The following is a 56,860-nucleotide window of genomic DNA, read 5'->3' as shown; positions in this document are numbered from 1 at the left end:
CCGGCGGCCGCTGCCGTTCCTATTTCGACGGCGCGACCGGTCTCACCATCGACAACGGCAATCATCTGCTGCTGTCGGGCAACAGCCACGCACGCGCCTATGCGCGCTCGATCGGCACCGAGGCCGGCCTCGTCGGTCCTGAGACCGCGCAGTTTCCTTTCGTCGACATCAAGACCGGGCAGCGCTGGCAGATCGATCTCGGCAATGGCCGGCTGCCGACATGGGTGCTCGACGAGAGCCGCCGCGTCCCCGATACGGGTCTCACCGATTATCTCAAGCTGGCGCCGCTGATCTGGGCGTCGGAGGAGACGCTGGTCGGCAGGTCGATTCCCTGTGAGGGCACTCTCTACCAGCGTCTGGTGCAGCCGCTGCTGCTGGCGGCGCTCAACGTCGATCCGCCCGAAGGCTCGGCCGGGCTTGCCGGCGCGATCGTGCGCGAGACGCTGCTTGCCGGCGGGCAGGCCTGCCGTCCCCTGATCGCGCGCGATGGTCTCAGCGCGGTGCTGATCGAACCTGCGGTGACATTCCTCCAGGAGCGCGGCCACACCGTCCAGCTCGGCCATGAGCTGCGGTCGTTCGTCAGCAATGACGGCAAGGCCAGCGCGCTGAATTTCGGCGGCGGGGATGTGATCCAGCTCGCCGACGGCGATGTCGTCGTGATGGCGGTGCCGCCGCGTGCGGCCACAAGCCTGCTGCCGGGCCTGAAGACGCCGACCGAATTCCGCGCCATCGTGAATGCGCATTTCCGCTTTGAGCCGCCGCCGGCTTCGGCGCCGATCCTCGGGGTGATCGGCGGCGTCGTAGAGTGGCTGTTCGCGTTCCCGAACCGGCTCTCGGTGACCATCAGCAACGGCGACCGTCTCGTCGACATGCCGCGCGAGGAACTCGCGCAGGCGATCTGGGACGATGTGTGCAAGGCGGGCGGGGTCTCCGGCGAACTGCCAGCCTGGCAGATCGTGCGCGAGCGCCGGGCCACTTTTGCCGCCACGCCGGCGCAGAATGCCCTGCGTCCGGGGCCGGTCACCGCGCTGAAAAACCTGTTCCTCGCCGGCGACTGGACTGCTACGGGATTGCCGGCAACGATCGAGGGATCGGTCCGGTCCGGTGATCGTGCCGCCGATCTGGTTCTGGCCGCAAAGCGGCCCTGACGGGCAATGTCCCCGTCACGTTGAAACGACTATCGGAGCAATCGAGCGAGATGGATTCGGTGAACGCGACCAGCCGCGAAGCTTTGGAATCGAGCATTGCGTCAGCCACGCAAGGCGTCATCGGCTTCCAGCAACCGGACGGCCATTGGGTGTTCGAGCTCGAGGCCGACTGCACGATTCCGGCCGAATACATCCTGCTGCGCCATTATCTCGCCGAGCCCGTCGACACCGTGCTCGAAGCCAAGATCGGCAATTATCTTCGCCGCGTGCAGGGCGCCCATGGTGGCTGGCCGCTGGTGCATGAGGGCGAGTTCGACATGAGCGCCAGCGTGAAGGCGTACTTCGCGCTGAAGATGATCGGCGATTCCGTCGACGCCCCGCACATGGTGCGCGCGCGCGAGGCGATCCACGTCCGCGGCGGCGCCATTCACAGCAACGTCTTCACGCGCTTCATGCTCGCCATGTTCGGCGTCATGACCTGGCGCGCGGTGCCGGTGCTGCCGATCGAGATCGTGCTGCTGCCGTTCTGGTCGCCGTTCCACATCAACAAGATCTCCTACTGGGCGCGCACCACCATGGTGCCGCTGATGGTAATCGCCGCGCTGAAGCCGCGCGCGAAGAACCCGAAGGGCGTCGGCATCGACGAGCTGTTCCTCCAGGATCCGCGCTCGATCGGCATGACTGCGAAGGCGCCGCACCAGAGCATGGCCTGGTTCCTGCTGTTTCGCAGCCTCGATGCGATCTTGCGCGTCGTCGAGCCGCTGTTCCCGAAGAGCCTGCGCCAGCGCGCGATCGACGCCGCGCTCGCCTTCACCGAGGAGCGGCTCAACGGCGAGGACGGCATGGGCGCGATCTATCCGCCCATGGCCAACATCGTCATGATGTACGACGCGCTCGGCAAGGACGAGAGTTATCCGCCGCGCGCGGTCACGCGCCGGGGCATCGACAAGCTGCTGGTGATCGGCGAGGAGGAGGCCTATTGCCAGCCCTGCGTCTCGCCGGTGTGGGACACGACTCTGACCGCGCATGCGCTGCTGGAAGCCGGCGGCGACAAGGCGGTGCCTGCGGCGAGGCAGGGCCTCGACTGGCTGATCCCGAAACAGGAACTCGAGGTCAAGGGCGACTGGGCGGTGAAGCGGCCCGACGTGCGCCCGGGCGGCTGGGCCTTCCAGTACAACAACGCCCATTACCCCGACCTCGACGACACCGCGGTCGTGGTGATGTCGATGGACCGCATGCGCCGGGAGCACGGTGTGGCCGGCTATGACGCCGCGATCGACCGCGGCCGGGAATGGATCGAGGGCATGCAGAGCGACGACGGCGGCTGGGCCGCCTTCGACGTCAACAACCTCGAATATTACCTCAACAACATCCCGTTCTCCGACCACGGCGCGCTGCTCGATCCGCCGACCGAGGACGTCACCGCGCGCTGCATCTCGATGCTGGCCCAGCTCGGCGAGACCGCGACGAGTAGCAAGCATGTCGCCGACGGCGTCGCCTATCTCCGCAAGACCCAGCACCCCGAGGGCTCCTGGTACGGCCGCTGGGGCATGAACTTCATCTATGGAACTTGGTCGGTGCTCTGCGCCCTCAACATGGCCGGCGTCCGCCACGACGACCCCATGATGCGCAAGGCCGCCGCCTGGCTGGCCTCGATCCAGAACCAGGACGGCGGCTGGGGCGAGGACGCCGTCAGCTACCGGCTGGACTACCGGGGATGGGAAGCTGCCCCCTCGACCGCCTCGCAAACGGCATGGGCCTTGCTTGCCCTGATGGCGGCAGGCGAGGTTGATCACCCGGCCGTCGCCCGCGGGGTGGAGTACCTGATTGCAACACAGAACAAAAAAGGACTGTGGGACGAGCAGCGGTACACCGCCACAGGCTTTCCGCGTGTATTCTATCTGCGGTATCATGGTTATCCTAAGTTCTTCCCGCTGTGGGCATTGGCGCGGTATCGGAACTTGCGGAACACCAACAGCAGGGTGGTAGGGGTCGGAATGTGACTTTGGGGACGGGGGACTATTTTACCGCGGGCAATGCCATTGATCCGCGGCCGATCTTGATCGTGACCGGCCTTGTCCAGGAGGCTCGCATCGCGGCCGGCCCCGGCATGGCCGTGATCTGCTCATCCAGCAGCCCGACCCAGTTGCGGGCGCTGCTGACGGTGGTGGACCCCAATACGATTCGCGGTGTGATCTCGTTCGGAGTGGCCGGCGGGCTCGACCCGACCCTGCGCTCCGGCGACGTGGTGCTGGCAACCGAGGTGCTCGCCGGCGACACCCGCTGGGCCGCCGGCCTGTCGCTCGGCGACGACCTGATCGGCCGCCTGACGTCCGGTCGGCGCCGCGTCGTGCGCGGCAGCCTCGCCGGTGCCGAGGAAGTGGTCACCGGGCGCTCCTGCAAGGCGGCGCTGCATTCGGAGACCGGGGCCTCGGCCGTCGACATGGAAAGCCACATCGCGGCCGCCTACGCCGCCGAGGCCGGGCTGCCCTTCGCTGCGGTCCGCGTCATCAGCGACCCCGCCCACCGCGCGCTGCCGGCGCTCGCCCGCGCCGCCATCAAGCCGAACGGCCAGATCGATCTGGCCGCCGTGCTGCGCGGCATCGTCCGCAATCCGGCCGCGCTGCATGGACTGGTCTCGACCGGCATCGACTTCAACCGCGCGCTGCGCTCGCTGCGCGGCTGCCGGGACTATTTGATCGGGACGGAGCTGATCGAGAGCGAGACGCTGGTCTCGAAGGCGGCCTGAGCGGGTTCGTCGATCCAACAATAAGAAAAGGCCCGGTCGCGCGACCGGGCCTTTTTCGTTTGGTCTTTGTAACCCGGATGGAGCGCGGCGCAGCGAAGCGTGCGTGTCGCGTCCCGCTCACAAGGCCGACATCGCCGCTTCGAGGATATCGAGGGCCCGGTCGAGGTCGGCGCGCGAGATTGTCAGCGGCGGGCATAGCGTGACCACGTTGCCGCCGCCGAGCTTGAAGCTCAGGCCCGCCTCCAGGCAGCGATACAAGAGGCGCTCCGCGAGCGCATTGGCCTCGGCCGCGTCGCGGCGGCCGATCTCGACGCCGAGATAGAGACCTGCCCCGCGCACCTCGGAGATCAGGGGATACCGGTCTGCCATCGATCGCAGCCGTTCCAGCGCGTGCGCGCCGAGGACGTTCGCTGCGGCAAGCAGCCCTTCCTCTGCGATCACGTCGAGCGTGGCGAGGGCTGCCGCGCAACCGACCGGGCTCTTCTCATGGGTGTAGTGGCCCAGTGCCCCCTCGGGCACCACGTCGAGATCGGCTCGCGCCACGATGGCTGCCATCGGCATGATGCCGCCGCCCAGTCCCTTGCCGAGCACGAGGATGTCGGGCGCAGTTTCCGCCTGCTCGCAGACGAACATGGTTCCGGTGCGGCCGAGGCAGCTCGGCACCTCGTCGAAGATCAGGAGCGCCCCGTGCCGATCGCAGCTCGCGCGCACGCGGGGCCAGAAGCCGGGCGGCGGCAGTTCGACCGTGGTCCAACGCATCGGCTCGGCGATCACGGCCGCGACGTCGCCCTGCACCTCGAGGACATAATCGATGTAGTCGGCGAGGCGCTCGTGGGCGCGGCCGTCCTGTCCGAAGAAGCGCGCGGCCAGTCCCGGCGGCGGCACATGTTCCGTGCCCGGCAGCAGCGGTCCGACGCCGCGCCGGAACAGGGCTTCGCCGCCGATCGAGACCGCGTCGAGATTGGCGCCGTGAAATGCGTCCCACATCGACAGGGTCTTGTGTCGCCCCGTCGCGTAGCGGGCGAGCTTCAGTGCCATGCCGATGGCAGCCGACCCGCTGGGTGCCAGCAGCACCTTCTCCAGCGGCGCCGGCGCCAACTCGGCGAGGCGCCGGGCAAGGTCGATGGCGGACTTGTTGGTGTAGCGGCGCGGGCAGAAGGGCAGGGTGTCGAGCTGCGATTTGATGGCCGCCACCACGCGAGGATGACCGTAGCCGACCTGATGCACGCTGTTGCCGTGGAAATCGAGGATGCGCCGTCCCTGGAGATCGACGATGTGGCTACCTTCGGCGGCGGTGGCCACGTTGAGGCAAGGCGTCGACAGCGATTGTCGCAGGTACCAGCGCTCGTCCTCGTCGAGCCAGCTCCGGGTCTCTGCGTTGAGATGACGCTCCTGAAACGAGCGCCGCTCCGCCGATAAATTGACGTCGCCCTCGGAGGCGCTCATGCCGGACTTGCTCATGTCAGCCTCCTGGTCGCTCTCCGCGGGCCAGCCGGTCCTCGATCGCGGCGATCACCGGGATGATATCGGCGACGCCGTCGATCACGTAATGGGCGCCGGCGCCCGCCAGCCGCTCGACTGCGGCCGCGCGCCGCTCGGCGAAGGCTTTCGGCGCCAACGCAGCCGTGTCGGCAAGCGACAAGCCGAACACGTTGCCGGTGACGGCAACGCCGACAGTCCAGCAGCCGCCGTTGAGACCTTCCTGGATCCCGACCTCGGTGTCGTCGACCTTGACGCAGCTCCAGGCCGGCCAGACGGCGAGCTCCAGAAAGGCCTTGTAGAGCATGAACGGCGTGGGTCGGCCGTCGGGCGTGTCCCCGGTGCACACGATGCTGTCAGGCGCGTAGCCTTGCGCGGCCGCGACCGGAATGACCTCGGCCATGATCTCGCGCGTGTAGCCCGTGCTCGAGCCGATCTTCAGGCCGCGGCGCCGCAAGCCGGCAACAGCTTCGGCCACACCCGGGATGACGTCGGCGAAGCGAGCGGCGACCTCGACATTCATCGGTACGAACACAGCGTAGAGCGCATCGATGTCGGCTTCACCAGGCTCGCGCCCATGCCTGTCGCGCCAGGCGGCGGCGATCCGGGGCAAGCGCAGGAGGGCGGCGATGTGCGGGCGCTTGGCCATGCCCATCGGCCCGCGCGCCTCGTCGACGGTGATCGCCACGCCGAAGCGCGCGAATGCCTCGACGAACACGCCCATCGGCGCCAGCGAGCCATGGTCCACCGTCGTGCCGGCCCAGTCGAACACCACGGCCTGGACGTGCTCGAATTTATCGGTCATGTGGCTCGGCTCCTGGACGTCAATTCGTCGATCACTTCCTCGGCGATCGCAAACGAGGTGCTGGCGCCGGTGCCGCTGGTGATCATGACGAGGCGCACGGTTTCAGATGGGCGGTCGATCAGCATCAGCCGGTCGGACGCCGAGGCGTAGGTGCCGATCCAGCGCTCGCGAATGACAGGCGTTGGCCAGGCCAGAACCTGCCGGAACTCGTCCATGATCAACTCGTCCACCGCTTCAGGACCGAACGGGTCCGGCGTCGCGTCGTAATGGTGGGAATCGCCGACAACGAGCGAACCATCCTCGCTCTGCACGGCGATCAGATGCACACCGTTGGCCAGATGCTGGCCCTGCTCGGATTCGAGGCGCTGCTTCAGTGCGGCGGCCTCCGGCAGTTCGGCGTAGCCGAGATAGCGCACAAGGCCGAGGTCCGACATCACGGCCGCGTTGAAGCGCGGCATCGCGCTCACTGACCCGACCCGCAGCATGTGCAGCTTGCAGCGGACGAGGCCGTAGCTCGCCAGGCGTTCCGGATAAAGGCTCAGGAAATCGTCGCCGGGGCAGACCACGCAGAGCCGGGCCTTGACCGGCCCTCGTGTGGTGTCGATCACCGGCGGTGTCACCGCCTTGGCCAGCGTCTGATAGAGGAAGGTGACGCCATGCACTTCGGCCAGCCAGCGCGCCAGTGCCGGCACCGCGATGCGCGACTCCACCCGCAGATCATGAGGGCTCGCCAGCACGGCTTGCAGATCGTCGGTCCGCAGCATCGGGAAACGGCGGCCCGCCTCAGCCGGGCTCAGAAGCTCGCAACCCTCGCCCATCTCGGTGGTGCGGAACGCCTCGAGCACGGCCGCGGCTTCCGGTCGTCGCACCGCGACCGCCAGTCCGGCATGCTCGATCCTGATGCCCGCGGCCGCAGCCACTTCGGCCCAGACCTGTCGCGACCGCATTGCCCGCTGCCAGCACTGGCCGCGTTGCTGCCCGGTGACGGTGACAAAGCCGAAATTGCGGATCGAGGCGCCGTTCGCCCTTGCATCGCGCTCGATGACCAAGACCCGCAAGCCCTGGCGCACACCCGCAAGCGCATGGGCGAGACCGCAGATGCCGCCCCCGATAACAGCCAGATCGAATTCGTCTCCGGACACGTTCACCGCTTTCTCCACATCTGGGCGCGCGCAAGATAGCCCTGTGTGAGTAACATATAGATGGCTCGTGTGACGGCCGCTGTGGCGAACACGACCATGGCCATGGCCGCCGCCGGAGCCACATCGCCTGCGTCATCCATGTTGAGCACGGCGATGGCCGCAAGCGTCGTGTGCGGCGCGTAGATGAAGACCACCGCCGAGACCGTCGTCATCGCGTTCACGAACAGATACATGGCGATATCCAGCACGGCCGGCAGGCAGACCGGCAAGGTCACGCGCATGAAGGTGCGCCAGAACGGCACCCTGAGCGATGCCGAAACGGTCTCGAACTCCCGGTCGATCTGCTTGAGCGCCGTCACCGCGGTCAGGTGCGAGACGGAGTAGAAATGCGAGATCGTGCAGATGACCAGAATGGCCATGGTGCCGTAGATGAAGTTCAACGGATTGGCCGGGTTGTTGAAGAAAAAGATGTAGCCGAGCCCGAGCACCAGCCCGGGAACGGCCAATGCAAGCAGCGCGAGAAACTGCACGAAGCCGCGAATGGCGCGAAAGCGCGGCGTCTTCTCGACCAGATAGGCGCCGGCAAAAATCACCGCGGTCCCGAACAGCGCGGTGAGGCCGGCCATGACGAGCGAGTTGAAGTAGCTGCGCCAGCCGCCGCCATCCATCATGTCGAAGTCGAAGTTCTTGAAGCTGGGTGTCAGATCGTAGGGCCAGAACGTCGCGATCGAAGCGAAGAAGGACACACCGAGAATGACCATGATCGCGAACGCGATCAGCGAACAAATCGCCAGCAGCGCGCGATCGATCGTGGCGTCGGGCCTGGGATCATACGGTACGGCGCGTGCGGAGAGCAGCGCCATCTGGCGCCGCTGCATGAGCTGATCGACGACGAAGGCCAGCGCTGCGGGGAGCAGCAGGATCAAGCCGACCACCGCACCCATCCGGAAGTTCTGCTGCCCGACCACCTGCTTGTAGATGTCGGTCGCGAGCACGTTGAACTTGCCTCCAATGACCTTCGGCACGCCGAAATCGGTGATCACCAGGGTAAAGACGACGAAGACTGCACTGATCAGGCCGTAACGCGCGCCCGGAATTGTCACCGTCCAGAAGGTGCGGCGCGGACTTGCCCGCAGCGCTTCCGCCGCCTCGTACAGACGCGCGTCCGAAATCGCCAGCGCCGTGGTGATGATGATGAGCGCGTGCGGGAAGGTCCAGAACACCTCGCCCATGACGATGCCGATCGGACCGTAGATCGACGCGCCGAACAGCATCCATTTGACGAGGCCCTGGTTCCCGAACAGATAGACAAGGCTGATCGCGGGCAGCAACGAGGGTGCGAGAATAGGGATCTGCGCGATGATGCGGAACAGCCACCGCCCAGGCATGCAGGTGCGGGTGAGTCCGTAGGCGTAGACGAAGGCGAGCAGAACGCAGATGACCGTGCTCAGCAGCGACACCCAGACCGAGTGCCAGATCGAATCGGCGAGCGCTGGATTGGCGAAATAGGCCTGGAAATTGGCAAGGCCTACGAAGCTGCCATCAGTCGCCTGGAAGCTCTTGGACAGCAGCGCCCAGAGGGGCAGTAGCACGGTGACGATCAACCAGAGGCCGAGCGCCACGACCGCGCCGCGCATGATCCAGTCGTCGCGCCCCAGCTTCTGCCGCAGCGGCGCGATCGCAACGGCACGGTCCGGCAGAATCAGCGTCTCGGTCGCCATCGCTGGTTTCCCGTGTCAGGCAGTCGCGGAGCGCGGCTGGGCAAATACGCGCAACCGCTTCGGGGGCAGCACGACCTCGATGGTCGCGCCGGAGGAAATGCCGAGGTCGCGCACGGCGTTGATCGAAAAGTCGGCCGAGAAGTTCAGGCTCGTGCCGCTCGCATGCAGGGTCGTTGCGAAATGATTGCCGATGAATTCCATGACGCCCACCTGGACGGACAGGCGATTGTCCGAATGCTCGCCGATGTCGCGCACCACCACGTCCTCCGGCCGAAGGCAGACCGTGACGGCCGCGCCTTCGCCGAGTTGCACCTCCTCGCCGAAGTCGAGCACGGCACCCCTGACATTGGCGCGCTTGCTGGTGACGAGGCGCCCCTCCAGAAAGTTCATCTTGCCGACAAAGTCGGCGACGAAAGCCGTCGCGGGGCGGCCGTAGATCTCGTCGGGCGTGCCGACCTGCTCGATCCTGCCATTGCTCATCACCACGATCCGGTCGGACATGGTGAGCGCCTCCTCCTGATCGTGGGTCACCATGATCGTGGTCAGCTTGAGACGTTGCTGCAGGTCGCGGATCTCGCCGCGCAGACGCGCCCGGACACGCGCGTCGAGAGCGGATAGCGGTTCGTCCAGCAGCAGAAGGCCGGGCGATAGCGCCAGCGCGCGGGCGAGCGCGACGCGCTGCTGCTGCCCGCCCGAGAGCTGTGCCGGATATTTGCCGGCTTGCTCGGGCAGGCCGACAAGTTCGAGAAGCTCCTTGACCCGTTTGTCGACCTCGGTGCGGGGCGTGCCGGCCGACACCAGGCCGTAGGCCACATTGTCTTTGATCGTCAGGTTCGGGAATAGCGCGTAGGACTGGAACACGATGCCGAAGTCGCGCTGGGCGACCGGCAAGGTCGAGATATTCCGACCGCCCTGATGGATCGTTCCGGTGGTTTGCACGTCGAGGCCAGAGATGGCGCGGAGCAGCGTGGTCTTGCCGCAGCCGGATGGCCCGAGGAACGAGACGAACTCCCCCGGCATGATGTCGAGATCGACAGTGTTGAGCGCAGTGAATGCACCGAACTTTTTCGAGAGGTTGCGGATGCGCAGATAGGGCTCTGTCGTCGGCATGCTGTCCATTGTACTGTCCCGCATTGACCGGCGCCCATGCATCGCCAGCTTCATCGCTCCCAGGATCCCCGGCAGGATCCTCAGTTCGAGTCTTTCAGTTCAGGTTCTTCAGTGCAGTTCTTCAGCGCAGTTCCTCAGTTCTTGGGCTCGGACTTGCCGTCGTAGCGCTTGCTCCACTCCGCCAGGATCTTGTCGCGGTTCTCCGCGGCCCAGGCAAAGTCGTTCTTGATCAGCATTTTGTCGATGTCACCCTGGATGAACTCCATGGAGCTCGCGATGCCGGGCAGTGCGACGATGGCGAAGTTCTCGGCGTAGAGCTTGTTGGCCTCCGGCGTCGCGGCCCAGTCGGCGAGCTTCTTCGCGGCCTCGGATTCTTTGGCGGTCTTCATGATCCCGATCGCTTCCATGTCCCAGCCGAGGCCTTCCTTGGGCAGGACAATGCTGATCGGCGCTCCACCCTTCTTGGTCTTGTTGGCGCGATACTCGAACGAGAGGCCGATCGTGTACTCGCCGGCGGCCGCCTGTCGGCACGGCTTGGAGCCGGAATGCGTGTAGGCCGCGATGTTCTTGTGAAGCTCGTCCATGTACTTCCAGCCCCCGTCCCAGCCGAACATCTGCAGCCAGGCGGAGACCATCAGAAACCCGGTCCCCGACGAAGCGGGGTTCGGCATGGCGATTTGTCCCTGATAGACCGGCTTGGTCAGATCGGCCCAGGAGGCGGGCTCCGGCAGGTTCTTCTTGCTGGATTCCACGGTGTTGACGCAAAACGCCGATGCCCAGACGTCCATGCCCACCCATTGCGGCGAGGCCGCGGGATCGCGCATCTTGGCGTCGACCTTGTCGAGACCCGCGGGCGCGTAAGGCATCAGCATGCCTTCCTTCTGCAGCAGCATCAGCGAGGTTGCGGCAAGACCCATGACCACATCGGCCTTGGGGTTTGCCTTCTCCGCAAGAAGTTTGGCGGTGATGATACCGGTGGAGTCGCGGACCCAGAGGATGTTGATGCCCGGATTGGCCTTCTCGAACGCGGCCTTGTAAGGCTTGATCTGGTCGGCCTCCAAAGCCGTGTAAACGGTGAGATCCGCCGCGCGAGCTGCAGTGCTGAGGCAGAACATGGCGGCGGCGATCGACACAACAGCGCATCGCAGATCGCTTGTCGTGCACAGGTTCATGTCGGGCTCCATCGATGTTGGCCGCGGGCTGGCACCGTCCGGGCGGGGAACCGATATTGTTAGATGACATTTCCGTGACGTACATGTCGGATTTTGTGCACGGCCCGCCTCGATCGCGGCGTCTCTGCACATCTTGAGTGCAGTCCTATGCAAGCGTCTGCTCTGAGCCTTCTTCAGCGACTTCGTTTGGCGTGAGCAATGATGCGCGTTTGCCGCTGATTGTGTTGCGGTCGTCGTGGTTTAGACGAACGGACATGGCTCCGTTCGGGCCGGGGCGCTTCTACTTTGCATGGGGTTGTTTTTCGTTTTTTTGCGGGAGCCATCTTTCGCGAGCATGCGCTCTGCGATCGCTCTGCCGCGCTCGCGCCGAATAACGAAAAGGCCCGATCGCCATCGGCGATCGGGCCTTTTGTTGTTATCGATGCTGCGCGCGCTTTACGCGGCCGTCGAAGCCTTCCGCGCCGCCTTCTCCTGAGCGGCCGCCGCTTCGTCCTTGCGGATCTCCGACAGGCGCTTCTGCACTTCCGCCGAGAAGATGTACTGCGCCGGGCGCTGCTTGCTCATGTCGATCTCCGGCGCCATCGGGCCCGAGGTCCGGATGCCGCGCAGCGACACCCACATCGCCTTGATCGGGTTGTTGAGGGCTGCGGTCGCCGCCGTCGGCTCGTAGCCGCAATGGGCCATGCAGTCGGCGCACTTCTCGTACTTGCCGGTGCCGTAGGTTTCCCAGTCGGTGGTGTCCATCAGCTCCTTGAAGGTCTTTGCGTAGCCTTCACCGAGCAGGTAGCAGGGCTTCTGCCAGCCGAAGATGTTGCGCGCGGGCATGCCCCAGGGCGTGCACTCGTATTCCTGGTTGCCGGCGAGGAAGTCGAGGAACAGGCCGGAATGCATGAAGTTCCACTTCTTGCCCTTGCCCATCGCGAAGACGTCGCGGAACAGCTTCTTGGTCTTGGTGCGGTTGAGGAAGTGCTCCTGGTCCGGCGCGCGCTCATAGGCGTAGCCGGGCGACATCGAGACGCCGACACCGAGCTCGACGGTGAGATCGAGGAACTTCGCGATCTCCTCGGCCGGATGGCCGTCGAAGATGGTGGCGTTGACGTTGACGGTGAAACCGCGCGCCTTGGCCGCCTTGATCGCGGAGACGGCGCGGTCGAACACGCCCTTCTGCGACACCGCCTTGTCGTGATGGTCCTTCAGGCCGTCCAGATGCACCGAGAAGAACAGGTACGGGGAGGGCGTGAACAGGTCGAGCTTCTTCTCGAGCAGCAACGCGTTGGTGCAGAGCGAGACGAACTTCTTGCGCTCGACCAGGCCGCGCACGATCTCGCCGATCTCCTTGTGGATCAGCGGCTCGCCGCCGGGAATGGCGACCATCGGCGCGCCGCACTCATCGGCCGCGTCCCAGCACTCCTGTGCGGTCATGCGGCGGTTGAGGATCGCATCCGGATAGTCGATCTTGCCGCAGCCGACGCAGGCGAGGTTGCAGCGGAACAGCGGCTCCAGCATCAGCACGAGCGGATAGCGCTTGCGGCCCAGCATCTTCTGCTTGAGCAAATAGCCGCCGATACGCATTTCCTTGAAGAAGGGGATTGCCATTACAAAGTTTCTTTCTGGGCTTGGAATTCGGGTGGGTCAGCTCGCGGCCAATTGGGCCGGAAGCCTGAATTCGATGTTTTCCTCGCGGCCCGGCAGCACCTGGACCTTGACCGGTCCGATCATCCGCCGCATCGCTTCGATCACGTCATCCACGAGCACCTCGGGCGCCGAAGCGCCGGCCGTGATGCCGACAGTCCTGGCATCTTTCAACCACTCCGGATTGAGCTTGCTGCCGTCGGCAATCAAATAACTCGCGACGCCGGCCTCAGTGCCGATTTCGCGGAGCCGGTTCGAATTCGAGCTATTGGCAGCGCCCACCACCAAGATCACGTCGACCAGCTTGCTCAAGTCCCTTACCGCAGATTGGCGGTTCTGTGTCGCATAGCAGATATCCCGGATATCCGGGCCTTGAATATCTGTAAAGCGGGCCTGGAGGGCCGAAATGATGTCCCTGGTGTCGTCGACCGACAGGGTGGTCTGGGTGATGTAGGCCACTGGCGTATCCGCCGGCAGCGTCAGTGCGTTAGCCTCTTCAACGCTCTGGACCAGCAGGACAGGCCCTGGAACCTGGCCCATCGTCCCCTCGACCTCGGGGTGGCCGGCATGGCCGATCAGGATCAGGGTACGGCCCTTGGTGATGTAGCGTTTCCCCTGATTGTGAACTTTCGTGACCAGCGGGCAGGTGGCATTGAGCACCGGCAGGTCGCGTGCGGCGGCCTCTTCCTCGACGCTGCGGGCGACGCCATGGGCGCTGAACACGGTCACGGCCTTCGGCGGAACCTCGGAGAGCTCCTCGACGAAGATCGCGCCCTTGTTCTTCAGGCTCTCGACCACGTATTTGTTGTGCACGATCTCATGGCGCACGTAGACGGGCGGGCCGTATTTCTGCAGCGCCCGTTCCACGATCTCGATCGCACGCACCACGCCCGCGCAAAAGCCGCGCGGCTGCGCTAGATAAACTTCCATTGGACGCCCATCACGCAAGTTGCACCAATCCCGCTTCCCAGGTCCCGGCGGCACCCCGATACTGACCAACGATCTGCAATAACCGCACCATTGGCCACGCGCGCACGCGGTACCCGCCCACCCCCGTTGGGGCTCCGGCGCATGGAGGCGCAATACTTTGTGTCAAAAAATCGGCAAAAAGGAAAGGTCGGATCAGCTCTCGTTCCCTGCCAGCGGAGCGCGCGGTATCATAGTATAGTCATTGCCGTGGGCGAAATGGCGACATTTGTGCTCACCCCTTCGTCACTTTCCCGCCTCATCTCCCCGTCTATACCGACCGCCCCGCAATGATTTTTTCATGGCGTCCCGCCGTTTACCTCGAACCTTGTTCCGGCGAGTGCCACTCAAAACAGCAATAGGTTTCGCCCGGGAACTCCGATAAACAGCGGGCGTTTCCGGCAAGCTGTTAACCGCAGAAAGAAAAGAAGTGCTGCAAAGCGTCGTCGTTGCCATCGTCAGGGCCTGCACCCGGTTTGCCTCCCTCGTCGTCGTTCTCGGGCTCCTGCTTTCGGTGGGGGCCGGCTATTACACGGCCCAGCATTTCGCCATCAACACCGACATCAATTCGCTGATTGCCCAGAATCTGGACTGGCGCCAGCGCGACCAGCAGTTCGACCGTGCCTTCGACCGCGACGCGACGATTCTCGCGGTCGTCGAGGCCCGGACGCCGGAGATGGCAACCGCGGCAGCGGATGCGCTCTTCGCCAAGCTGAAGGACAACAAGACCGAATTCCAGTCGATGCAGCAGCTCGGCACCGGTGAATTCTTCGAGAAGAACGGCTTGCTGTTCCTGCCGACCGAGGAGGTCGGCAAGATCACCAGCCAGTTCGAATCCGCAGCACCCCTGATCGAGATCATGGCGGGCGATCCCTCGATCCGCGGCCTCACTGGCGCTCTCGAGACGGGACTTGCCGGCGTCAAGCGTGGCCAGGTCAAGCTCGACAACACCGCGCGGCCCTTCAACCAGATCGCACAGACGGTCGAGACCGTGCTCAACAAGGGCAATGCGAGCTTCTCCTGGCGCGAACTCGTCAGCGACGAGCCGCTGTCTGACTCGGACAAGCGCGCCTTCATCGAATTCAAGCCGATCCTCGACTACAACGCGCTGGAGCCCGGCAAGGGCGCCACCGATGCGATCCGCAAGGCCGCGGTCGATCTGGATTTCGCGACCAAATACCAGGCACGGGTGCGACTGACAGGTCCGGTCCCGATCGCCAACGAGGAATACGCCACCGTGCAGGAAGGCGCCGTCGTCAACGGCGTGGGCACCGTTCTCGTCGTGCTGCTGATCCTGTGGATGGCGCTGCATTCGTCGAAGATCATTTTCGCGGTATTCGTCAATCTCTTCGTCGGCCTTGCGCTGACGACCGCTGCCGGCCTGATGATGGTCGGCTCGTTCAATCTGCTGTCGATCGCGTTCGCCGTGCTGTTTGTCGGGCTGGGCGTCGATTTCGGCATCCAGTACAGCGTCCGCTACCGCTCCGAGCGTTACAAGCACAACGACCTGCCGGGCGCGCTGGTGCTGGCGGCCAAGCGCTCCGCGGTGCCGCTGTCGCTGGCGGCCATGGCGACCGCGGCTGGCTTCCTCTGTTTCCTGCCGACCGACTACAAGGGCATCTCCGAGCTCGGCCAGATCGCAGGCGTCGGCATGCTGGTGGCGTTCCTCTCCAGCATCACCGTGCTGCCCGCAATGCTGAAGCTGTTGAACCCGCCCGGTGAGCAGGAGCCGGTCGGATATGCCTTCCTGGCGCCGCTCGATCACTTCCTGGAGAAGCACCGTGTTCTGGTCGTGGGCGGCACGCTGCTGCTGGCAGTCGCCGGCCTGCCGCTGCTCTACTTCCTGAAGTTCGACTTCAACCCGATGAACCTGCGCAACCCGAACGCCGAATCGATCGCGACCTTCCTCGATCTGCGCAAGGATCCGAACACCGGCGCCAATGCCATCAATGTGATGACCAGTTCGGAAGAGCAGGCAAGGCAGGTCGAGGCGAAGCTCGAGAAGGTGCCGGAGGTGCTCCGGGTGATGTCGCTCGACAGCTTCGTGCCGCAGGACCAGCAGCCGAAGCTGAAGCTGCTGGCGCAGGGCGCCAAGGTGCTGAACCCTGCGCTCAATCCTGACCAGATCGACGCCGCCCCCTCGGACAAGGAAAACGTCGATTCGCTGAAATCCTCCGTCGACAATCTGCGGCGAACCGCGGCTGATGCGAAGGGCCCGGGCGCGGTCGCCTCGCGCCGGCTTGCGGACGCGCTCGAGAAGCTCGCCAATGGCGACGAGGCCACGCGCAACAAGGCGCAGGACGTGTTCGTCGCGCCGATGAAGATCGTGTTCGACCAGCTCAGGAACGCGATGCAGGCCGGCCCGGTTACCCTGAACTCGCTGCCATCGGATCTCGTCAGCGCCTGGAAGAGCAAGGACGGCATCATCCGCGTCGAGGCCCTGCCCAAGGGCGATCCCAACGACAACGACACGCTGCGCAAATTTGCGGCGGCGGTGCTCGTTGCCGAGCCGACCGCGATCGGCGGCCCGGTCTCGATCCTGAAATCCGGCGATACCGTGGTGAAGGCGTTCATTCACGCCGGCATTTACGCGCTACTGGTGATCGGCCTGCTGCTGTGGATCACGCTGCGGCGGTTCGTCGACGTGCTGATGACGCTGGTGCCGCTGCTGGTGGCCGGCGCGGTGACGCTTGAGATCTGCGTGCTGATCGGCCTGCCGCTCAACTTCGCCAACATCGTCGCATTCCCGCTGCTGCTCGGCGTCGGCGTCGCCTTCAAGATCTATTATGTCGTGGCCTGGCGCTCGGGCAGGACGAACCTGCTCCAGACCAGCCTGACACGCGCGATCTTTTTCAGCGCGCTGACGACGGCGACCGCGTTCGGCAGCCTGTGGCTGTCGAGCCATCCCGGCACGTCCAGCATGGGCAAGCTGCTCGCACTCTCGCTGGTGACGACGCTTGCCGCAGTGCTGCTGTTCCAGCCGGCCCTAATGGGCAAACCCCGCAATCTCAGGGAGTAGGCAGATGTCGCCGACCGGGTCGGCGGCACCCTTCTGACCGGGCTTGGCGGCGGCGGTGGCCTTTGGGGCCGCTGCTGCGGGCGCAGGGGGCGTGGCACCTGTCGTGGCTTGGGCTGCTCCCTGGGCCTTCGGCGCCGCGCCGGCAGGCTTCGCTGCGCCCTTGGCCACCGCATTGGCGGTGCTCAAGGGGATCGGCGGGCCAACGCGGGTCCAGGTTTCGCCGCCACAAAGGAAGCCCATCACGCAGCCCTTGATCTCCAGCTGGTCGGTGCCGGCAGGCGTGATCGTCGCGCTGTAGAGCTGGCCGTCCTTGGCGTTGTAGACCTGTCCTTCCCACTGATCGGCGCCGGGCTTTTTCTTCATGTCGAGCAGGGTCGCCATGCCCAGCGTCGGCCTGTTCTGTTTCGAGACATCAGGATTGTTCTCGTCGCGGCCGCCGGGCTGTTTTTCCCAGGAAACGGCGCCCCACATGCTGCCATTGCATTGGGCGACACGGATGTTGGCGACGCCGTCGGCGACCCGCCAGTCGCCGGTGGGATCGGCGGCGAGCGCTGAAGTCAGGCCGGTGTAACCGCCGGCCAGTAGTATACCGGTGTAAAGGGCTAAACGCATGAGTGTTCCTTGGCAGTGCAACATGGTTTAAAGCTGTGCTTGCGAAGATGGTCCGAAAAAGGGCAAAAGGCCGCACAGACCGTTTTCAGGAACGGTCCGTTTTCAGTTGACGAGACGGCCCTCAACCGAAGTATGTAGCGGATGCACAGCCCAAATCCAGACATGTCTCAACTGTTCGCGGACCGTCAGGCCCAGCGCAGTGCCCTGCATAATCGGCATCTGAACGAGCAGTTCGTTCGGGTCCTCAAGACCATCGGCTACGATGTCGGCTTCCAGAAGGGGCAGGGGCAGTACCTCTACGACCGCGACGGGGCGAAGTATCTGGACCTGTTGTCCGGCTTTGGCGTGTTTGCGATCGGGCGCAATCATCCGGTCATGCGCGAGGCGCTCAAGAGCGTGCTCGATGCCGATTTGCCCAACCTCGTCCAGTTCGACGTCTCGACGCTCGCCGGCGTGCTCGCCGAGCGGCTGCTGAAATACGTCCCCTATCTCGACAAGGCGTTTTTCGCCAATTCCGGCGCCGAATGCGTCGAGGCGGCGATCAAGTTCGCGCGCGGCGCGACGGGGCGCCCCGGCATCGTCTATTGCGCCCACGGCTATCACGGCCTGACCTATGGCGCGCTGTCGCTGACGGGCGATTCGAACTTCCGCACCGGTTTCGAGCCGCTGCTGCCCGGCTGCACCTCGATCCCGTTCAACGATCTGGCTGCGCTGGAAAAGGCGCTGGCCTCGCGCGAGGTCGCGGCCTTCGTCGTCGAGCCGATCCAGGGCAAGGGCGTCAACATGCCCACCGACGAGTTCCTGCCGGGTGCGGCGGCACTCTGCAAGAAATACGGCACGCTGTTCGTTGCCGACGAGATCCAGACCGGGATGGGCCGCACCGGCCGTTTCCTCGCGGTCGAGCACTGGAATGTCGAGCCCGACATGGTGCTGCTGTCGAAGTCGCTGTCGGGCGGCCATGTGCCTGTCGGCGCCGTGCTGACGCGCAAGGCCATCTTCGACAAGATCTTCAACCAGATGGACCGCGCCGTGGTGCACGGCTCCACCTTCTCCAAGAATGACCTGGCGATGGCCGCGGGCATCGCCACGCTCGATGTCATGGAGTCCGAGAAGCTGATCGAGTCCGCCGCCAAGCGCGGCGCCGAGTTGCGCCTGGCGCTGACGCGCATGGTGCCCGGCTACGAGCTGATGAAGGAAGTGCGCGGCAAGGGCCTGATGATCGGCGTGGAGTTCGGTCCGCCGAAATCGCTGCGTCTGCGCGCCTCCTGGAACGTGCTCGAGACCGCCAACAAGGGCCTGTTCTGCCAGCTCATCACCGTGCCGCTGTTCAAGGATCACAAGATCCTCACGCAGGTGGCCGGCCACGGCAGCCACACCATCAAGCTGCTGCCGCCGCTCACGATCACGGAAGAGGACTGCACCTGGATCGAGAAGGCGTTCGACGACGTCATCGCCGGCAGCCACAAGGTCCCCGGCGCGATCTGGTCGCTCGGCAAGACGCTGGTGGACAACGCGGTGCGGCGGTCGGCGTAAGTTTGCCGATCTATCTCAGCAATCGTCATTGCGAGCGCAGCGAAGCAATCCAGTAAACCTCCGCGGAGGCAGTCAGGATTGCTTCGCTGCGCTCGCAATGACGGCGATCACCCCTCCACATTCGCCTTCATCGCCGCCTCGAACTTGTCGACGAATTCGGCGAGCTCGTCGCCGCCGATGTCGCTGACGGCCCAGAAGTTCAGGCCGCGCTCGCCCCAGCGGCGGCAGTTGAAGCCCTGCATGGTCTGGGTCTTCGGCGGCCGGTGCTCGGTGCTCGAGGTCTGCGACACGAAAAGGTTGATCACGTGCTGCCTTCGCTTGTAGACGACCGCGCCGATGGCGCGGGCGTCGATATAGTCGAGCCGGCCGCCGACCAGCGTGAAGCCTTGCGCGGTGAGGTCGATCACGGGCGGGGCGACGTCGAGCTTGCCGTTGAACCAGGGTTTGACCGTGTGCTGGTCGGTCGAGACCACGTCGATGAGATGGCCGGCCTGGAGCGAGCGCAGATGCGCGGAGACGACCTCCGACAGGATGCGCTGCTGGTCGTCCTGGCGCAGCACCAAGGCGACGACGCCGGAGGCGGCGAGCGCGGAGACCGCCGAGCCCATCGCAAAGCCGCGCAGCACGGAGCGGCGGGTCGGCTGCTGACGCTGTGGCTGCGGCAGCGAGGCCTCGATCCGGTTGCGCAGGCTTGCCGGCGCGGTGTAGCGCAGATTGGTCTCAGTGAGCACGCGCTGCATCTCGCGTTGTGCGGCGAACTCGGCGGCGCAGTCCGGACAGCCGGCGATGTGGGCTTCGACCTCGCGCGCATGGCCGGCATCGAGCTCGTTGTCGAGCAGCGCGTGAAGCAGGATCCTTGCTTCGTCGCAGGTCATCTTGAGTGCTCCTCTTCCGCCGTCCAGGCCGCGCGCAGCATGGCGCGGGCGCGGGCGAGGCGGGACATCACGGTGCCGACGGGCACGCCGGCGGCCTCGGCGATTTCACGATAGGACAGGTTGTTGATCTCGCGCAGCACGAATGTTTCCTTGAACGGCTCGGCGAGCGCGTCGATCAGCTTGCGGATGGCGCCGGCATCGCGGCTGCGCAGCACTTCGGTTTCAGGACTAGCTTCGCTCTCCTGCCAGATCGGCGTCTGCTCGGCGGCACCGGGCGTATCCTCGATCGCGCTCGGCCTGTGCGCGCGCCGTGCATATTCGGCGTTGCAGACGTTGCGCAGGATGGCGAACAGCCATGGCTTCATCGCCGGACCGCGATAGCTGTCGAAGTGCTTCAGTGCGCGCAGATAGCATTCCTGCACCGCGTCTTCGGCATCGGAGGCGTCGCGCAGCAAATAGCGCGCGAGCGTATAGACGTCGTCGAGATAGGGCAACGCCGCCTCGCGGAAGCGTTGCGCCTTCTGCAAATCGTCGCTCACGGGCATCGCTCCTCGCTTTGCCTCTTGTTCTTCGCGTCGCGTCGTGTCGTCCGCGTGTGTGACCGAGGGCACACGAGCCCGGCCGGCGTGGGACCACCGGCCGGGCAGGACGTTGATGCCTTGGTTGGAGACGTTACTCAACCTTGATCATCCCCGTCATGTGCGGGTGCAGAGAACAAAAATATTTGTAGTCGCCCGCATTGGTGAAGGTGAACGAGAACTTGTCGTCGGTGTCCAGGGTCTTGGACCTGAACTTGCCGGCCGACACCACGGTGTGGGGGATGTCGTCCCGGTTGGTCCAGGTCACGGTGGTGCCGACCTTGATCTTGAGCTCGGCCGGCTGGAAGACGAAATTGTCGATATGCACGTCCATGTTGTCATCGGCACGGGCAGTTGTTGCGGGCAGCAGGATGGCTGCGGCAAGAGCGAGACCGAGGTCGGCGCCGAAGTCGCGGCGATTGAGAGTCTTCATTGTCAGCTTCCGTTCAGCGCTGGATCAACCCTGGATCGGCGTGTCGATGATCGCCAGCCGCTGCTCGTTCTGCTTGAAGTTGATGCTGGCAACGCCGAGCATGGAGCGCAGTTTTGCGTCCTCGACCTTCATCGGTCCGGGTGAGGGGGCGGCGCCCGGCGCCGGCTGCGGGAAGGCGGTCGAGCGCGCGGTGTGGAAGGTGACGTTGCCCTCGACCTTCTGCATCACCTGGTGGATGTGACCGTTCAGCACGGTGACGGAGCCAAAGCCCTTGACGTATTCGAGCGCGCGGCCGCCGTCCTCGGTGCCCCAGCCCCATTCGGGATAGACGGTCCAGAGCGGGATGTGGGCGAACAGCACGACCGGCGTCGATTTCGACTTGCCCCGCAGATCGTCCTCGAGCCAGGCGAGCTGCTCGGCGCCGAGATTGCCGAGGCCGCCGGCCTTGAGATCGACCACGTTGACGAGGCCGATGAAGTGCACGCCGCCGGCGTCGAACGAGTACCAGCCCTGGCCCTTGGTGCCGCGGCCGTAGCGCTCCCGATAGAACTTCACCTCCTCGTCGAGGAAGTCATGCTCGCCGGGGACGTAATGCACGTCGAGCTTGCTCTGCGAGATGATGCGATCGGCATTGTCGAACTCGGCGGCCTTCGACAGATGGGTGATGTCGCCGGTGTGGATCATGAAGGACGGCTTGACCGGCATCGCGTTGATCTTGTTGACGGCCTCCTCCAGCGTGCCGAGCGCGTTGGGATTGGCCGGCTTGTCGAAGCCGACATGGCTGTCGCTGATCTGGAGGAAGGTCATGCCGGGCGCCGCTGCGGTCGCCGCTTGCGCTGAATCGATGATGCCGAGCGAGCGCGGCACGCCGCCCGTGATGGTCCAGAGCACCCCGGTGCCGGCCCAGGTCATGCATTCCAGCACCTTGCGGCGGTTGACGCCGTCGTCCCCGTGATCGTGTCCGCTCATCGCAACGTCTCCACTTCGCCCGGAATTGGGCTTCGGGGAGGTGATTGGGGGAGGGGTGGAGTTATTCCCGGATGCGATGACGATTTCGTGAGGGGGCTCGAGACCTATTTCGCGAATTCTCGCACGGCCTCCGCCACGCGCTCGGGCACTTCCTGCGCCACACAGTGCCCGGCGTTCTCAAACACCATCGTGCTGACGCGCGGAATCAGCGACGCCGCGCGGGCTGCCATCATCTTGTAGATCGGCCCGGACTTCGCGGCGGTCGCTATGCGCACCGGGCAATCGATCTCGGCGAGCGAGGCGAAAGGATTGCCACGCGCATCGCCAATATAAACCTGCTCCATCGCCTCGTAGATCGGACGCAGCATCGCGTACTCGATCTCGGGCGTGCAGCAAAGCCGGACCCTGCCATCGTCGAGCGCCGTGAAGCCGTGTTGGACATAGGCGCGGAGCGAGGTCTCGGTCCAATCCGCAAATGTCGGCGCGGTGCGGTAGCGCCCGAACACGGCGTCGGCACTCTCGAACTCGGCGCGTCGGCGTAGCGTGCCCTCGACGCGGGCGAGGGATTCGTCGTTCAATCCTCCGGAGCGCGCCGCGCGCGGGTCCATCACCGTCGGTTCCATCACGAACAGGCGCGTGAAACGTCCCGGCCGAAGTTTAGCGGCAAGCAGAAGATCGGTCGCACCGGCGCTGTGTCCGATGCCATAGGTCTCGCGCAGATCGAGTGCATCGATCACCCGGCGGACATCTTCGGCAAAATCCAGGAAATGATAGGCGCCCGGCTTGTGGCTCGCGCCATGACCGCGGCGGTCGAGCGCATAGACGGTGTAGGTCGATGCAAGCTCGCGGGCGACCTCGTCCCAGACGTCGGCGACGAAGCCGGTGCCGTGCACGAGCAGCGCGGGCGGTTTCCCGCTCTCGCCCCACTGCAACATGGCAATCTCTGCGTCGGCCGGGCCGATGGAAAAGCGCTGACTGATCATGCGGGCGAGATGCTACTTCGCATCCTCCAAAATCATCGATGCACCCTTCTCTGCGATCATCGCCGTTGGCGTATTGGTATTGCCCGAGGTGATCGTCGGCATGATCGAGGCATCGACGACGCGAAGACCGGAGAGGCCATAGAAGCGCAACCGTTCGTCTACCACCGCCATCGGATCGTTCGCCGCGCCCATCTTCGCGGTGCCGACGGGGTGGAAGATGGTGGTGCCGATATCGCCGGCGGCCTTGGCGAGCGAGACATCGTCGTCGCCGACGGTGGGGCCGGGGAGATATTCGCTCGGGCGATATCTTGCCAGCGCCTTCTGCTGCATCAGGCGGCGGGTGGTGCGGATAGCGTCGGCGCCGACCTGGCGGTCGTCGTCGGTCGACAGGTAATTCGGCGCGATGATCGGCTTTTCGTCGGGTGCTGCCGTGCGCAGCCGCACGGTCCCGCGCGAGGTCGGCTGGAGATTGCAGGCGCTGACCGTGATGGCGGGGAAGCGGTGTAGGGGATCGCCGAACTTGTCGAGCGACAGCGGCTGCACGTGGAACTGGATGTTGGCGCGGGCGCGCGTCGCATCGGAGCGTGTGAAGATGCCGAGCTGCGACGGCGCCATCGTCAGCGGCCCGCGGCGGCGGAACGCGTAGTCGAGTCCCATCAGGCCGCGGCGGAACAGGTTGTAGTACGTCTCGTTCAGCGTGCGCACGCCCTCGACCTTGTAGATCGCGCGCTGCTGGAGATGGTCTTGCAGATTGCGCCCCACACCGGGCTTGTCCATCACGATATCGATGCCGAGCGGCGACAGCCATTCGGCCGGGCCGATGCCGGAGCGATGCAGCACCTGCACCGAGCCGATGGAGCCGGCCGAGAGAATCACCTCGCGTTTCGCGCGCGCCTCGATGATCTCGCCGTTCTGGACGAAGCGCACGCCGACGGCGCGGCCCTGCTCGATGATGAGACGATCGACCAGCACGTTCTTCTCGAGCCGCAGGTTCGCCCGGTTCAGCGCCGGCTTGAGAAAGCCGCGCGCCGACGACCAGCGCCGGCCGCGCTTCTGGTTGACGTGGAAATAGCTGGTGCCTTCGTTGTCGCCGGTGTTGAAATCCGGGATGCGCTTGATGCCCATTTCTTCTGCGGCGTCGCCAACGGCATCGAGAACGTCCCAGGACAGCCGCGGCGCCTCGATGCGCCAGCCGCCACCGGCGCCGTGATGCTCGCTTGCGCCGAGGAAGTGATCCTCCAATCGCTTGAACAGCGGCAGCACGTCGTCATAGCCCCAGCCGGTCATCCCGAGCTGGCGCCAGTGATCGTAATCGGCGGCCTGACCGCGCATCGAGATCATCGCGTTGATCGCCGACGAGCCGCCGATCACCTTGCCACGCGGATAGGACAGCGAACGGCCGTTCAAGCCGGGCTCGGCCTCGGTCTTGAACATCCAGTCCGAGCGCGGATTGCCGATCGCGAAGAGATAGCCGACCGGAATGTGGAACCAGATCCAGTTGTCGTCGCCACCGGCCTCGAGGATGAGGACGCGATTCCGGGGATCGGCCGAGAGCCGGTTGGCAAGAATGCAGCCGGCCGTGCCGGCCCCGACGACGATATAGTCAAACTCACCTTCGAGCCGCCTTGGCATTCTGCTTCCACCCGGATGGTCACTTGACGTTCCGTCCTAATAGGCAGACGCGGCGGATTGGGACAAGCCCGGCTATGCCGACAGGACAGGGCTACCCTCGATCCGCGGGAGTTAGGTGGACTGGTGCTTGCATGGTAGACAGTCCTGTATTCTCAACAAAGCTCGAGACCCTCCATGCCCATCGTGAACCGCGTCGCCGACCTCCAACCCGATATTCAGGCCTGGCGCCGGGACATCCACCAGCATCCCGAACTGCTCTATGACGTCCATCGCACCGCAGCATTCGTGGCGGACCGTCTGCGTGAGTTCGGCTGCGACGAGGTCGTGACCGGCCTTGGCCAGACCGGCGTGGTCGGCGTGATCAAGGGCAGCAAGCCGGCCGGCGAGGGGCTCAAGGTGATCGGCATGCGCGCCGACATGGATGCGCTGCCCGTCGACGAGCAGACCAACCTGCCTTACGCCTCGAAGACTCCGGGCAAGATGCACGCCTGCGGCCATGACGGTCACACCGCGATGCTGCTCGGCGCCGCACGCTATCTCGCCGAGACCCGCAATTTTGCCGGCGATGCGATCGTGATCTTCCAGCCGGCCGAGGAGGGCGGCGCCGGCGGCGCGGCCATGGTCAAGGACGGGCTGATGGAGCGCTTCGGCATCGAGCAGGTCTATGGCATGCACAACGGGCCGGGCATTCCGGTCGGCTCGTTCGCGATCCGGCCGGGCCCGATCATGGCGGCGACCGACGAGGTCGACATCATGATCGAGGGTCTCGGCGGCCACGCCGCGCGTCCGCACAAATGTATCGATTCCGTGCTGGTCGGCGCGCAGGTGATCACGGCGTTGCAATCGATCGTCGCGCGCAGCGTCGATCCCCTGGAATCGGCGGTGATCTCGATTTGCGAATTCCATGCCGGCAATGCCCGCAACGTCATTCCGCAGACCGCGACGCTGCGGGGCACCATCCGCACGCTGTCGCCGGAGGTGCGCAAGCTGGTCGAGAAGCGCGTGCACGAGGTGGTGGCGGGCGTGGCGCAGATCACCGGCGCCAAGATCGATCTGCGCTACCAGCGCAACTATCCCGTCGTGAACAACCACGCCGCGGAGACCGAGGTGGCGCGGCGTATCGCAAAGCAGGTCGCGGGCGAGGCCAATGTGCACGAGATGCCGCCGCTGATGGGCGGCGAGGATTTCGCCTACATGCTGGAAGCCCGTCCCGGCGCCTTCATCTTCTGCGGCAACGGCGACAGCGCCGGCCTGCATCACCCCGCCTACAATTTCAACGACGAGGCGATCGTGTTCGGCACATCCTACTGGGTCAAGCTGGTCGAGGAATCTCTCGCGGCGTCGTGAGGCTTCTTTTCACCTCGCCCCGCTTGCGGGGAGAGGTCGAATTCGATCGAAGATCGCATTCGGGTGAGGGGGACTCTCCGCGAGTCCGTCTCTCACCGTGATCGAGGATGCAGCCCCTCACCCCAACCCTCTCCCCGTAAGAACGGGGAGAGGGAGAGGTCTTCAGAAAATCCGCGAGAAGATCACGTACAGCGTGGCCGATAGCGCGATCGCGCAGGGCAGCGTCAGCACCCAGGCCATCAGCAGGTTGCGGATGGTCGCCATCTGCAGGCCCGAGCCGTTGGCAGCCATGGTGCCGGCGACGCCCGATGACAGCACGTGTGTGGTCGAGACCGGCAGGCCGAACACGTCGGCGGCGCCGATCGTGGCGGCGGCGACGAACTCGGCGGAGGCGCCCTGTGCGTAGGTGAGATGGGTCTTGCCGATCTTCTCGCCGACGGTGACGACGATACGCTTCCAGCCGATCATGGTGCCGAGGCCGAGCGCGATGGCGACTGCGATCTTCACCCAGTTCGGGATGAACTTCGTGGCGGCGTCGAGCGAGCCCTTGTAGGTGTTGAGCACCGCGACCTCGTCCTTGCTGAGATCGTTCTCCTTGTCCTTCATCAGGAAGCGGATCGCTTCCGAGGTGAGGTACATGTCGTTGCGGGTGTTGCCGACGGCTTCCGCCGGCACCTTGTTCAGCGAACCGTATCTGGCAACCTGGTCGCCGACGTCCTTCACCAGCACGGCCAGCGAGGGATAGGTGCCCTCGTTGAGCTTGTGCAGCGCGATGTACTGCGTCACCGCCGGACGGGGATCGCCGATGATGCTGTGGCCGGCGCCCTTGGCCGCGATCACCTTGGAGGCGGCCTCCGAAGTCTTCTGGAACTGGGCGACCTGCGATTCCGGCAGCGCGCGGTTGAGCGCGTAGGCGGTCGGCACGGTGCCGATCAGGATCAGCATGATCAGGCCCATGCCCTTCTGGCCGTCATTGGAGCCGTGGGCGAAGCTGACGCCGGTGCAGGTCGCGATCAGCAGGCCGCGGATCCACAGCGGCGGCGCCTTGTTGCCTTCGGGGGCGGCATAGAGCGCCGGGTTGCGCACGATGAACTTGAGCAGCAGCAGCAGCACGGCGGCGCAGATGAAGCCGAACAGCGGCGAGAGCAGCAGTGCGTAGCCGATCTCGGTGGCCTTGCTCCAGTCCACGCCCGAGGTGCCGTCGCGGCCGCGCATGACGGCGTTGGCGATGCCGACGCCGATGATCGAGCCGATCAGCGTGTGCGAGGAGGAGGCGGGCAGGCCGAAATACCAGGTGCCGAGATTCCAGAGGATCGCCGCGATCAGCAGCGCGAACACCATCGCGAAGCCGGCGCTGGAACCGACCTGGAGGATCAGCTCGACCGGCAGCAGCGAGACGATGCCGAAAGCGACCGCGCCGGAGGACAGCAGCACGCCGAGGAAGTTGAAGAAGCCCGACCACATCACGGCGACTTCGGCCGGCAGCGAATGAGTGTAGATCACCGTCGCCACCGCATTGGCGGTGTCGTGGAAGCCGTTCACGAATTCGAAGCCGAGCGCGATCAGCAGCGCGACGAACAGCAGGATGTAGGGCAGGTAGGTCGTGACCTTGGTGCCGGTTGCATCGATGTCGGCATAGATGCTGTAGGCGACGAACAGCAGGCCCGCGGCGAGGATGCCGAAGAACAGGATCATCGTCAGCGGGTTGAAACCCTTGTCGAGATTTGGCCGCGAGGCCGGCTGGATCGGCGCGGGATCGGCTACCGCGCGGTCGAATGCAACATCGGTCATGTCTGGACGCCCCTTAACTTCTTGGTAGGGCTATTGTCCGCGATTGATTTGAAGGCTGGATGACAAGCGGCGGTTGAAAGGCGTTTTCCCGCCGTTATCTAGGCGGCGCGCGGAGCTTTCCTCTGCACCGAGGCAGCGATCTTCAGATCTTCGACAAAGCGCTGATATTCCAGCACCTTGGCCTCCGGATCGGGCAGCCGCAGCAGGTAGGACGGGTGCACCGTCACCAGCGCCTTGCGTCCGTCGGGAAGGTCCATGAGCCGGCCGCGGGTCTTTCCGATCGGGGTGATCTTGCCGAACACGCTTTGCGCGGCAGTGGCGCCCATCGCGACGATAAGATCGGGCTGGATGACTGAGACCTCCCGCTCGTACCATTGCCGGCATGCCCGGATCTCCGGCGTTGCCGGCTTCTGATGCAGGCGGATCTTCCCACGCGGCACGAATTTGAAGTGCTTCACCGCGTTGGTGACATAGACCGTCTTGCGGTCGACACCGGCTTCCTGAAGCGCGCGATCGAGCATCTGGCCGGCCGGTCCGACGAAGGGATGGCCGGCAAGGTCTTCCTTGTCGCCGGGTTGCTCGCCGACCAGCATGATGGTGGCGTCCTTCGGGCCTTCGCCGAAGACGGTCTGCGTTGCGTCCCTGTAGAGCGGGCAGGCGCGGCAATGCGCGGCCTCCTCGCGGAGCGCTTCGAGATCGTCGGCAGCAGGCTTGCGGGTCATCGGGGCCTCCGGCCGCTTCTGAGGCTTGTGCGGATCGGTTGCGGCATTGGCGATCATGGCGCCGGTCATGCGCTCGGCGTCCTCGATCAAGGGTTTAATGATCGAGGCCTCGGGCAGGTTCCTCCAGTATTTCTTCGGCATCTCCGTCTGCATCGCCTTCACCTTCAATCGCGCCGGATTGAAGATGCTGGCATAGTAGCGCCGCCAGGTCTCCTCCAGCCGGTCTTCGCCCGGCGCCTCGCTCTTGCTCACGCCCGGCGTGAACGAGAGCGCATGGCCATCCCAATGCGCGCACAGGTCCGGCGTCAAAATCGACCAGGGCATGTCGGCAAAGCGTTTGGCGAAGAACGGCGCGGCGAGCTCGACGATGTGATGCTCCGGCTCGAACCAGGCGACGTAATGCGCCGCACGCTCGCGGCCGATCTCGCGGAAACGCACGAAGGCATGCATCTTGTGCTCGTCGCGATGAACCGCCCTTGCCATGGAAGTGACCTGCGCGACATCAGGGTCGGTCGCGACCTCGATGAGGTCGTGATTGTCCTTCAGCCGGAACAGCAGGCGATAGAGGATCGCAAAGCGCTCGATATCGCGATGCAGGATCGCGGATTTGGCGAGGGCGACGAATTTGCCTGATACGTTGAAGCTACCTTCGTTCACCTCGAGGATCGGGGATGGTGCGGGCGGCGCAAACAGCTCGGCTTCGCCGCCCTGCACGGTCCAGGTGACGTCGGTGGGCTGCACATGATGAAGCACGAGGCTGCGTGCGGCTTTGCGCCAGCCGTCGAAATCGGTTTCGGTGTCGAGGGTGATGTACTGCATCAGAAGCCAAACCCCAATTGTGTTGCCTTCGGCTTGAACCGTTCGATGAGCCCGGCCGCATCGAGCCGATGCGGGGCGGGCCGGTGGTCGCTGAGGACGATGAACGGCATCGCCTTTTTCCGGGGTACGTGCAGCCGCGCGAGATCGGAGAGGCGGATCGTGGTGGTACGCCGCGTCGCGATGATGCGTTCGACCGCCTTGGTGCCGAAGCCGGGTACGCGCAGCAATTCCTCGCGGCTGGCGCGGTTGACATCGAGCGGAAAACGGTCGCGGTGGCGCAGCGCCCAGGCGAGCTTTGGATCGATGTCGAGCGGCAGCATCGCGCTGTCGTCGACGATCTCCGCAACGTCAAAACCGTAGAACCGCATCAGCCAGTCGGCCTGGTAGAGCCGGTGCTCGCGCAGCAGCGGCGGCTGTACCAGCGGCAAAGCGCGGCTGGCATCGGGGATCGGACTGAACGCGGAGTAATAGACGCGCCGCAGCTTGTATGAGCCGTAGAGATTGGAGCTGGTGTGGAGAATGGTGTGATCGGAGGCTGCATCAGCGCCGACGATCATCTGCGTGCTTTGTCCAGCCGGCGCAAAACGCTGCGGTTTTGCCTTCGTCTTCGCGCTGCGGCTGTCCTCGGTCTCGTCCAGCTTCAGCCGCAGCCGGCCCATGGTGCGGCGGATCGCGCGGACGTCCTTCTCCGGCGCGAATTGCTGCAGGCTCGTTTCGTCAGGCATCTCGATGTTGATGGAGAGGCGGTCGGCATATTTGCCGGCCTCCGCGATCAAGGCGTCGTCGGCTTCGGGAATGGTCTTCAGGTGGATGTAGCCGCGGAAGTGATATTCCTCGCGCAGCTTGCGCGCGACGCTGACGACTTGCTCCATGGTGTAGTCGGGGCTGCGGATGATGCCGGAGGAGAGAAACAGGCCCTCGATGTAATTGCGCCGGTAGAAGTCGAGCGTGAGCTTGACCACCTCGTCGACGGTGAAGCGGGCGCGCGGCACGTTCGAGGAGGCGCGGTTGACGCAATAGAGGCAATCGTAGTTGCAGGCGTTGGTCAGCAGCACCTTGAGCAGCGAGATGCAGCGTCCGTCCGGCGCGTAGGAGTGGCAGATGCCCATGCCCGGCGCGGTCGAGCCCATGCCCTTGCCGTCGCTGGAATCCCGCTTCTCGGTGCCGCTGGAGGCGCACGACGCGTCGTATTTGGCGGCATCCGCCAGAATCTCCAGCTTGCGTTGTACATCCATCCCAAAATCCCTTTGATTCAGCTCATGAATCCGGATGAGCACCAATTCGATTGACTCACCCGATCCTGTTAGCTTTATATTAGAACATATCATGAACAAATGAGCCAGCCGCAGGTTCTTATTTTTGAGAACCTCGGCAATCACCCTCTGAAGGAGCGGCGAGCATGAGCGGCGCACGCATCAGCGCGCTTGCGACCTTGCGCGGCCAGATCGAGCGCATCGAGACGGCGGAGGTCGTGCGTCAGCACGATCGCGTCGCGCTGGGCCACAACGAGGCCGATGCCGCGCTGAAGGGCGGGCTCGCGCGCGCGGCGATCCATGAGGTGTTTTGCGAGGGACGCCAGGGCGCGGCCGCGACGGGCTTTGTCATGGGGCTCGCAGGGCGCGTGTCGGCGCAGCGGCCGCTGCTGTGGGTGCGGCAGGATTTTTCGGAAATCGAAACCGGCGCGCTGTCGATGAGCGGGCTCGCCGAACTCGGCCTCGATCCGCGCCGCGTGGTGATGGTGCGCGCCGCCGATGTCGAGAGCGCGCTGCGCAGCTCGGCCGATGCGCTCGCCTGCGATGCGCTGGGCGCCGTCGTGCTCGAGCTCTGGGGCGATGTCAGGCAGTTCGATCTGGTGGCGAGCCGCAAGCTGACGCTGGCCGCGCAAGGCTCCGGCGTCACCGGCCTGATGCTGCGCATGGCGGCGCAGCCGCTGCCGTCGACTGCCGAGACGCGATGGATGCTGCGCGGGGCGCATTCGCCGCCGGATGCAGCGTGGAGTGCCTGGGGGGCGCCGCGCTTCGATGCCGAGCTGCTGCGCAATCGTCATGGCCCGTGCGGCCGGTGGATCATGGAATGGAAATGTGATGAGTGCCAATTCTCTGAACCGTCGACGTATCCTCAGCCTGTGGCTGCCGCGCCTGCCCATCGACCGGATACAGCGGTTCTTCAACGGCGCGCTGGGTAATGATTCTGAGCCCAGTATCGTCGTCATCAAGGAGAATAATGCGCTGGTCATCCATGCGCTTGACGATGCCGCGTCGCGCCTCGGCCTGCATATCGGCCAGCCGCTCGCCAATGCCCGGGCGATGTGCCCGGACTTGCGGGTGTTCGACGCCGATGTCGTAGCCGATGCCAAGACGCTCAGCGACATCGCCGACTGGTGCGACCGCTTCACGCCGCTGGTGGCGCTCGATCCGCCGCACGGGCTGTTCCTTGATATCACCGGCTGCGCGCATCTGTTCGGCGGGGAGGCCGCGCTGTTGCAGACGCTGGTCCGTGCGCTGGCGCGGCAGGGCTTTGCCGTCAGCGCAGCAATCGCGGGGACTTCTGTTTGCGCGCGCACGCTGACGCGGCAGGCCTCCGGCACCATCGTCGCGGATGGCAGCGAGGCGGCGGCGATCGACCGGTTTCCGGTGTCCGCGCTCGGCGCGGGTGAGGCCATCACAACCGGCCTGCGCCGCGCCGGGCTGAAGACCATCGGCGATGTCGCCTCGCGCAACCCGAGCGAGATCACGGCGCGGTTCGGCGCGCGGTTCTCCACATTGCTCGCGCATGCGCTGGGGCAGGGCGATGCGCCGATCAATCCGCGCAAGCCGCTGCCCGATTACATCGTGGAGAAACGCTTTGCCGAGCCGATCGCGACCGACACCATGATCGCGATGACGCTGTCGCGGCTCGCCGACACGCTGATCGCCTCCATGGAGAAGCAGGGCAAGGGTGCGCGGCGGCTGGAAGCCGCCTTCTTCCGCACCGACGGCGTGGTGCGCGCGATCATGGTCGAGACCGGGCGGCCGGTCACGCAAAGCGCCGTCATCGACCGCCTGTTCCGCGAGCGGCTCGATGCGCTCGCCGACCCCCTCGATCCCGGCTTCGGCTTCGACATGGTGCGCCTGTCGGCAAGCCGCACCGAGATCGTGGTGCAGGAGCAGCGCGATCTCGACGCCCATGTCCACGACAATGACGAACTCGCCGCGCTGATCGACCGCATCGCCGCGCGCATCGGCGGCAAGCGCGTCGTCGTGCACCTGCCTGAGGATACCCATATCCCCGAATGCGCGGTGCTGGTCGCACCCGCCCAACATCATCTCGCCGCCGCCATGCAGGCCGAATGGCCTGATCGTATCGAGAGCGAGCCGCCGCTGCGCCCGTTGCGATTGTTTGAGAAACCGGAGCCGATCAAGGTGCCGTTCGCGACCGTGCCTGATGGCCCGCCGCATCAGTTCACCTGGCGCCGTGCACTGCATGCGGTGGTGCGGGTGGAGGGACCCGAGCGCATCGCCATGGAATGGTGGCGGCAGGACGGCAAGCAGCTGACGCGGGATTATTTCCGCATCGAGGATGCCGAAGGCCTGCGCTTCTGGATCTTTCGCGACGGTCTTTATGAGGGGGGGGTGTTCGACGGCGACGGCGAGCCCGCGTCTCCCGGCTGGTATGTGCACGGTCTCTTCGCATGACGACATCAGCTTATGCCGAGATCGGCATCACCACGAATTTTTCATTTTTACGCGGCGGCTCTGACCCGCGGTCCTATGTGCATCAGGCCAGCAAGCTCGGCATTCCTGTGATCGGCATTGCCGACCACAATACGCTGGCCGGCGTGGTGCGCGCCTGGAATGAGCTCGACAACAAAGAGGTGCTGCACAAGCCAAAGCTCCTGATCGGCGCGCGCATCGTCTTCATCGACGGCACGCCTGACATTTTCGTCTACCCGCGCGACCGCGCCGCCTATGGCCGGCTGTGCCAGCTCCTCACCCGCGGCAAGCGTGGCGACGACATCACGCGGATCGAGAAGGGCGAGTGCCGTCTCACCTTCACCGATCTTATCGCGTTCTCGGAAGGCCAGCTCCTGGTTCTGACGTTGCCGCATCGTTTCGATCCCGCGCAGGCGCTGGATGTTCTTTCAAAGTTGAAGGCAAGCCCCGCCGAGGGCGTATGGCTGGCGGCGAGCCTGATCTATCGCGGCGATGACCGGCGTCGGCTGGCGCGGCTCGACGATCTCGCGGCCAAAGCAAAGGTGCCGCTGCTCGCGACCAACGAGGTGCTCTATCACGATCCCGGCCGCCGGCCGCTTCAGGACGTGCTGACCTGCATCCGGGAAAAGACCACGATTGAAGCTGTCGGGCGGAAGCTCGAGGCCAATGCCGAACGCTTTCTGAAGACGCCCCGCGAAATGGCGCGGCTGTTCCGCGATGTCCCCGACGCGATCGCCGAGACGATGCGCTTTGCGAGCAAGATCGACTTCACGCTCGATCAGCTCAAATACCAGTATCCGGACGAGCCGGTGCCGCCGGGCAAGACCGCGCAAGGGCATCTGGAGGATCTGACCTGGGCCGGCGTCGATAAATATTTCAGCGGCAATATCGATGACAAGCTGCGCGCCACGCTCAAGAAAGAGCTCGCGCTGATCGCCGAACTGAAATACGCGCACTATTTCCTCACCGTGCACGACATCGTCCACTACGCGCGCAGCCAGAACATTTTGTGCCAGGGCCGCGGCTCGGCGGCGAACTCGGCGGTGTGTTACGTGCTCGGCATCACCTCGGTCGACCCGACCAAGGTCGATCTGCTGTTCGAGCGGTTCATCTCCAAGGAGCGGCTGGAGCCGCCCGACATCGACGTCGATTTCGAGCATTCGCGGCGCGAGGAGGTGATGCAATATGTCTATCGCCGCTACGGCCGCCACCGCGCCGCGATCATCGCCACCGTCATTCATTACCGTCCGCGCAGCGCCATCCGCGACGTCGGCAAGGCGCTCGGCCTGACCGAGGACGTCACCGCAGCGCTCGCCGACACCGTCTGGGGCAGCTGGGGCAAGGGCCTCAACGAGATGCAGGTCAGGCAGGCCGGGCTCGATCCCAAAAATCCCATGATCAATCTCGCGGTCGAGCTTGCGACCGAGCTGATCGAATTTCCCCGCCATCTCTCCCAGCATGTCGGCGGCTATGTGCTGACGCAGGACCGGCTCGACACCTATGTGCCGATCGGCAACGCGGCGATGGACGACCGCACCTTCATCGAATGGGACAAGGACGACGTCGACGCGCTCAACATGATGAAGGTCGACGTGCTCGCGCTGGGCATGCTGACCTGCATCAGGAAATGTTTCGATCTGATCGACCAGCACAAAGGCGAGCGTTTTGTGCTGGCGAGCGTGCCGCAGGATGATCCCAGGGTTTACGACATGCTGTGCGAGGGAGAGTCCCTCGGCGTGTTCCAGGTCGAGAGCCGCGCCCAGATGAACATGCTGCCGCGCCTGAAGCCACGAACCTTCTACGATCTCGTCATCGAGGTCGCGATTGTGCGACCGGGGCCGATCCAGGGCGACATGGTGCACCCTTACTTGCGGCGGCGGAACGGGCAGGAGAAGGTGAACTATCCCTCGCCATCGCCCGAACATGGTCCCGCGGATGAACTCTACAAGGTGTTGCACAAGACGAAGGGCGTGCCTCTGTTCCAGGAACAGGCGATGCGCATCGCGATCGAGGCGGCGAAATTTACCTCCGAGGAAGCCAACGGCCTGCGCCGCTCAATGGCGACCTTCCGCAACGTCGGCACCATCGGCCAATACGAGGAAAAGCTGATCGGCAACATGGTCGCGCGCGGCTACGATCCCAATTTTGCCAGAAGCTGCTTCGATCAGATCAAGGGTTTTGGCTCCTACGGTTTCCCGGAGAGCCATGCCGCGAGCTTCGCCCAGCTCGTCTACATCTCGTCATGGCTGAAATACCATCATCCCGACGCCTTCTGCTGCGGCCTGCTGAACTCGCAGCCGATGGGCTTTTACGCGCCGGCACAGATTGTCAGCGATGCCCGCAAGAACGGCGTCGAGGTGCGCGAGATCGACGTGTCCTACAGCTTTGCGCAGAACACGCTGGAGAATACTGACGACAGATATTGTGCTGTTCGGCTGGGTTTCCGTCAGATCGACGGCTTTCATTGGCTCGATCCCGATGAGGAGCGTCTGAAACGCTCCCAGCTGTCATTCCGGGGCGCGCGTCGCGCCAGCCCGGAATCCATAACCACGATCGGGAGTATGGATTCTCAGATGCGCAATTGCGCATCAGGGCTCGCGCCAAGTGGCGCGCCCCGGAATGACGGCGGGGAGTTGGACTGGGCCGACCGCATCATCGCCGCCCGCAATCGCCGACCCTTCACCTCGCTCGAAGACTTCGCCCGCGACACCGGCCTGCCCAAGCGCGCGCTGATCCTGCTGGCCGATGCCGATGCGTTCCGCTCGCTCGGGCTCGATCGCCGCGAAGCGCTGTGGCAGGTACGGCGGCTGCCCGACGACGTGCCGCTGCCGCTGTTCGAGGCGGCAACCGCGCGCGAGCAGCCGGACGAGCACGCCAGGCCATTGCCGGTGATGCCGCGTGCCGAGCAGGTGGTCGCGGATTACCAGACCATCCGGCTATCGCTGAAGGGCCATCCGATGGAATTCTTGCGCGAGCTGTTTACGCGCGAGCGCGTGGTGGCCTGCAAGGATATCAGTCATGCGAACGAGCGGCGCCGCGTCCGCTGCGCCGGCGTGGTGCTGGTGCGGCAGCGGCCGGGCAGCGCCAGCGGCGTCGTGTTCATGACGCTGGAGGACGAGACCGGCATCGCCAATGTCGTGGTCTGGCCAAAAATCATGGAGCAGTATCGCAAGGAGGTGATGGGCGCGCGCCTCATCCTGGTCGAGGGCTATATCCAGAGCAGCCCGGAGAAGGTGACGCATCTGATCGCCCAGCGCATGATCGACCGCTCGCACGATCTGGTCGGCCTTGCCAATGATGCGATGATCCGCAAGCATCCGGTGCCGGCAGGAGCCACCGTGGTCGAACCGCTCAACGACGACCCCCGCGCGCTTGCGGACATGCCGGCGCAAAGAATCCGCCACCCCCGCAACGTCCGCATCCTGCCGCCATCGCGGGATTTTCATTGAGAGCGTGGCGCGAGCTGCTACACCCCAGCTGTTGTAGGGTGGGCAAAGGCGCGCAAGCGCCGTGCCCACGTTCTTTTCCGATCACTGACGGAGGGTGGGCACGCTTCGCTTTGCCCACCCTACGAGTTCTTCATGACGAGGCTGCGCCCGCCTCAAAAATTCACCCGGTTCGAGATCGCCCCGTCCACGACAAGATTCGATCCCGTCGTAAATCCCGACACCGGGCTCGCCAGAAACACCGCCGCGCTCGCGATCTCCTGCGGCGTGGCCATACGTCCCGTCGGGTTGCGCTTCATCGCGTCCTTGTAGCGCTCGGGCATGTTCTGCTCGATCATCTCCCAGACGCCGCCCTTGAAATAGACGGTGCCGGGTGAGACCACGTTGACGCGGATCTTTTTCTTGGCGTATTGCCGCGCCAGTCCCTTGGCCATGTGGATCAGCGCGGCCTTGATCGGGCCGTAGGAGCTGGCGAGATCGGCCTGCGCCGCCGAAATCGAGGCGATGATGACGAAGGCGGCGTCGCCGCGTGCCTCGCCGCTGGCCTCCAGGAACGGCCGCGCGGCGTCGAATGCATGCACGGCGCCGAGCACGTCGAGCCGGAAATTCTGCTCCCACGAAGCGGCGTCATGGCCTTGCGCCATCGCGCCGGCGTTGGAGAACAGCATGTCGATGCCGCCGAGCTCTTTTGCGGCAGTCTCGACCCACGCCTTCAGCGCCGCGCCGTCGGTGACGTCGACCGGGCTGCCGGTGGCGCGGATTCCGCTCGCCTTCAGCTCGGTGACGGTGGCCGCGACCTGTTCGGCGTTGCGTGCGCACACCGCGACATTGGCGCCTTCGCCAGCCAGCGTCGCCGCAATCGCCCGCCCGATGCCGCGCGTACCGCCGAGGACGATGGCGTTCTTTCCTTTGAGACCGAGATCCATTGTTTGGTTTTCCTTTTTTGTTGGTGGCAGGGAGTGTAGCCGCTTCAAGTGAGACGCAGAAGCCTCACCATCGTCATTGCGAGGAGCAAAGCGACGAAGCAATCCAGGCTGCGTCTGCGGACGATTCTGGATTGCTTCGCTGCGCTCGCAATGACGGTGAGGAGAGAGGCTGGCCGCCCTCACTCCGGCGCCGCGCCCACCGGCGGGCCGCCGGGCGGGCGGTGCAGGAAGGTCAGCGAGGCGTAGGCGCCGGCCCAGGAGCCGATCGCGGCGAAGGCGACATAGAAGGCGTTTTCGGTATAGCTGATCACGGCGTAGGAGGAGAGCAGGTACCAGACCGCGCTCCAGTTCGCCGCGGGTACGCGCTTGCGCGCGATCACGGCTGACGTAAACATCACATAGACTGCGTCGGTGGCCGCCGTTGCGATGAACACGGCGCCGGCGGTGAGGGGATCGATGGCGGCCATTGCGTTCCTTTGTGTGCTGATGGAAGCTCGCAAAGCTACAGCATGATCCGGAAAAGTGCGCAGCGGTTTTCCGAAAGATCATGCTCGAACAATAACCTGAAAGAAAGAGAAGCGGTCATGCAAAGCCCCGCCGGCATTCTCAGCGACATCTGGACCTCCGCCGGCGGCGATGCTGCCGCACTCGCGCGTGTACGGCTGACCGGCGAAGAGCCGCAGATCCCGTCCTCGTTCCGCGTCGCTGTCGCTGGCCAAACGACGATTGCCGCGGCCGGCCTGGCCGCCGCCGAGATCTGGCGACTGCGCAGCGGGCAGGTGCAGGACGTCACCGTCGACATGCGCCATGCCGTCGCCGAATGCCGCTCCGAGCGTTACCTGCGCCTCGACGACAAGCCGCCGCCACCGGCCTGGGACGCCATCGCCGGCGTCTACAGGACAGGCGATGGCCGCTTCGTCCGCTGCCACACCAATTTCCCGCATCATCGCGATGCCGTCTGCAAGGTGCTGGCTTGCGAGCCGGAGCGCGAAAAAGTGCAGGCCGCGCTGATGCAGTGGAAAGGCGAGGATTTTGAAACCGCGACCTATGCCGCGGGCGGCGTCGTTGCCTTGATGCGCTCCAGCGACGAATGGTCGGCGCTGCCGCAGGCGCATGCGCTCGCGCAATTGCCGCTCATCTCGATCGAGAAGATCGGCGAAGCTCCGCCAAAGCCCTGGCCCGAAGGCGATCGCCCACTCGCAGGCCTGCGCGTGCTCGATCTCTCGCGCGTCATCGCGGGCCCCGTTGCCGGCCGCACGCTTGCCGCGCACGGTGCGGACGTGCTGCTGGTGTCGGGGCCCGATCTGCCCGCCATTCCCTGGCTCACCATCGATACCGGCCGCGGCAAGCTCACCACCTTCATCGAGCTGAAGAGCGAGGCGGGCAAGGCGCAGATGCGCGCGCTTCTGAAGGACGCCGACATCTTCTCGCAAGGCTATCGCCCGCGTGCGCTCGCCGCGCTCGGCCTTGCGCCCGAAGAGGCCGCGAAGATCAATCCCGGCATCGTCTATGTGACGCTGTCGGCCTACGGCCATACGGGCCCATGGGCCGGGCGGCGCGGCTTCGATTCGCTGGTGCAGACCACCACCGGCTTCAACGATGCGGAAGGCAAGGCCGCCGGCATCGATGACCCGAAGGAATTGCCGGCGCAGATACTCGATCACGCGACCGGCTATCTGATGGCGTTCGGCGCGATGATGGCCAAGGCGCGCCAGGCCAGCCAAGGCGGCAGCTGGCACGTGCGCGTGTCGCTGGCCCAGACCGGACGCTGGCTTTGGAATCTCGGCCGGCTCGATGGCGGATTGAACACCCCGGATCTTACGGGCGAAGCCGTACATGCTGCATTCATCGAGAGCATGCCATCTGGCTTCGGCACGCTGAAGGCGGTGCAGCATTCGGCGCTGCTGTCGAAGACGCCGGCGCAATGGAGCCGTCCGGCGATGCCGCTCGGCAGTCATCCTGCGACGTGGCCGGCTTGAAACTGACGTGAAGCTGACGCGTCGCAAAATTTTAACGCAGTTCGAAAGGTGCGAAGCGTTTTTTAGGTTGTTTGAAATCTCAATTCGGCACTATTAGCGCGACCGATAAGGCAGGCGTCTGCCGAGATCGTCGCAGATACGACCGGGCCCCATGGTAGTTGAAAATACCAAGCGATTGCAGGTGTTTACAAAACAACGGATGATCACCTCCGTAGTTTTACTGGCATTCGCCGGCGCCGGGGCCTACGGCTTCCTCTATGCGGGGACCAAGGACAAGAGCCACTCCGAAGTCTCCAGCCAGTCGCGCAGGAATGCGCAGAATTTCACGCCGACGCCGTCGGAATGGGCGACGCTGACGATCGAGCCGGTCAAGGCCAAGACCTTCCGGGCCGAATACGTCACCGAAGGCAAGGTCGCGGTCGACGAGGACCGTTCGACGCCGGTGTTCTCGCCCTATGCGGGCCGCGTCACCAAGCTGCTCGCCAAGCCCGGCGAGATGCTGAAGCAAGGCCAACCGCTGTTCACAATCGAGGCCGCCGATACAGTGCAGGCCCAGAACGATTTCATCGCGGCGATGACCTCGCAGAACAAGGCGAAGTCGGCGATCGATCTCGCCGATATCCAGTTCAAGCGCGCCAAGGATCTCTACGAGGGCCACGCCATTCCGCTGAAGGACTATCAGCAGGCGGAAGCAACCCAGGTCCAGGCGCAGAACGACATGCGCTCCTCGGTGACGGCGCTGGAGGCGGCGCGCAACAAGCTGCGCATCCTCGGCTTCACCGACGAGACCGTCAAGGTGTTCCAGGACAAGGGCGTCATCGATCGCGAGGTCACGATCAACTCGCCGATATCGGGCACTGTCGTGCAGCGCAAGATCGGCCCCGGCCAGTACGTCAGTTCCGGCGCCAGCGATCCGGTCTTCGTGGTTGGCGATCTCTCCACGGTCTGGCTCACCGCCTTCGTGCGCGAGAGCGATGCGGCCGCCGTCTGCATCGGTCAGGACATCAGCGTCAACGTGATGGCGCTGCCGGGCCGCCCGTTGACTGCCAAGATCAATTACGTCGCCGCCGCGATCGACCCGAGCACCCGTCGCCTGCTGGTCCGCGCCACGATCGACAACAAGGACGGCCTGCTCAAGCCGGAAATGTTCGCCAACGTCACGATCTATTCGGCCGGCGACCGCGCCGCGCCGGCCGTGCCGAAACAGGCTTTGATCTACGAGGCCGACAAGGTCCGTCTCTGGGTCGCGCGCGAGGACAAGTCGGTCGAGCTGCGCGAGATCAAGATCGGGCTCATCAATGGCAACCTCGTCGAGGTCACCAGCAATCTGAAGCCCGGTGAACAGATCGTCGTCAAGGGCAGCCTGTTCATCGACCGCGCGGCGTCCGGCAGCTGATCGACGACCCAAAAAAACTGAAGACAGACTGAAGAGCTGAATGGATCGTCTCGTCGCCCTTGCCGTCAACCGGCGCTTCCTGATGGTGGGCATGTTCGTCGCCGTGCTCATCGGCGGCCTGATCGCATTCAACCAGCTCAACATCGAGGCCTATCCCGATCCGACCCCGCCGATGGTCGACATCGTGACGCAGAGCCCGGGCCTGTCGGCGGAAGAGATCGAGCGTTACATCACGATTCCGATCGAGACCCAGGTTGCGGGCCTGAAGAACATCACGACCATCCGCACCATCTCGCTCTATGGTCTGTCCGACGTCAAAATCCAGTTCTCCTTCGCCTATACCTATGACGAGGCGTTGCAGCAGGTGCTGAACCGCCTGGCGCAGCTCGCGCCGCTGCCGGGCAATGTGCAGCCGCAGATCTCGCCACTCAGCCCGATCGGCGAGATCTTCCGCTATCGCCTGGTCGGTCCGCCGAACTACAGCGTGCTCGACCTCAAGACCATCCAGGACTGGATTCTCCAGCGGCGCTTCCGCGCCGTGCCCGGCGTGATCGACGTCACCGGGTGGGGTGGCAAGAGCAAGACCTACGAACTCCAGGTCGACTTCAACAAGCTCGTCGCCAACGGTCTGACGCTGCCGCAATTGCTCCAGGCCGTCGGCAATGCGAACGTCAATGTCGGCGGCAACACCGTCAACATCGGCCAGCAATCGGCCGTGGTGCGCGGTGTCGGCCTGATCCGTTCCATCGACGATCTCGCCAACACCATGATCTCGCAGACCAACGGCAATCCCGTGCTGGTCAAGGACGTCGCGACCGTCACCGTCGGCCAGAAACCTCGCCTCGGCATTGCCGGCCTCGACGATTCCGACGACATCGTGCAGGGCATCGTCCTGATGCGCCGCGGCGAGCAGAGTTCGCCAACCATCAAGCGCGTGCACCAGCTCGTTCAAACCATCAACAACTCCAGCATCCTGCCGCCCGGCGTGCGCATCGAGCGGATCTACGACCGCGGCGATTTGATCGAGCTCACCACGCACACCGTGCTGCACAACATGGTGGTCGGCATTCTGCTGATCGTGCTGTTGCAGTGGATGTTCCTCGGCGATCTGCGCAGCGCGCTGATCGTGGGCGCCACGATTCCGTTCGCGCTGTTCTTCGCCGTGATCATCCTGGTGCTGCGCGGGGAATCGGCCAACCTGCTGTCGGTCGGCGCCATCGACTTCGGCCTGATCGTCGATGCCACCGTCATCATGGTGGAAGCGATCTTCCGCCGGCTGACCCAGACCACGCCGGTGTCGGAATCCGATCATATGTCGCCCGAGACGCTGTTCGGCATGAAGAGCCATGCCATCCTCAGCGCCGCGGCCGACGTGTCGCGCTCGATCTTCTTTGCCGCGGCGATCATCATCGCGGCATTCCTGCCGCTGTTCACGCTGTCAGGCGTCGAGGGCAACATCTTCGGGCCGATGGCGCGCACCTATGCCTATGCGCTTGCCGGCGGACTCCTTGCCACCTTTACCGTCACCCCGGCGCTGTCCGCGATCATCCTGCCGGCGCATGTCCATGAGACCGAGACCAAGGTGATGCTGATCCTGCACCGGATCTACATGCCGGTGCTGAACTGGGCAGTCGCCAACCGCAACATCATGCTCGGCGCGGCGGTCGGTCTCGTGCTGATGACGGTGGCGCTCGCCCGGCTGCTGGGTCTCGAATTCCTGCCCAAGCTGGAAGAGGGCAATCTCTGGATCCGCGCCACGCTGCCGCCGACCATCTCGCTCCAGGAAGGCAACACCTACGTCAACGAGATGCGCAAGCTGATCCGGGCCCGGCCGGAGGTCGAATCCGTGGTGTCGCAGCACGGCCGTCCCGATGACGGCACCGACGCCGCCGGCTTCTTCAATGCCGAGTTCTTCGCGCCGCTCAAGCCCGCGAGCCAATGGCCCGGCACCCACGACAAGGAAGAGCTGACCGCGCAGCTGCTCAAGCAGCTCGACGACCGCTTCCCTGGCGTCGAGTTCAACTTCTCGCAATATCTCCAGGACAACGTCTCCGAGGCCGTGTCCGGCGTGAAGGGCGAGAACTCGATCAAGCTGTTCGGCAGCGATCTCCAGGCGCTGACCGACACCGCCAACAAGATCAAGTCGGTGCTGGCGACCGTGCAGGGCGTCACTGACCTTGCGGTGTTCACCTCGCTCGGGCAGCCGACCATCCAGATCGACATCAACCGGGCCAAGGCCGCGCGCTATGGCCTTGCGCCTGGTGACATCAACGCCACCATCAAGGTCGCGATCGGCGGTGACACCGCGGGTGATCTCTACGAGCCGGGAAGCGACCGCCATTTCCCCATCATCGTGCGCCTTGCGCCGGAGTACCGCCGGAGCGCGGAGGCGATCCAGAATCTGCGGATCGGCGCCCCCGGGCCGAACGGCACGGTCACGCAGATCCCGTTGAGCGAGGTCGCCAGCATCAGCCTCGTCTCGGGTGCGGCCTACATCTATCGCGAGCAGCAGGAGCGCTATCTGCCGATCAAGTTCTCGGTGCGCGAGCGCGACCTCGGCAGCGCCATCCGCGAGGCGCAGCAGAAGATCGCCGACCAGGTGCAGCTGCCGCCCGGATCGCACATGGAATGGGTCGGCGAGTTCGGCAATCTCCAGGATGCGATCAAGCGGTTGTCGATCGTGGTGCCGATCTCGCTGGCGCTGATCGGCATCCTGCTCTGGTTCAATTTCGGCTCGATGACCGACACGCTGCTCGCGATGAGCGTGATCCCGATGGCGATCTTCGGCGGCGTGCTCGGCCTGTTGATATCAGGCACGGCGTTCAGCGTCTCCGCGGCGATCGGCTTCATCGCGCTGTTCGGCATCGCCGTGATGGACGGCATCATCATCCTGTCGCAGTTCAACCAGTTGATCGAAGAGGGCATGGATCGCATGAGCGCGGTGATCCGCACCGGCGAGCTTCAGCTCCGGCCCGTGCTGATGACCTGCGTCGTCGCCGGCGTCGGCCTCTTGCCTGCGGCGCTGTCCGAAGGCATCGGCTCACAGGTGCAGAAGCCGCTCGCGGTCGTGGTCGTCACCGGCATGATGCTGGCGCCGATCGTGATCCTGGTGACGCTGCCGGTGCTGATCTCGTTCTTCTCCCGCCGCGCCCGCTAACGAGGGTTAGCTGAACATCCGCTGCGCGATCCGCACCAGCATCATGGTGCCGAGCCCGAGCAGCATCAGACTCGCAAACCGGCTGCTCAGCGACAACATCCGCGGCGTCAACCGTGACCGCGCGGTTGCGACGATTGTGCTGAGCACCATCCACCAGACTGCAGAGCCCACGAAGACCCCTGCGATGAGCGGTGCCGCCGCTGACTGCGTCGAGAATGCGTGCAGGGCTGCCAGAAACAGGATGACCGTGAGCGGATTGGTGAAGCCAAGCGCGATGGCGCTGAGATAGGCGCGGGCAAGGCGCACTTTGTCGATCTCGTCCGTCGCCTGAAGCGCGATGGAACCGCGATGCGTCCGCATCGCGAACCACAGCAGCGTCAGAGCCGACACGATGCCGAAGACCGCAGCATTCGCCTCGACCCAGGGCTGCGCAAGTGCACCGAGTCCCAGGACCGCGAAGGCGCTGTAGGCGAGATGCACGGTCGCGGCACCAAAGCCCGTCGCGAGGCCGGTGGCGATGCCCGACGCCAATGTGCGCTGGATGCACAGCATGCCCATGGGCCCGATCGGGGCGGCGACGGTGAAACCAATTCCCACGCCGGAAAAAAGCGCGGCGAGATAATGTGATAAAGGCATGCGACCGCACGAACAGATGAAATCTGTGTGCGTGCGTACCGGTGAAAATGAATCGTCGCCTCAACCGTACGGCTGAAAGGCGAAAGCAAACTCAAACACGTTCGTGTGAGTCCAGGGAGGTTGTGCTCTTGCGACAACAGTTCCACGACTCGACATGGAACTGCGTCGCATTTTGTTGAACCTAATTGCGCGTGTCGCGACTCAGAAGCCGTAGAGTTGCGCCGGATTGTCGACCAGGATCTTCTTGCGCACATCTGCATCCGGTGCCCACACCGGAAGCTGGTTGAGCAAGGCGCCGTCGTCGATCTGGTAGAGCGGCGCGATGTCGGTGGCTTTGCGTCCTTCGACGCGGCTCGAATCCGGATGCGGCCAGTCGGTTCCCCAGACGATGCGATCGGGATTGGCCGCGATCAGCGCGCGCGCGTAGGGCACCATGTCCTGGTAGTCGGGCGCGAGCTTCGACGAACGGTAGGCGCCGGAGATCTTCACATAGGCCTTGCCGGACTTCACCAGCGCGACGAGATCGGAGAAGCCGGGTTGCTCCAGACCTAGCGGTGCTTCGAGCCCGCCGAAATGGTCGAATACCACGGGCACCGGCGCGCTCTCGACGAGGTCCTTGATGGCCGAGATCATGGCCAGCGTGGTGTAGAGCTGGACGTGCCAACGGCGCGCCTTCATGCGCTCGACCGCGGCGGTGAAGCGCGACCGGCCGACATTGGGATCGTTGACGCCGCCGGTCGCGAGATTGAGGCGCATGCCGCGGAAGCCGTCCGCCTGCATCGTATCGAGCTGGGCCTCGGTCGTCTTGTCGTCGATCACCGCAACCCCGCGTGCGGTTCCGCCACGCGCCTTCATGCCGAACAGCGTCGAGGAATTGTCGGTGCCGTAGACGCTCGGCGTCACGATCACCACGCGCTCGATATGCAGCGCCTTGTGCAGCGCGGCCATTTCCTCGGGGCTCGCCGGCTCCGGCGTGTAGACGCGTCCGGTGAAGAACGGAAACTTTTCGACGTCGCCATGGATGTGGGTGTGGCAGTCGCAGGCATGCGCCGGGACGTCGAAATTCACCGGCGTCGCGGGCTGCGCCGCGCGGGCGTGGGCTTTGCTGGTCATGGCTACTCCGGCGGCAAGAGAGGCAAGCAGAACGCTGCGTCGATCGAGCATGGTTTCTCCCCCTGATGTTATTGTTCGGCAGTGGTGCCGCGAGAGTATCACATCAGCCCGGCAACCGCTCCGCTTCGCTGCATAGCTGCTCGACAAGCTCCGCAAGCGGGCGTGAGCCGTCGACGCGCACCACCGGACAGGGCAGGCCCGCGAGCCACGCCTCATCTTTTGCGCGATTGCGCCCGTCGCGATCGCCGGCTTCGTAGTGCGAAGCCCAGTCGACGAACGACTCCGTCTCCTCGTGACGCCAGCCCCCGAGCGCGACAGCATCGGTACCGAAATGAGCAGCTTCGCGCGCACGCAACCGCAGCAAGCGAAGCTCGCTCGGTGTCGACACGAAGACGACGAGATCGAAGAACGGGATGAGCTCGTCGCCCCAGCCGGTGACGGTCCCGCTCAGCACCCAATCCAGACGCGGCAGGAACATTTCGCGCATCAGGCGCAGACGCTCGGCGGCAGGACGCGTCGTCTGGTAGGGCGGCGCCGTCGGCAGCCAGAAATAATCGTCGCTGTCGTGATGCGGTAGCGCAAGCCGGCCCGCAAGCGCGCGGCCGAGCGTCGTCACGCCGGAGCCCGAAGCTCCCATCAGATGGATGCGGCGGCTTTTCATCGGCACCACGCCAATAGATTTGAAATCACTGCCCCGACGGCGTGCGCAGGCCGTGCCAGGCGTCGCGGACCTGCTGGTAGTGCACCTCGGGCAGATAGTCCGGCGTATTCAGGCTCAGGGTCTTGACGTCGAGATGGCCGACGGCGCTGAGCAATGTGTAGGAGGCGATGACGCGGTCGCGCAGCGCGCCGATCAGGCGGGCCTTGGCCTGGATCAGATCGGCCTGCGAGTTCAGCACGTCGACCGTCGTGCGCTGTCCGCCGGCGGCCTCGCGCTGCACGCCCTGCAGCGCGACCGTTGCCGCCTTCACCTCGGACTCCGAAGCCGAGACCGCGATCTTGGCGCCTTCATTGGCGACCCAGGCGCTGACCGCGGCCGTGCGCGCCTGGTTGCGCACCTGGTCGAGCACGAGCCGGCTCTGTGCGGTGATTTCCTTGGCCTGCCGGGTCTGCGCGGCGGCCTGGCCGCCGTCGTAGATCGGCACGGTGACATTGCCGACGATCGAGGCCTGGTCCTCGGCGAAGGTGCCGAGCGTCGGGTCGTTGTTGCGGCTCTTGCTGGCGCTGCCCTGGATGGTGGCGCTCGGCAGCAGCGCACCCTCGGCGACGCGGATGTTGGTGGAGGCGACGTCGACGTCGAAGCCGGCGGCCATCACCGCCGGGTGCTGACGGATCGCCATCGTCAGCGCATCCTCGCGGCTCCTGGGCAGATAGCGGTCGACCACTTCGGCGGGCCGGAGCTGCGACGGCGAATTGCCGATCACTTGCGCATAGGTCGCCTGGCTGATCGCGAGCGCGACTTCGGCGGCGTTGAGATCGGAGAGCCCGCGATTGAGACGCGCTTCGGCCTGGGCACTGTCGGTCGGCGTGACATCGCCGGCGTTGAGGCGGCGCTGGGTGACGGACAGCGTCTCGCGCAGGAAGGCGACGTTGGAACGCTGCGCCTCGACCAGCGACTGGTTGGCAAGCACATTGGTGTAGGCGGTAACGGCGTCGAGCAGCACGCCCTGGCCGACATTGCGCAGCGCCTCGCGGCCCGACTGCACCTGGAGCTCGGCGGCGCGGACGTTGTTGGCGGTCCGGAAGCCGTTGAACAGGGTCTGCGTCACGGTGACGCCGATCACCCACGGCTTCAGATTGGCGGTCTGGATGGTGTTGTCGGGCAAAAGGTTGCGCACCGATTGCAGGCCGGCGCTGAGGCTCGCCACGATCTGCGGCCGGTAGCCGGCCAGCGCCTGAGGCACGTTCTCGTCGGTGGCGCGCTGCCGCGCGCGCTCGGCATTGAGCTGCGGGTTGGTCTGGTAGGCTTTCGCCAATGCCTCCGGCAGGGCCTCGGCCGACGCGGCCGAAGGCAGGGCGCAACACAGCGCCAGCGTGGTCCATGTCGCAAGCACAGGACCCACGCCCGATCGACGCCGCGTCATCACGCGACCAGCTCTGGCGGCACGCCCAATCATGTAATCCCGCAAATTCCCGGCTGTCCGCCCCCGTCGACGGTGGCCTCTTAACTGTTTAACCAGCCGAGGTCCCGCAGGCAAACTGCCGCGGGGGAAACCCCCATCTATTCCGTGCTTGTTGCAGGGGCGTCACAGGGTTTCTGCGGGAATGTGTCCGAGCCTTACACCAGCCTGACCAGCTGATGCCTCAGCGGTTCTTGTTCACCGGTTTGCGCTTCTCGATGAACGCCGCCATGCCCTCGGAGCGGTCTTCCAGCGCGAAGGTCGCGTGGAACAGATTGCGCTCGACGCTCATGCCCTCGGCGAGCGTGGTCTCGAAGGCGCGGTTCACCGCTTCCTTGGCCATCGCGGCCGCGGGGCGCGACATCGCGGCGATCTTCTCGGCCGCGGCCATGACTTCGTCCATGAGCTTGTCGGCGGGCACGATGCGGCTGACGAGGCCCGAGCGTTCGGCTTCGGCGGCATCCATCATGCGGCCGGTGAGGCACAGATCCATCGCCTTGGCCTTGCCGATGGCGCGGGTCAGGCGCTGGGTACCGCCGATGCCGGGAATGGTGCCGAGCGTGATTTCGGGCTGCCCGAATTTGGCGGTATCGGCGGCGATGATGAAGTCGCACATCATGGCGAGCTCGCAGCCGCCGCCGAGTGCATAGCCCGACACCGCAGCGATGGTCGGCTTGCGGCAGCGCGCGACGCGGTCGCCGCCGATCGCGGCGAAGTCTTCCGAGAACATGTCGATGAAGCCCTTCGGCTGCATCTCCTTGATGTCGGCGCCGGCGGCAAATGCCTTCTCGCTGCCGGTCACGACGATGCAGCCGATGGCATCATCGCCCTCGAGATCGTCGACGGCGGCGGCAATCTCGCGGAAGACGCCGAACGAGAGCGCGTTGAGCAGCTTCGGCCGGTTCAGCTTGATGATGCCGACCGCACCGATGCTTTCGACGATGATGTGTTCGAACGTGCTCATGCTCCACCCACGCTTTTGATTGGGCGGGCAATGTGCCCGCTGGCGCGGTGGGCTTCAAGGGCCAAAGGAGCCCGGAACGCGCGGCAAGACGCACGTCCCGGGCGAGGTCGTCAGGTCAGGGCTCAGGCCAGAAATCAGGCCAACCCATCAGGCCATGAACATGCGGGCGGCGGAGGCCAGCGTCAGCAGCGTGCCGACGCCGATGAAGATCTTGCCGATCAGGGAGCTCTGGTCCCAGGCCGAGCTATGGTCGCTGCTCGCCATCACAGGCGCGGGCCGCGGCTGCGCGTCGGTTGCGGCGATCACCGCCTTCTGCGCGGGGGCAGCGTCCTGTTGCAGGGCGCGGTCGGGATCGCTCGACTGGTCGGATGCGGCTGCCTGGCCCTCGGCATTCGGCGCGGCGGCATTGTCGGCAGCCGCCTGGAGGTTGTCATTGGCACGGTCCGTCATTGCGGAGGCCGCAACTGCGGGCGGCGTATCGGCCGCGGCAAGCTGCGCATGGGCGTTGGCGACTTCCGCCGGCATCTGGCTTGAGGCCGGCACGTCGCTATCGGCATTGTCGTCGACCCTGGCCTCGTCCGTCCTTGGCGCGGCGCCCGTCTTGCCGGCCTTGTCGTCGGAGGATTTTTGCGCCGTCTTGCTGCTGCTGCGGCGAGAAATATGGCGCCGCTGTTTGCCCGGCTTGACCGCGTCGGCCTGTTTGCTTGCGCTGTCCGGCTTGCCGCTCGCAGCCGAACTCGGGGCCGCCTGTGCAACGCCTCCGAACAGCAGGAAAAGTCCGGCCAGAAGAATCAGGGCAGCGCGCCCGCTGGTTTTTATCATGTTGACGATCTCCCCAATCCACCCATCCCGGGATCGAACAGAGACGCCGGGGCGTGACGACAGCGGGGCAGAAAATGGGAATCTTCGGGCCACACCGGGCAAAAACGGGGCAAGTGCAGCTGCCATGCAGGCGGCCGGGTGCGGGCGCGTCCGATCGGTGTTATGAGCCCTCGCAGGTTCCGACGGCCGCATCCAGTGCGAGGCCCTGGCCGGATCACGAATTCGTGATCTGACGAGTGCCTGCGTAACAAATTGAAAGGGCGGCCGAATTGCATGGTGAGGGCGCGCGTGCGCGGACGTGAGGACGAGTGGACCGGCCTGATGCGGTCGGCCATGGCGGGTGATGATGCGGCGTATCATCGCCTGCTGAAGGCGGTCACGCCTGTGCTGCGCGCCGCTGCGAGGCGTGGGCTGGCGCGGGCCGGCCAGCCTCTTGATCAGGCCGAGGATATCGTGCAGGAGATTCTGTTGGCGGTGCATTTGAAACGGCACACCTGGGACAGCGAAGCGCCTTTCGCCCCCTGGCTGTTTGCGATCGCCCGCAACAAGCTGATCGATACGCTCAGGCGGCGGGGCAGGCGGATCTTCGTCGACATCGACGATTTCGCCGAGACGCTGCCGGGAGAGGTGCCGGAGGAGACGGCCTCGGCGGCCGAGGTCGCAACGCAGCTGGGCTCGCTGCCGCAGCGCCAGCGCGACGTGTTGCAGTCGATCGCGGTCGAGGCCGCCTCGATCAAGGACACGGCGGCGAAGTTTTCGATGAGCGAAGGTGCGGTGCGGGTCGCGCTGCATCGCGGACTTGCGGCTCTTACTGCCAAACTGCGGGACCACTAGTCATGGACACCGATCAACTCATTCGCTCGCTCGCCGCCGACAACACCCATCGCGCCCCGCGCGTCGGCGCCATGCTGACCACGGCGCTGCTGGTGGCCGCGCCCCTGTCGATTCTGATCTTCGCGACGTTTCTCGGCATCCGTCACGACGTCATGAGCGCGATGCGCAACCCGTTCTTCGACATGAAGTTCGCGGTCACGCTGTCGCTCGCGATTCCCGCCATCATCGTCAGCCTGCATCTGTCGCGGCCCGAAGCCCTGCTGCGCGGCTGGGGCTGGCTGCTCCTGCTCCCGGTGGGATTGCTTGCAGTGGCGATCGGCAGCGAGGCGATGATGGCGCCGGCCATGCCGATGACGATGCGGTTGATGGGCAAGAACTCCAGGGTGTGCCTGCTTGCGATCCCCGCGATGTCGCTGCCGCTGCTTGCGGGGGCGCTGTTCGGCCTGCGCCACGGTGCGCCGTCGCATCCCGCGCTCGCCGGCGCGCTCGCCGGCCTGGTGTCGGCCGGTCTCGCCGCGACGCTCTACGCCTCGCACTGCACCGACGATTCGCCACTGTTCGTCGCGACCTGGTACACGCTCGCGACCGCGCTGGTGGCCGCGATCGGGGCGCTCGTGGGCTCGAAAGTTTTGCGCTACTAGATCTTGCGCTACTAGATCCTGCGCGACTGCAGGTGTTCCGCGTCGACGTCGCGTCACATGGCCGCGACTTCCGGCTTTCGACCAGCGCGATCGCGCCTGCATTAATGAATGACAGACATAGGTTCATGCCGTCGTGAACGGCTAATCCGGGCCCCGTCTAGAAACTAACTTCGGTTGGACGACTTCTATCCAGAGCGTCGATGGACGCTGCTGTAGCGAGGGATATGCCCAACCATGCGAAAACCCAGCGCATTCGAAATGTCGCGGCGGAACCTTCTGATCGGGACCGCGACGTCGGTGGCGATCGGCGCCACATCCGCACAAGCGCAGAATTCGGTTCCGCAGCCCCTGGCGGCTGCAACTGCGGCGGACGCGCCCGCGATGGCGACGGTGTCCTTCAACGTCAACGGCGAGGTTCGGGCGCTGAAGCTTGACACCCGCACGACGCTGCTGGACGCTTTGCGCGAGCATCTGCATCTCACCGGCACCAAGAAGGGCTGCGATCACGGCCAGTGCGGCGCCTGCGCCGTGATCGTCGGCGGGCAGCGCATCAATTCCTGCCTGACGCTCGCGGTCATGCATGAGGGCGACAGCGTCACCACGATCGAGGGGCTCGGAACGCCCGAGCACATGCATCCGATGCAGGCCGCCTTCGTCAAGCATGATGGCTTCCAGTGCGGCTATTGCACGCCGGGCCAGATCTGCTCGGCGGTGGCCGTGCTCGACGAGATCAAGGCCGGCATTCCCAGTCACGTCACGGACGATCTGAACGTCGCGCCAGAATTGACCAACGCCGAACTGCGCGAGCGCATGAGCGGCAACATCTGTCGTTGCGGCGCCTATTCGAACATTGCCGAGGCCATCACCGAAATTGCCGGGAGGCCCGCATGAGATCCTTTACCTACGAAAAGGCGCATTCGCCCGCGGCGGCGGCCTCCGCGGCCGTCCGCACCAGCAACGCAAAATTCATCGCCGGCGGCACCAATCTGCTCGACCTGATGAAGCTCGAAATCGAGACGCCGTCCCATCTGATCGACGTCAATGGTCTCGGCTTCGACAAGATCGAACCGACGCCCGAGGGAGGCCTGCGCATCGGCGCGCTTGTGCGCAACACGGCCTTGGCTGCGGACGAGCGGGTGCGGCGCGACTACGGCCTGCTCTCGCGCGCGCTGCTCGCCGGCGCCTCCGGGCAATTGCGCAACAAGGCCACCACCGCCGGCAATCTGCTGCAGCGGACGCGCTGTCCCTATTTCTATGACACCAACCAGCCCTGCAACAAGCGCAGCCCCGGCAGCGGCTGCGCCGCCATCGGCGGCATAACCCGCCAGCATGCGGTGATCGGCGCCAGCGACGCCTGCATCGCGACCCATCCGAGCGACATGGCAATCGCGATGCGCGCGCTCGATGCGACGGTCCAGACGGCTCGTCCTGATGGCACGACCCGAAACATCCCGATTGCCGATCTGCACCGTCTGCCCGGAAACACGCCGCATCTCGAGACGACGCTCGGGGCCGGCGAGCTGATCACGTCCGTGACGCTTCCGAAGCCCCTCGGCGGAACGCACGTCTATCGCAAGGTGCGCGACCGCGCCTCCTATGCGTTCGCGCTGGTCTCGGTCGGAGCCATCGTCCAGCGCGATGGAACGGGACGGGTCGCCGTCGGAGGCATCGCTCACAAGCCCTGGCGCGTCGAGGCAGCGGAAGCCGAGATGCCGCGCGGCGCCAAGGCCGTCGCTGCACGTTTGCTCGATGGTGCCAAGCCGACCCGGGACAATTCATTCAAGCTGGCATTGGTCGAGCGCACGCTCGCCGCCGTGCTCACCGAAGCAAAGGGTTGAGCCATGAAGTTCGATACGCCCGCGACCACAAATCCGATCGACCAGCTCAAGATCATCGGACATGCGACCAGCCGGATCGACGGCCCTCTCAAGACGACGGGGAAGGCAACCTACGCCTATGAATGGCACGACGTCGGCTCGCGCCCGGCCTACGGCTACATCGTCGGTTCGGCCATCGCCAAGGGGCGGATCGCATCGATCGATCTGTCGCGCGCCAAGGCCGCGCCGGGCGTCATGGCAATCGTCACCGCAGAAAATGCCGGCAAGCTCGGCAAGGGCAATTACAACACGGCAAAACTGCTCGGCGGCCCCGAGATCGACCACTATCATCAGGCCGTCGCGGTCGTCGTTGCCGAAACTTTTGAACAGGCCCGCGCCGCGGCCCAGCTTGTTCAGGTTAGTTACAGCGCGGCGAAGGGCTCGTTCGATCTGGCCGCCGGACGGGATGGCGCTGCAAAGCCGCCCGGCCGCGGCGACAACCAGCCGGACACGAATGTCGGCGATTTTCCCGGTGCCTTCGCCGCCGCGCCGGTGCAACTCGATGCGACCTACACCACCCCGGATCAGGCCCATGCCATGATGGAGCCGCATGCGTCGATGGCGGCGTGGGATGGCGACAAGCTCACTCTCTGGACATCGAACCAGATGATTGCCTGGACGACCGGGGACGTTGCCAAGACGCTCGGCCTTCCCAAGGAAAACGTGCGCCTCATTTCCCCCTTCATTGGCGGCGGCTTCGGTGGAAAGTTGTTCCTTCGTTCGGACGCGGTCCTGGCGGCGCTAGGCGCCCGTGCCGCCAACCGTCCGGTCAAGGTCGCGATGCAGCGCCCGCTGATGTTCAACAACACCACGCATCGCCCGGCGACGATCCAGCGGATTCGCATCGGTGCCAACAGGGACGGCAAGATCACCGCGATCGGACACGAGAGCTGGTCGGGCAATTTGCCGGAGGGCAGGCCGGAGACGGCGGTCCAGCAGACCCGTCTGCTCTATGCCGGCGAGAACCGGATGACGGCGTTGCGTCTGGCCATGCTGGACCTGCCCGAGGGCAACGCCATGCGTGCACCCGGTGAGGCACCCGGCATGATGGCGCTGGAGATCGCCATGGACGAGATGGCGGAGCGGCTGAATCTCGATCCCGTCGAATTCCGCGCGCGCAACGATACCCAGGTCGATCCCGAACATCCGGGCCGTCCGTTCTCGCGGCGGCAGCTTGTCGCGTGCATGAAGACCGGTGCGGAACGCTTCGGGTGGAGCGCGCGAAATGCCGAGCCGGGCAAGCGGCGGGAAGGCCGCTGGCTGGTGGGCATGGGCATGGCGGCTGCGTTCCGCAACAACCTTCTGATGAAGTCGGGCGCCCGCGTTCGTCTCGATCGAAGCGGGACCGTGACCGTCGAGACCGACATGACGGACATAGGAACCGGCAGCTACACCATCATCGCGCAGACCGCGGCGGAGATGATGGGGCTGCCACTCGAAAAGGTCGTGGTGCGCCTCGGCGATTCCAGCTTCCCGGTCTCCGCCGGCTCCGGCGGGCAGTTCGGTGCGAACAATTCGACCTCCGGTGTTTATGCCGCTTGCGTCAAGCTGCGCGAGGCGGTGGCACAGAAGCTCGGCTTCAATTCCGCTGACGTCGCGTTTTCGGACGGGCAGGTGTCCTCGGGCAACCGAAGCGTCCCGCTGGGACAGGCTGCGTCGGACAGCGAGCTGATCGCGGAGGATTCGATCGAGTATGGCGATCTTGCCAAGACGCATCAGCAATCCACGTTTGGCGCGCATTTCGTCGAGCTCGGCGTCGACGTGGCGACGGCCGAGATACGCGTTCGCCGCATGCTCGCCGTTTGTGCCGCAGGCCGGGTCCTCAATCCGAAGACGGCGCGCAGCCAGGTGATCGGCGCCATGACGATGGGCGTCGGCGCGGCGCTGATGGAAGAGCTGGCCGTGGACAAGCGCACCGGTTTCTTCGTCAACCATGATCTGGCCGGCTACGAGGTTCCGGTTCATGCCGACATTCCACACCAGGATACGATCTTCCTGGACGAGACCGACCCGATGTCGTCGCCGATGAAGGCCAAGGGGATCGGCGAGCTCGGGCTATGCGGTGTCGCGGCGGCGCTCGCCAACGCCATCTACAACGCGACCGGCATACGGGTGCGCGACTACCCGATCACGCTCGACAAGCTCCTGCACCGGATGCCCGACGCCTGACGGCGGCGGCACGCCGCTCAGGCCGCCGGCGTCGTGCTCTGCATGCGGTGGAAGCGCAGCACCTGCTGTGCAGTCGATGCGCGCAACGCCTCGTAGGTATCGCGCAGCGTCAGCACGTCGGTCAGCGAGCCGCCTGACAGCTTCTCGCGCATGGCGATGATCGCGCGCACGCTGGCCCACGACATGCCGGCAACCTTGGCGAGGATCATCACGCCCTCGGTGCGGCTTTCGATCATCATGGTCTCGGCGGTCTCGACCGCAACGCCCGCGAGCGCGGCGAGCCCCGCGTTGGTTTCGTCGAACTTGCCCTGGTCTGCGAAGGCGGTGACCTGAAGCTCGTTGAGACGCCCGTCCTCGTGGAGCGACTTCACCAGCGCGCGCGCCATTTCGGTCTGCCGGGTCATGGCGGCGGCGCGGACTCGCTGGGCCGCTGCCTGGACCACGCTCGACACCTCGTCCGCGAGCTCGGGATGGGCGGCTTCCAGCTTCCTGCGCACGCTCAAGGAGGCCTTCGCGATCAGCTTCAGATAGTGATGACGCGGCAGGTCGGGCCGCAGGCCGATGCAGGTGGCCAGATCATCGTCGCGTTCGGCGCGCGTGACGAGATCGGTGAGACTTCCCTCGGAGATCTGCGCGCCCGGATTGCTGACGGTCGACTGCACCACGTCCTCGTCGCCGCGCGTCACCAGCTCGTCGGTGAGCGCTTCCGACAGCACCCGCCGCAGCGAGATCGCCTTGAGATGCGCCTGGCCCCGCGTGCGCGCGATCTCGATCAGGGTCGCCTCGTCCAGCCGTTCCGATTTCGACAGCACGGGGCCTGCGACCTCGATGACCTCGTCGAGCGCGAGCGTGCGGATGATCTTCGGCGGTGCGGCCGCGACCGGCGCCAGGCGGTCGGCGAGCAGCGCCCGGGCCGAGGTCTCGATCTGCTCGATCAGGCACTGGAACACGTCGTCGAACAAGCGGATGTGGTCGTCGGAATACTCCACCGCGCTGCCCAAGAACAGATCGGTGACGCGGCGCAGCGTCTCGACGCGGCGCGCGACGGTGCCGTGCGAGAGCGCAGCCTGCAATTCCTCCAGCAGGTTCTCGGATGGTTTGGCGGATTTCGATCTCATTGCCCTGTCCTGGAGCGTGCGATCCGGCGGCGGCTTCTGACGCGCCGGGAGAAAATGGATTGGTCAGCTGGTCGCAACTCGGTTGCGCCCTTGCGCCTTGGCGGAATAGAGCGCGCTGTCGGCGCGCGCGAGAAACGTGTCGGCAGTATCGGCGTCGCGGAGCGTCACGACGCCCGCGGAAATCGTCACCCGCATGCCCGGAGAAAATGCACTCCAGTCGAGATCGGCGACGATGCTGCGCAGCCGATCCATCATGCGCAGGGCGGCGTCACCTTCGGTGCCCGGCAGCATCAGCAGGAATTCCTCGCCGCCGTAACGACCAAAACAGTCGGTCGGGCGGATGTTGGCGAAAATGGTGATGGCGAAGGTGCGCAGCACCTCGTCGCCGACGGGGTGGCCGTGGGCGTCGTTGATGCGCTTGAACCAGTCGAGGTCGATCAGCGCGATGGCGCAAGGTGCGGAGGTCTGCCGCGACTTCTCCATCTCTGCGTCGAGAAGACGCATGATGCAGCGGCGGTTGTAGGAACCGGTCAGCTCGTCGAGCTCGGCCAGTTCCTCGATGCGCTGATAGGCAGCCTTCAGCTCGATGCTGCGCTGGTACAGGATCTTGCGCAGCGTGGCGCCGAACAGGCCGAGAAACGCACACTGGCCGATCACCAGCACGAAGCACAGCATCGAGGCGGCCCGTTGCAGCTTCGTCGCAACGGGCATGCCGATCGGCAGGGCGGGGGCG

General features: G+C 65.1%; 45 protein-coding genes. 17 read left to right on the top strand and 28 right to left on the bottom strand.

Translation table 11 applies throughout. The features are described from left to right. The 3 genes from hpnE to PMI42_RS18140 form a co-directional block, all read left to right on the top strand. The coding region (hpnE, locus tag PMI42_RS18150; RefSeq protein ID WP_008136699.1) for a hydroxysqualene dehydroxylase HpnE at positions 1-1,148 on the top strand (1,148 nt) is incomplete at its 5' end. Between the two features lie 50 nt (positions 1,149-1,198). Next, positions 1,199-3,151: a squalene--hopene cyclase gene (gene shc / locus PMI42_RS18145; RefSeq protein ID WP_008136697.1), complete on the top strand. Its 1,953-nt coding sequence runs from the start codon at positions 1,199-1,201 to the stop codon at positions 3,149-3,151. Further along, positions 3,148-3,897: a phosphorylase gene (locus tag PMI42_RS18140; RefSeq protein ID WP_008136695.1), complete on the top strand. Its 750-nt coding sequence runs from the start codon at positions 3,148-3,150 to the stop codon at positions 3,895-3,897. Before shc ends, PMI42_RS18140 begins: the two co-directional genes overlap by 4 nt. Positions 3,898-4,014: 117 nt before the next feature. Here the strand turns inward: PMI42_RS18140 and pbfA are convergent, their stop codons facing one another. The 8 genes from pbfA to ispH all read right to left on the bottom strand — a co-directional run bounded on the left by pbfA (position 4,015) and on the right by ispH (position 13,888). Then, on the bottom strand, positions 4,015-5,358 hold the full coding sequence (gene pbfA / locus PMI42_RS18135) for a (R)-1-hydroxy-2-aminoethylphosphonate ammonia-lyase (protein ID WP_008136693.1): 1,344 nt from the start codon (positions 5,356-5,358) through the stop codon (positions 4,015-4,017). Between the two features lies 1 nt (position 5,359). Next, positions 5,360-6,181 (bottom strand): phosphonoacetaldehyde hydrolase, encoded by an 822-nt coding sequence (gene phnX / locus PMI42_RS18130; RefSeq protein WP_008136690.1) that lies wholly within the window; start codon positions 6,179-6,181, stop codon positions 5,360-5,362. Beyond that, on the bottom strand, positions 6,178-7,329 hold the full coding sequence (locus PMI42_RS18125; RefSeq protein ID WP_008136689.1) for a TIGR03364 family FAD-dependent oxidoreductase: 1,152 nt from the start codon (positions 7,327-7,329) through the stop codon (positions 6,178-6,180). Before PMI42_RS18125 ends, phnX begins: the two co-directional genes overlap by 4 nt. Beyond that, positions 7,326-9,044, bottom strand: a complete 1,719-nt coding sequence (locus tag PMI42_RS18120) for a putative 2-aminoethylphosphonate ABC transporter permease subunit (protein ID WP_008136687.1) — start codon at positions 9,042-9,044, stop codon at positions 7,326-7,328. The genes PMI42_RS18125 and PMI42_RS18120 overlap by 4 nt, the downstream gene beginning before the upstream one ends. Positions 9,045-9,059: 15 nt before the next feature. Continuing rightward, positions 9,060-10,208: a putative 2-aminoethylphosphonate ABC transporter ATP-binding protein gene (locus PMI42_RS18115; RefSeq protein ID WP_502692673.1), complete on the bottom strand. Its 1,149-nt coding sequence runs from the start codon at positions 10,206-10,208 to the stop codon at positions 9,060-9,062. A gap of 80 nt (positions 10,209-10,288) precedes the next feature. Beyond that, positions 10,289-11,326, bottom strand: a complete 1,038-nt coding sequence (locus tag PMI42_RS18110) for a putative 2-aminoethylphosphonate ABC transporter substrate-binding protein (RefSeq protein WP_008136684.1) — start codon at positions 11,324-11,326, stop codon at positions 10,289-10,291. 435 nt (positions 11,327-11,761) lie between these two features. After that, complete coding sequence (hpnH, locus tag PMI42_RS18105) at positions 11,762-12,922, bottom strand: adenosyl-hopene transferase HpnH (protein ID WP_008136682.1); 1,161 nt, start codon at positions 12,920-12,922, stop codon at positions 11,762-11,764. Positions 12,923-12,958: 36 nt separating this feature from the next. After that, positions 12,959-13,888 (bottom strand): 4-hydroxy-3-methylbut-2-enyl diphosphate reductase, encoded by a 930-nt coding sequence (gene ispH, locus PMI42_RS18100; protein WP_008136680.1) that lies wholly within the window; start codon positions 13,886-13,888, stop codon positions 12,959-12,961. Positions 13,889-14,354: 466 nt separating this feature from the next. Between ispH and hpnN the strand changes: the two genes are divergently transcribed. Then, on the top strand, positions 14,355-16,943 hold the full coding sequence (gene hpnN, locus PMI42_RS18095) for a hopanoid transporter HpnN (RefSeq protein ID WP_008136678.1): 2,589 nt from the start codon (positions 14,355-14,357) through the stop codon (positions 16,941-16,943). Here hpnN and PMI42_RS18090 read toward each other — a convergent pair. After that, a complete protein-coding gene (locus PMI42_RS18090; RefSeq protein WP_008136676.1) occupies positions 16,911-17,555 on the bottom strand; it encodes a DUF2147 domain-containing protein in 645 nt (214 codons plus the stop codon). The genes hpnN and PMI42_RS18090 overlap by 33 nt on opposite strands. A gap of 141 nt (positions 17,556-17,696) precedes the next feature. On the opposite strand from PMI42_RS18090, the gene hpnO reads away from it, so the two are divergent. Further along, entirely contained in the window at positions 17,697-19,088 is a 1,392-nt protein-coding gene (gene hpnO / locus PMI42_RS18085) for an aminobacteriohopanetriol synthase HpnO (protein WP_035966033.1), read from the top strand. A gap of 107 nt (positions 19,089-19,195) precedes the next feature. Here hpnO and PMI42_RS18080 read toward each other — a convergent pair whose 3' ends face one another. From PMI42_RS18080 to PMI42_RS18055, 6 genes are all read right to left on the bottom strand, one after another. Beyond that, positions 19,196-19,963 carry an anti-sigma factor family protein gene (locus tag PMI42_RS18080; RefSeq protein WP_008136672.1) on the bottom strand — a complete coding sequence of 256 codons (768 nt, stop codon included), beginning with the start codon at positions 19,961-19,963 and terminating at the stop codon, positions 19,196-19,198. After that, the gene (locus tag PMI42_RS18075) at positions 19,960-20,508 is read right to left on the bottom strand and encodes a sigma-70 family RNA polymerase sigma factor (protein WP_035966030.1); all 549 of its coding nucleotides are present in this window, start codon (positions 20,506-20,508) and stop codon (positions 19,960-19,962) included. The genes PMI42_RS18080 and PMI42_RS18075 overlap by 4 nt, the downstream gene beginning before the upstream one ends. Before the next feature lie 127 nt (positions 20,509-20,635). Continuing rightward, entirely contained in the window at positions 20,636-20,974 is a 339-nt protein-coding gene (locus tag PMI42_RS18070; RefSeq protein WP_008136667.1) for a cupredoxin domain-containing protein, read from the bottom strand. A 24-nt stretch (positions 20,975-20,998) separates the two neighbouring features. Continuing rightward, positions 20,999-21,943, bottom strand: a complete 945-nt coding sequence (locus tag PMI42_RS18065; RefSeq protein ID WP_008136665.1) for a metallophosphoesterase family protein — start codon at positions 21,941-21,943, stop codon at positions 20,999-21,001. A gap of 104 nt (positions 21,944-22,047) precedes the next feature. After that, positions 22,048-22,926 carry an alpha/beta fold hydrolase gene (locus tag PMI42_RS18060; RefSeq protein ID WP_008136662.1) on the bottom strand — a complete coding sequence of 293 codons (879 nt, stop codon included), beginning with the start codon at positions 22,924-22,926 and terminating at the stop codon, positions 22,048-22,050. A 12-nt stretch (positions 22,927-22,938) separates the two neighbouring features. Further along, positions 22,939-24,558, bottom strand: a complete 1,620-nt coding sequence (locus tag PMI42_RS18055) for a GMC family oxidoreductase (RefSeq protein WP_008136660.1) — start codon at positions 24,556-24,558, stop codon at positions 22,939-22,941. A 174-nt stretch (positions 24,559-24,732) separates the two neighbouring features. On the opposite strand from PMI42_RS18055, the gene PMI42_RS18050 reads away from it, so the two are divergent. Further along, positions 24,733-25,905, top strand: coding sequence for a M20 aminoacylase family protein (locus tag PMI42_RS18050; RefSeq protein WP_008136658.1), 1,173 nt, complete (start codon positions 24,733-24,735; stop codon positions 25,903-25,905). Between the two features lie 162 nt (positions 25,906-26,067). Here PMI42_RS18050 and PMI42_RS18045 read toward each other — a convergent pair whose 3' ends face one another. The 3 genes from PMI42_RS18045 to PMI42_RS18035 all read right to left on the bottom strand — a co-directional run bounded on the left by PMI42_RS18045 (position 26,068) and on the right by PMI42_RS18035 (position 30,472). Further along, positions 26,068-27,696, bottom strand: a complete 1,629-nt coding sequence (locus PMI42_RS18045) for an inorganic phosphate transporter (protein ID WP_008136655.1) — start codon at positions 27,694-27,696, stop codon at positions 26,068-26,070. Between the two features lie 98 nt (positions 27,697-27,794). Continuing rightward, positions 27,795-29,237 carry a UdgX family uracil-DNA binding protein gene (locus PMI42_RS18040; RefSeq protein ID WP_008136652.1) on the bottom strand — a complete coding sequence of 481 codons (1,443 nt, stop codon included), beginning with the start codon at positions 29,235-29,237 and terminating at the stop codon, positions 27,795-27,797. Then, a complete protein-coding gene (locus PMI42_RS18035) occupies positions 29,237-30,472 on the bottom strand; it encodes a putative DNA modification/repair radical SAM protein (RefSeq protein WP_008136650.1) in 1,236 nt (411 codons plus the stop codon). The genes PMI42_RS18040 and PMI42_RS18035 overlap by 1 nt, the downstream gene beginning before the upstream one ends. A 164-nt stretch (positions 30,473-30,636) precedes the next feature. On the opposite strand from PMI42_RS18035, the gene PMI42_RS18030 reads away from it, so the two are divergent. From PMI42_RS18030 to PMI42_RS18020, 3 genes are read left to right on the top strand one after another with little or no spacing between them, the layout of a single operon-like run. After that, entirely contained in the window at positions 30,637-31,422 is a 786-nt protein-coding gene (locus PMI42_RS18030; protein ID WP_008136648.1) for an ImuA family protein, read from the top strand. Next, entirely contained in the window at positions 31,322-32,911 is a 1,590-nt protein-coding gene (locus PMI42_RS18025) for a Y-family DNA polymerase (RefSeq protein ID WP_035966028.1), read from the top strand. Before PMI42_RS18030 ends, PMI42_RS18025 begins: the two co-directional genes overlap by 101 nt. Continuing rightward, entirely contained in the window at positions 32,908-36,378 is a 3,471-nt protein-coding gene (locus tag PMI42_RS18020) for an error-prone DNA polymerase (RefSeq protein WP_008136646.1), read from the top strand. Before PMI42_RS18025 ends, PMI42_RS18020 begins: the two co-directional genes overlap by 4 nt. A 152-nt stretch (positions 36,379-36,530) precedes the next feature. Here the strand turns inward: PMI42_RS18020 and PMI42_RS18015 are convergent, their stop codons facing one another. Then, positions 36,531-37,301 (bottom strand): SDR family NAD(P)-dependent oxidoreductase, encoded by a 771-nt coding sequence (locus PMI42_RS18015; protein ID WP_008136645.1) that lies wholly within the window; start codon positions 37,299-37,301, stop codon positions 36,531-36,533. 179 nt (positions 37,302-37,480) lie between these two features. Continuing rightward, a complete protein-coding gene (locus PMI42_RS18010) occupies positions 37,481-37,768 on the bottom strand; it encodes a hypothetical protein (protein WP_008136644.1) in 288 nt (95 codons plus the stop codon). A 117-nt stretch (positions 37,769-37,885) separates the two neighbouring features. On the opposite strand from PMI42_RS18010, the gene PMI42_RS18005 reads away from it, so the two are divergent. The 3 genes from PMI42_RS18005 (at position 37,886) to PMI42_RS17995 (ending at position 43,833) form a co-directional block, all read left to right on the top strand. After that, positions 37,886-39,280, top strand: coding sequence for a CoA transferase (locus PMI42_RS18005; protein WP_008136643.1), 1,395 nt, complete (start codon positions 37,886-37,888; stop codon positions 39,278-39,280). 151 nt (positions 39,281-39,431) lie between these two features. Then, the gene (locus PMI42_RS18000) at positions 39,432-40,676 is read left to right on the top strand and encodes an efflux RND transporter periplasmic adaptor subunit (protein ID WP_008136642.1); all 1,245 of its coding nucleotides are present in this window, start codon (positions 39,432-39,434) and stop codon (positions 40,674-40,676) included. 40 nt (positions 40,677-40,716) lie between these two features. After that, positions 40,717-43,833, top strand: coding sequence for an efflux RND transporter permease subunit (locus PMI42_RS17995; protein ID WP_008136641.1), 3,117 nt, complete (start codon positions 40,717-40,719; stop codon positions 43,831-43,833). A gap of 6 nt (positions 43,834-43,839) precedes the next feature. Here PMI42_RS17995 and PMI42_RS17990 read toward each other — a convergent pair whose 3' ends face one another. The 6 genes from PMI42_RS17990 to PMI42_RS17965 form a co-directional block, all read right to left on the bottom strand. Continuing rightward, positions 43,840-44,469: a LysE family translocator gene (locus tag PMI42_RS17990; protein WP_008136640.1), complete on the bottom strand. Its 630-nt coding sequence runs from the start codon at positions 44,467-44,469 to the stop codon at positions 43,840-43,842. A 201-nt stretch (positions 44,470-44,670) separates the two neighbouring features. Continuing rightward, complete coding sequence (locus tag PMI42_RS17985; RefSeq protein ID WP_035966025.1) at positions 44,671-45,633, bottom strand: amidohydrolase family protein; 963 nt, start codon at positions 45,631-45,633, stop codon at positions 44,671-44,673. Positions 45,634-45,685: 52 nt separating this feature from the next. After that, positions 45,686-46,243, bottom strand: a complete 558-nt coding sequence (locus PMI42_RS17980) for a P-loop NTPase family protein (RefSeq protein WP_008136638.1) — start codon at positions 46,241-46,243, stop codon at positions 45,686-45,688. A 25-nt stretch (positions 46,244-46,268) separates the two neighbouring features. Continuing rightward, positions 46,269-47,699 (bottom strand): TolC family outer membrane protein, encoded by a 1,431-nt coding sequence (locus PMI42_RS17975; protein ID WP_085969629.1) that lies wholly within the window; start codon positions 47,697-47,699, stop codon positions 46,269-46,271. A 187-nt stretch (positions 47,700-47,886) separates the two neighbouring features. Beyond that, positions 47,887-48,666 carry an enoyl-CoA hydratase gene (locus PMI42_RS17970; RefSeq protein WP_008136636.1) on the bottom strand — a complete coding sequence of 260 codons (780 nt, stop codon included), beginning with the start codon at positions 48,664-48,666 and terminating at the stop codon, positions 47,887-47,889. A 147-nt stretch (positions 48,667-48,813) separates the two neighbouring features. Further along, the gene (locus PMI42_RS17965) at positions 48,814-49,488 is read right to left on the bottom strand and encodes a hypothetical protein (protein WP_008136635.1); all 675 of its coding nucleotides are present in this window, start codon (positions 49,486-49,488) and stop codon (positions 48,814-48,816) included. Positions 49,489-49,776: 288 nt separating this feature from the next. Between PMI42_RS17965 and PMI42_RS17960 the strand changes: the two genes are divergently transcribed. The 5 genes from PMI42_RS17960 to paoC all read left to right on the top strand — a co-directional run bounded on the left by PMI42_RS17960 (position 49,777) and on the right by paoC (position 55,009). Continuing rightward, entirely contained in the window at positions 49,777-50,322 is a 546-nt protein-coding gene (locus PMI42_RS17960; protein WP_035966036.1) for a sigma-70 family RNA polymerase sigma factor, read from the top strand. 2 nt (positions 50,323-50,324) lie between these two features. Beyond that, positions 50,325-50,963: an NrsF family protein gene (locus PMI42_RS17955; RefSeq protein WP_008136633.1), complete on the top strand. Its 639-nt coding sequence runs from the start codon at positions 50,325-50,327 to the stop codon at positions 50,961-50,963. Positions 50,964-51,197: 234 nt separating this feature from the next. After that, positions 51,198-51,854 carry an aldehyde dehydrogenase iron-sulfur subunit PaoA gene (gene paoA / locus PMI42_RS17950; protein WP_008136631.1) on the top strand — a complete coding sequence of 219 codons (657 nt, stop codon included), beginning with the start codon at positions 51,198-51,200 and terminating at the stop codon, positions 51,852-51,854. Next, positions 51,851-52,801, top strand: coding sequence for an FAD binding domain-containing protein (locus PMI42_RS17945; protein WP_008136629.1), 951 nt, complete (start codon positions 51,851-51,853; stop codon positions 52,799-52,801). Before paoA ends, PMI42_RS17945 begins: the two co-directional genes overlap by 4 nt. A gap of 3 nt (positions 52,802-52,804) precedes the next feature. Then, positions 52,805-55,009 carry an aldehyde oxidoreductase molybdenum-binding subunit PaoC gene (paoC, locus tag PMI42_RS17940; protein ID WP_008136627.1) on the top strand — a complete coding sequence of 735 codons (2,205 nt, stop codon included), beginning with the start codon at positions 52,805-52,807 and terminating at the stop codon, positions 55,007-55,009. 17 nt (positions 55,010-55,026) lie between these two features. On the opposite strand, the gene PMI42_RS17935 is transcribed toward paoC, so the two are convergent. Together PMI42_RS17935 and PMI42_RS17930 are read right to left on the bottom strand one after the other, a co-directional pair. Beyond that, a complete protein-coding gene (locus tag PMI42_RS17935) occupies positions 55,027-56,127 on the bottom strand; it encodes a DUF2336 domain-containing protein (RefSeq protein WP_008136626.1) in 1,101 nt (366 codons plus the stop codon). Between the two features lie 63 nt (positions 56,128-56,190). Next, positions 56,191-56,860 (bottom strand): GGDEF domain-containing protein (locus tag PMI42_RS17930; RefSeq protein ID WP_008136624.1); only part of this gene is annotated, 670 nt, incomplete at its 5' end.

Source organism: Bradyrhizobium sp. YR681, from assembly GCF_000282615.1.
Classification (GTDB): domain Bacteria; phylum Pseudomonadota; class Alphaproteobacteria; order Rhizobiales; family Xanthobacteraceae; genus Bradyrhizobium.
Note: the sequence above shows the minus strand (reverse complement) of the source record. Positions and strands in the feature narration are given on the sequence as shown.

Excerpts from the sequence above, each read along its gene's own strand:
- shc (WP_008136697.1), top strand. The coding sequence starts at position 1,199 with ATGGATTCGGTGAACGCGACCAGCCGCGAAGCTTTGGAATCGAGCATT.
- PMI42_RS18050 (WP_008136658.1), top strand. The coding sequence starts at position 24,733 with ATGCCCATCGTGAACCGCGTCGCCGACCTCCAACCCGATATTCAGGCC.
- PMI42_RS18060 (WP_008136662.1), bottom strand. The coding sequence starts at position 22,926 with ATGATCAGTCAGCGCTTTTCCATCGGCCCGGCCGACGCAGAGATTGCC.
- PMI42_RS18020 (WP_008136646.1), top strand. The coding sequence starts at position 32,908 with ATGACGACATCAGCTTATGCCGAGATCGGCATCACCACGAATTTTTCA.
- PMI42_RS17980 (WP_008136638.1), bottom strand. The coding sequence starts at position 46,243 with ATGAAAAGCCGCCGCATCCATCTGATGGGAGCTTCGGGCTCCGGCGTG.
- PMI42_RS17965 (WP_008136635.1), bottom strand. The coding sequence starts at position 49,488 with ATGATAAAAACCAGCGGGCGCGCTGCCCTGATTCTTCTGGCCGGACTT.
- PMI42_RS18015 (WP_008136645.1), bottom strand. The coding sequence starts at position 37,301 with ATGGATCTCGGTCTCAAAGGAAAGAACGCCATCGTCCTCGGCGGTACG.
- PMI42_RS17995 (WP_008136641.1), top strand. The coding sequence starts at position 40,717 with ATGGATCGTCTCGTCGCCCTTGCCGTCAACCGGCGCTTCCTGATGGTG.
- PMI42_RS18010 (WP_008136644.1), bottom strand. The coding sequence starts at position 37,768 with ATGGCCGCCATCGATCCCCTCACCGCCGGCGCCGTGTTCATCGCAACG.
- PMI42_RS18045 (WP_008136655.1), bottom strand. The coding sequence starts at position 27,696 with ATGACCGATGTTGCATTCGACCGCGCGGTAGCCGATCCCGCGCCGATC.
- PMI42_RS18075 (WP_035966030.1), bottom strand. The coding sequence starts at position 20,508 with ATGCCCGTGAGCGACGATTTGCAGAAGGCGCAACGCTTCCGCGAGGCG.
- paoC (WP_008136627.1), top strand. The coding sequence starts at position 52,805 with ATGAAGTTCGATACGCCCGCGACCACAAATCCGATCGACCAGCTCAAG.
- pbfA (WP_008136693.1), bottom strand. The coding sequence starts at position 5,358 with ATGAGCAAGTCCGGCATGAGCGCCTCCGAGGGCGACGTCAATTTATCG.
- PMI42_RS18070 (WP_008136667.1), bottom strand. The coding sequence starts at position 20,974 with ATGAAGACTCTCAATCGCCGCGACTTCGGCGCCGACCTCGGTCTCGCT.
- PMI42_RS17970 (WP_008136636.1), bottom strand. The coding sequence starts at position 48,666 with ATGAGCACGTTCGAACACATCATCGTCGAAAGCATCGGTGCGGTCGGC.
- PMI42_RS18005 (WP_008136643.1), top strand. The coding sequence starts at position 37,886 with ATGCAAAGCCCCGCCGGCATTCTCAGCGACATCTGGACCTCCGCCGGC.
- PMI42_RS18025 (WP_035966028.1), top strand. The coding sequence starts at position 31,322 with ATGAGTGCCAATTCTCTGAACCGTCGACGTATCCTCAGCCTGTGGCTG.
- PMI42_RS18120 (WP_008136687.1), bottom strand. The coding sequence starts at position 9,044 with ATGGCGACCGAGACGCTGATTCTGCCGGACCGTGCCGTTGCGATCGCG.
- PMI42_RS18035 (WP_008136650.1), bottom strand. The coding sequence starts at position 30,472 with ATGGATGTACAACGCAAGCTGGAGATTCTGGCGGATGCCGCCAAATAC.
- PMI42_RS18030 (WP_008136648.1), top strand. The coding sequence starts at position 30,637 with ATGAGCGGCGCACGCATCAGCGCGCTTGCGACCTTGCGCGGCCAGATC.
- PMI42_RS17955 (WP_008136633.1), top strand. The coding sequence starts at position 50,325 with ATGGACACCGATCAACTCATTCGCTCGCTCGCCGCCGACAACACCCAT.
- PMI42_RS18000 (WP_008136642.1), top strand. The coding sequence starts at position 39,432 with ATGGTAGTTGAAAATACCAAGCGATTGCAGGTGTTTACAAAACAACGG.
- PMI42_RS17945 (WP_008136629.1), top strand. The coding sequence starts at position 51,851 with ATGAGATCCTTTACCTACGAAAAGGCGCATTCGCCCGCGGCGGCGGCC.
- PMI42_RS17985 (WP_035966025.1), bottom strand. The coding sequence starts at position 45,633 with ATGCTCGATCGACGCAGCGTTCTGCTTGCCTCTCTTGCCGCCGGAGTA.
- PMI42_RS18040 (WP_008136652.1), bottom strand. The coding sequence starts at position 29,237 with ATGCAGTACATCACCCTCGACACCGAAACCGATTTCGACGGCTGGCGC.
- PMI42_RS18065 (WP_008136665.1), bottom strand. The coding sequence starts at position 21,943 with ATGAGCGGACACGATCACGGGGACGACGGCGTCAACCGCCGCAAGGTG.
- phnX (WP_008136690.1), bottom strand. The coding sequence starts at position 6,181 with ATGACCGATAAATTCGAGCACGTCCAGGCCGTGGTGTTCGACTGGGCC.
- ispH (WP_008136680.1), bottom strand. The coding sequence starts at position 13,888 with ATGGAAGTTTATCTAGCGCAGCCGCGCGGCTTTTGCGCGGGCGTGGTG.
- PMI42_RS18055 (WP_008136660.1), bottom strand. The coding sequence starts at position 24,558 with ATGCCAAGGCGGCTCGAAGGTGAGTTTGACTATATCGTCGTCGGGGCC.
- PMI42_RS18080 (WP_008136672.1), bottom strand. The coding sequence starts at position 19,963 with ATGACCTGCGACGAAGCAAGGATCCTGCTTCACGCGCTGCTCGACAAC.
- paoA (WP_008136631.1), top strand. The coding sequence starts at position 51,198 with ATGCGAAAACCCAGCGCATTCGAAATGTCGCGGCGGAACCTTCTGATC.
- PMI42_RS17935 (WP_008136626.1), bottom strand. The coding sequence starts at position 56,127 with ATGAGATCGAAATCCGCCAAACCATCCGAGAACCTGCTGGAGGAATTG.
- PMI42_RS17975 (WP_085969629.1), bottom strand. The coding sequence starts at position 47,699 with ATGATTGGGCGTGCCGCCAGAGCTGGTCGCGTGATGACGCGGCGTCGA.
- PMI42_RS17990 (WP_008136640.1), bottom strand. The coding sequence starts at position 44,469 with ATGCCTTTATCACATTATCTCGCCGCGCTTTTTTCCGGCGTGGGAATT.
- PMI42_RS18110 (WP_008136684.1), bottom strand. The coding sequence starts at position 11,326 with ATGAACCTGTGCACGACAAGCGATCTGCGATGCGCTGTTGTGTCGATC.
- PMI42_RS18115 (WP_502692673.1), bottom strand. The coding sequence starts at position 10,208 with ATGAAGCTGGCGATGCATGGGCGCCGGTCAATGCGGGACAGTACAATG.
- PMI42_RS18090 (WP_008136676.1), bottom strand. The coding sequence starts at position 17,555 with ATGCGTTTAGCCCTTTACACCGGTATACTACTGGCCGGCGGTTACACC.
- hpnO (WP_035966033.1), top strand. The coding sequence starts at position 17,697 with ATGCACAGCCCAAATCCAGACATGTCTCAACTGTTCGCGGACCGTCAG.
- hpnH (WP_008136682.1), bottom strand. The coding sequence starts at position 12,922 with ATGGCAATCCCCTTCTTCAAGGAAATGCGTATCGGCGGCTATTTGCTC.